General features: G+C 71.7%; 53 protein-coding genes (2 of these 53 running past the window's edge). 32 read left to right on the forward strand and 21 right to left on the reverse strand.

The genetic code is table 11. The features are described 5' to 3' along the window. The 3 genes in view from ACWEOZ_RS06060 to ACWEOZ_RS06070 are tightly spaced (at most 35 nt apart) and all read right to left on the reverse strand, a layout consistent with a single transcriptional unit that may run on beyond the window. A protein-coding gene (locus ACWEOZ_RS06060) for a hypothetical protein (protein WP_451909641.1) crosses the window boundary here: on the reverse strand, positions 1–406 show its start. 818 nt of this gene lie to the left of the window's left edge; the window shows 406 of its 1224 coding nt (coding positions 1–406); its start codon is at positions 404–406; its stop codon lies beyond the left edge, outside the window. Positions 407–441: 35 nt separating this feature from the next. Beyond that, positions 442–2130: a GTPase family protein gene (locus ACWEOZ_RS06065; protein WP_451909642.1), complete on the reverse strand. Its 1689-nt coding sequence runs from the start codon at positions 2128–2130 to the stop codon at positions 442–444. After that, on the reverse strand, positions 2127–3872 hold the full coding sequence (locus tag ACWEOZ_RS06070) for an ABC transporter (RefSeq protein ID WP_451909725.1): 1746 nt from the start codon (positions 3870–3872) through the stop codon (positions 2127–2129). The genes ACWEOZ_RS06065 and ACWEOZ_RS06070 overlap by 4 nt, the downstream gene beginning before the upstream one ends. 1272 nt (positions 3873–5144) lie before the next feature. On the opposite strand from ACWEOZ_RS06070, the gene dnaK reads away from it, so the two are divergent. From dnaK to ACWEOZ_RS06090, 4 genes are all read left to right on the forward strand, one after another. After that, positions 5145–7031 carry a molecular chaperone DnaK gene (dnaK, locus tag ACWEOZ_RS06075; RefSeq protein WP_360546858.1) on the forward strand — a complete coding sequence of 629 codons (1887 nt, stop codon included), beginning with the start codon at positions 5145–5147 and terminating at the stop codon, positions 7029–7031. Further along, positions 7028–7651 (forward strand): nucleotide exchange factor GrpE, encoded by a 624-nt coding sequence (grpE, locus tag ACWEOZ_RS06080; RefSeq protein WP_451909643.1) that lies wholly within the window; start codon positions 7028–7030, stop codon positions 7649–7651. Before dnaK ends, grpE begins: the two co-directional genes overlap by 4 nt. A 79-nt stretch (positions 7652–7730) precedes the next feature. Further along, positions 7731–8933 carry a molecular chaperone DnaJ gene (gene dnaJ / locus ACWEOZ_RS06085; protein ID WP_451909644.1) on the forward strand — a complete coding sequence of 401 codons (1203 nt, stop codon included), beginning with the start codon at positions 7731–7733 and terminating at the stop codon, positions 8931–8933. Between the two features lie 27 nt (positions 8934–8960). Then, positions 8961–9401, forward strand: coding sequence for a heat shock protein transcriptional repressor HspR (locus tag ACWEOZ_RS06090; protein ID WP_451909645.1), 441 nt, complete (start codon positions 8961–8963; stop codon positions 9399–9401). A 5-nt stretch (positions 9402–9406) separates the two neighbouring features. Here the strand turns inward: ACWEOZ_RS06090 and ACWEOZ_RS06095 are convergent, their stop codons facing one another. From ACWEOZ_RS06095 to ACWEOZ_RS06110, 4 genes are all read right to left on the reverse strand, one after another. Beyond that, on the reverse strand, positions 9407–9853 hold the full coding sequence (locus tag ACWEOZ_RS06095) for a hypothetical protein (RefSeq protein WP_360546866.1): 447 nt from the start codon (positions 9851–9853) through the stop codon (positions 9407–9409). A gap of 223 nt (positions 9854–10076) precedes the next feature. Continuing rightward, positions 10077–11282, reverse strand: coding sequence for a cation:proton antiporter (locus tag ACWEOZ_RS06100; protein ID WP_451909646.1), 1206 nt, complete (start codon positions 11280–11282; stop codon positions 10077–10079). A gap of 10 nt (positions 11283–11292) precedes the next feature. Continuing rightward, on the reverse strand, positions 11293–11790 hold the full coding sequence (locus ACWEOZ_RS06105) for a cation:proton antiporter regulatory subunit (RefSeq protein WP_212992843.1): 498 nt from the start codon (positions 11788–11790) through the stop codon (positions 11293–11295). A gap of 22 nt (positions 11791–11812) precedes the next feature. Beyond that, complete coding sequence (locus ACWEOZ_RS06110) at positions 11813–13027, reverse strand: sugar efflux transporter (RefSeq protein ID WP_451909647.1); 1215 nt, start codon at positions 13025–13027, stop codon at positions 11813–11815. A gap of 149 nt (positions 13028–13176) precedes the next feature. On the opposite strand from ACWEOZ_RS06110, the gene clpB reads away from it, so the two are divergent. Continuing rightward, positions 13177–15765: an ATP-dependent chaperone ClpB gene (gene clpB / locus ACWEOZ_RS06115; RefSeq protein WP_451909648.1), complete on the forward strand. Its 2589-nt coding sequence runs from the start codon at positions 13177–13179 to the stop codon at positions 15763–15765. 41 nt (positions 15766–15806) lie between these two features. Here the strand turns inward: clpB and ACWEOZ_RS06120 are convergent, their stop codons facing one another. Next, a complete protein-coding gene (locus ACWEOZ_RS06120; RefSeq protein WP_360546874.1) occupies positions 15807–15986 on the reverse strand; it encodes a hypothetical protein in 180 nt (59 codons plus the stop codon). 347 nt (positions 15987–16333) lie between these two features. On the opposite strand from ACWEOZ_RS06120, the gene ACWEOZ_RS06125 reads away from it, so the two are divergent. The 4 genes from ACWEOZ_RS06125 to ACWEOZ_RS06140 all read left to right on the forward strand — a co-directional run bounded on the left by ACWEOZ_RS06125 (position 16334) and on the right by ACWEOZ_RS06140 (position 20228). Continuing rightward, positions 16334–17290: a hypothetical protein gene (locus tag ACWEOZ_RS06125; protein ID WP_451909649.1), complete on the forward strand. Its 957-nt coding sequence runs from the start codon at positions 16334–16336 to the stop codon at positions 17288–17290. An 89-nt stretch (positions 17291–17379) separates the two neighbouring features. Further along, positions 17380–18246: a hypothetical protein gene (locus tag ACWEOZ_RS06130; RefSeq protein ID WP_451909650.1), complete on the forward strand. Its 867-nt coding sequence runs from the start codon at positions 17380–17382 to the stop codon at positions 18244–18246. A gap of 825 nt (positions 18247–19071) precedes the next feature. Beyond that, a complete protein-coding gene (locus tag ACWEOZ_RS06135; protein ID WP_092549981.1) occupies positions 19072–19449 on the forward strand; it encodes an ArsR/SmtB family transcription factor in 378 nt (125 codons plus the stop codon). Positions 19450–19556: 107 nt separating this feature from the next. Further along, positions 19557–20228 carry a class II aldolase/adducin family protein gene (locus ACWEOZ_RS06140; RefSeq protein WP_451909726.1) on the forward strand — a complete coding sequence of 224 codons (672 nt, stop codon included), beginning with the start codon at positions 19557–19559 and terminating at the stop codon, positions 20226–20228. 52 nt (positions 20229–20280) lie between these two features. On the opposite strand, the gene ACWEOZ_RS06145 is transcribed toward ACWEOZ_RS06140, so the two are convergent. The 3 genes from ACWEOZ_RS06145 to ACWEOZ_RS06155 form a co-directional block, all read right to left on the reverse strand. Further along, positions 20281–21048 carry a DedA family protein gene (locus ACWEOZ_RS06145; RefSeq protein ID WP_451909727.1) on the reverse strand — a complete coding sequence of 256 codons (768 nt, stop codon included), beginning with the start codon at positions 21046–21048 and terminating at the stop codon, positions 20281–20283. Positions 21049–21144: 96 nt separating this feature from the next. Beyond that, positions 21145–23643 (reverse strand): polynucleotide kinase-phosphatase, encoded by a 2499-nt coding sequence (locus ACWEOZ_RS06150; RefSeq protein WP_451909651.1) that lies wholly within the window; start codon positions 23641–23643, stop codon positions 21145–21147. Beyond that, complete coding sequence (locus tag ACWEOZ_RS06155) at positions 23640–25067, reverse strand: 3' terminal RNA ribose 2'-O-methyltransferase Hen1 (protein WP_451909652.1); 1428 nt, start codon at positions 25065–25067, stop codon at positions 23640–23642. Before ACWEOZ_RS06155 ends, ACWEOZ_RS06150 begins: the two co-directional genes overlap by 4 nt. A 98-nt stretch (positions 25068–25165) precedes the next feature. On the opposite strand from ACWEOZ_RS06155, the gene ACWEOZ_RS06160 reads away from it, so the two are divergent. Continuing rightward, positions 25166–25648: a SigE family RNA polymerase sigma factor gene (locus ACWEOZ_RS06160; protein ID WP_451909728.1), complete on the forward strand. Its 483-nt coding sequence runs from the start codon at positions 25166–25168 to the stop codon at positions 25646–25648. Then, positions 25645–26679: an LCP family protein gene (locus tag ACWEOZ_RS06165; RefSeq protein WP_451909653.1), complete on the forward strand. Its 1035-nt coding sequence runs from the start codon at positions 25645–25647 to the stop codon at positions 26677–26679. The genes ACWEOZ_RS06160 and ACWEOZ_RS06165 overlap by 4 nt, the downstream gene beginning before the upstream one ends. 3 nt (positions 26680–26682) lie before the next feature. Here ACWEOZ_RS06165 and ACWEOZ_RS06170 read toward each other — a convergent pair whose 3' ends face one another. After that, positions 26683–26871 (reverse strand): hypothetical protein, encoded by a 189-nt coding sequence (locus ACWEOZ_RS06170; RefSeq protein ID WP_451909654.1) that lies wholly within the window; start codon positions 26869–26871, stop codon positions 26683–26685. 187 nt (positions 26872–27058) lie between these two features. Between ACWEOZ_RS06170 and fbaA the strand changes: the two genes are divergently transcribed. From fbaA to ACWEOZ_RS06190, 4 genes are all read left to right on the forward strand, one after another. Next, complete coding sequence (gene fbaA, locus ACWEOZ_RS06175; RefSeq protein ID WP_451909655.1) at positions 27059–28084, forward strand: class II fructose-bisphosphate aldolase; 1026 nt, start codon at positions 27059–27061, stop codon at positions 28082–28084. Between the two features lie 111 nt (positions 28085–28195). Beyond that, positions 28196–28720, forward strand: coding sequence for a hypothetical protein (locus ACWEOZ_RS06180; RefSeq protein ID WP_451909656.1), 525 nt, complete (start codon positions 28196–28198; stop codon positions 28718–28720). Between the two features lie 80 nt (positions 28721–28800). Beyond that, the gene (locus ACWEOZ_RS06185) at positions 28801–30000 is read left to right on the forward strand and encodes an alpha/beta hydrolase family protein (RefSeq protein WP_451909657.1); all 1200 of its coding nucleotides are present in this window, start codon (positions 28801–28803) and stop codon (positions 29998–30000) included. 51 nt (positions 30001–30051) lie between these two features. After that, positions 30052–30819, forward strand: a complete 768-nt coding sequence (locus tag ACWEOZ_RS06190) for an RNA ligase family protein (RefSeq protein WP_451909658.1) — start codon at positions 30052–30054, stop codon at positions 30817–30819. On the opposite strand, the gene ACWEOZ_RS06195 is transcribed toward ACWEOZ_RS06190, so the two are convergent. After that, positions 30803–31315 (reverse strand): TetR/AcrR family transcriptional regulator, encoded by a 513-nt coding sequence (locus tag ACWEOZ_RS06195; protein WP_451909659.1) that lies wholly within the window; start codon positions 31313–31315, stop codon positions 30803–30805. The two genes, ACWEOZ_RS06190 and ACWEOZ_RS06195, sit on opposite strands and share 17 nt — an antisense overlap. A 49-nt stretch (positions 31316–31364) precedes the next feature. Between ACWEOZ_RS06195 and ACWEOZ_RS06200 the strand changes: the two genes are divergently transcribed. After that, positions 31365–31859, forward strand: a complete 495-nt coding sequence (locus ACWEOZ_RS06200) for a GNAT family N-acetyltransferase (RefSeq protein ID WP_451909660.1) — start codon at positions 31365–31367, stop codon at positions 31857–31859. On the opposite strand, the gene ACWEOZ_RS06205 is transcribed toward ACWEOZ_RS06200, so the two are convergent. Next, complete coding sequence (locus tag ACWEOZ_RS06205; RefSeq protein ID WP_451909661.1) at positions 31860–33053, reverse strand: LOG family protein; 1194 nt, start codon at positions 33051–33053, stop codon at positions 31860–31862. An 18-nt stretch (positions 33054–33071) separates the two neighbouring features. Here ACWEOZ_RS06205 and ACWEOZ_RS06210 point away from each other — a divergent pair, with 18 nt between their 5' ends. After that, positions 33072–34079 carry an ADP-ribosylglycohydrolase family protein gene (locus ACWEOZ_RS06210; protein ID WP_451909662.1) on the forward strand — a complete coding sequence of 336 codons (1008 nt, stop codon included), beginning with the start codon at positions 33072–33074 and terminating at the stop codon, positions 34077–34079. A gap of 42 nt (positions 34080–34121) precedes the next feature. Next, complete coding sequence (locus ACWEOZ_RS06215) at positions 34122–34544, forward strand: DUF3151 domain-containing protein (RefSeq protein ID WP_451909663.1); 423 nt, start codon at positions 34122–34124, stop codon at positions 34542–34544. Positions 34545–34587: 43 nt separating this feature from the next. On the opposite strand, the gene ACWEOZ_RS06220 is transcribed toward ACWEOZ_RS06215, so the two are convergent. Beyond that, a complete protein-coding gene (locus ACWEOZ_RS06220; RefSeq protein ID WP_451909664.1) occupies positions 34588–35715 on the reverse strand; it encodes a MinD/ParA family ATP-binding protein in 1128 nt (375 codons plus the stop codon). Between the two features lie 1099 nt (positions 35716–36814). On the opposite strand from ACWEOZ_RS06220, the gene ACWEOZ_RS06225 reads away from it, so the two are divergent. After that, positions 36815–36967: a hypothetical protein gene (locus ACWEOZ_RS06225; protein ID WP_451909665.1), complete on the forward strand. Its 153-nt coding sequence runs from the start codon at positions 36815–36817 to the stop codon at positions 36965–36967. Positions 36968–37469: 502 nt separating this feature from the next. On the opposite strand, the gene ACWEOZ_RS06230 is transcribed toward ACWEOZ_RS06225, so the two are convergent. Both ACWEOZ_RS06230 and ACWEOZ_RS06235 read right to left on the reverse strand, forming a co-directional pair. Next, complete coding sequence (locus tag ACWEOZ_RS06230) at positions 37470–38438, reverse strand: hypothetical protein (protein ID WP_451909666.1); 969 nt, start codon at positions 38436–38438, stop codon at positions 37470–37472. Between the two features lie 3 nt (positions 38439–38441). Then, a complete protein-coding gene (locus tag ACWEOZ_RS06235; protein ID WP_451909667.1) occupies positions 38442–39734 on the reverse strand; it encodes an adenylosuccinate synthase in 1293 nt (430 codons plus the stop codon). 185 nt (positions 39735–39919) lie between these two features. On the opposite strand from ACWEOZ_RS06235, the gene purD reads away from it, so the two are divergent. From purD to ACWEOZ_RS06260, 5 genes are all read left to right on the forward strand, one after another. Next, positions 39920–41161, forward strand: a complete 1242-nt coding sequence (gene purD, locus ACWEOZ_RS06240; protein ID WP_451909668.1) for a phosphoribosylamine--glycine ligase — start codon at positions 39920–39922, stop codon at positions 41159–41161. Positions 41162–41424: 263 nt separating this feature from the next. Beyond that, complete coding sequence (locus tag ACWEOZ_RS06245) at positions 41425–42162, forward strand: ABC transporter ATP-binding protein (protein ID WP_451909669.1); 738 nt, start codon at positions 41425–41427, stop codon at positions 42160–42162. Continuing rightward, positions 42159–42959 (forward strand): ABC transporter permease subunit, encoded by an 801-nt coding sequence (locus ACWEOZ_RS06250; RefSeq protein ID WP_451909670.1) that lies wholly within the window; start codon positions 42159–42161, stop codon positions 42957–42959. The genes ACWEOZ_RS06245 and ACWEOZ_RS06250 overlap by 4 nt, the downstream gene beginning before the upstream one ends. A gap of 31 nt (positions 42960–42990) precedes the next feature. Next, positions 42991–44325: a sensor domain-containing protein gene (locus ACWEOZ_RS06255; RefSeq protein ID WP_451909671.1), complete on the forward strand. Its 1335-nt coding sequence runs from the start codon at positions 42991–42993 to the stop codon at positions 44323–44325. Further along, a complete protein-coding gene (locus tag ACWEOZ_RS06260) occupies positions 44322–44972 on the forward strand; it encodes a response regulator transcription factor (protein WP_451909672.1) in 651 nt (216 codons plus the stop codon). Before ACWEOZ_RS06255 ends, ACWEOZ_RS06260 begins: the two co-directional genes overlap by 4 nt. 48 nt (positions 44973–45020) lie before the next feature. On the opposite strand, the gene ACWEOZ_RS06265 is transcribed toward ACWEOZ_RS06260, so the two are convergent. After that, complete coding sequence (locus tag ACWEOZ_RS06265) at positions 45021–45473, reverse strand: SCP2 sterol-binding domain-containing protein (protein WP_451909673.1); 453 nt, start codon at positions 45471–45473, stop codon at positions 45021–45023. Between the two features lie 130 nt (positions 45474–45603). On the opposite strand from ACWEOZ_RS06265, the gene ACWEOZ_RS06270 reads away from it, so the two are divergent. From ACWEOZ_RS06270 to purB, 3 genes are read left to right on the forward strand one after another with little or no spacing between them, the layout of a single operon-like run. Further along, the gene (locus tag ACWEOZ_RS06270; protein ID WP_451909674.1) at positions 45604–46146 is read left to right on the forward strand and encodes an ArsR/SmtB family transcription factor; all 543 of its coding nucleotides are present in this window, start codon (positions 45604–45606) and stop codon (positions 46144–46146) included. After that, the gene (locus ACWEOZ_RS06275) at positions 46143–47522 is read left to right on the forward strand and encodes an MFS transporter (protein ID WP_451909675.1); all 1380 of its coding nucleotides are present in this window, start codon (positions 46143–46145) and stop codon (positions 47520–47522) included. The genes ACWEOZ_RS06270 and ACWEOZ_RS06275 overlap by 4 nt, the downstream gene beginning before the upstream one ends. Then, positions 47519–48940, forward strand: a complete 1422-nt coding sequence (gene purB / locus ACWEOZ_RS06280; protein ID WP_451909676.1) for an adenylosuccinate lyase — start codon at positions 47519–47521, stop codon at positions 48938–48940. The genes ACWEOZ_RS06275 and purB overlap by 4 nt, the downstream gene beginning before the upstream one ends. A 60-nt stretch (positions 48941–49000) precedes the next feature. Here the strand turns inward: purB and ACWEOZ_RS06285 are convergent, their stop codons facing one another. Next, on the reverse strand, positions 49001–49684 hold the full coding sequence (locus tag ACWEOZ_RS06285) for a S1 family peptidase (protein ID WP_451909677.1): 684 nt from the start codon (positions 49682–49684) through the stop codon (positions 49001–49003). Positions 49685–50007: 323 nt separating this feature from the next. Between ACWEOZ_RS06285 and purS the strand changes: the two genes are divergently transcribed. The 4 genes from purS (at position 50008) to ACWEOZ_RS06305 (ending at position 54382) form a co-directional block, all read left to right on the forward strand. Beyond that, a complete protein-coding gene (gene purS, locus ACWEOZ_RS06290; RefSeq protein ID WP_360546940.1) occupies positions 50008–50274 on the forward strand; it encodes a phosphoribosylformylglycinamidine synthase subunit PurS in 267 nt (88 codons plus the stop codon). Next, a complete protein-coding gene (gene purQ / locus ACWEOZ_RS06295; protein ID WP_451909678.1) occupies positions 50271–50984 on the forward strand; it encodes a phosphoribosylformylglycinamidine synthase subunit PurQ in 714 nt (237 codons plus the stop codon). Before purS ends, purQ begins: the two co-directional genes overlap by 4 nt. After that, on the forward strand, positions 50981–53689 hold the full coding sequence (purL, locus tag ACWEOZ_RS06300) for a phosphoribosylformylglycinamidine synthase subunit PurL (protein WP_451909679.1): 2709 nt from the start codon (positions 50981–50983) through the stop codon (positions 53687–53689). Before purQ ends, purL begins: the two co-directional genes overlap by 4 nt. A gap of 102 nt (positions 53690–53791) precedes the next feature. Continuing rightward, positions 53792–54382: an HAD family hydrolase gene (locus tag ACWEOZ_RS06305; RefSeq protein WP_451909680.1), complete on the forward strand. Its 591-nt coding sequence runs from the start codon at positions 53792–53794 to the stop codon at positions 54380–54382. Between the two features lie 3 nt (positions 54383–54385). Here the strand turns inward: ACWEOZ_RS06305 and ACWEOZ_RS06310 are convergent, their stop codons facing one another. Next, the gene (locus ACWEOZ_RS06310; RefSeq protein ID WP_451909681.1) at positions 54386–55270 is read right to left on the reverse strand and encodes an NAD(P)H-binding protein; all 885 of its coding nucleotides are present in this window, start codon (positions 55268–55270) and stop codon (positions 54386–54388) included. A 70-nt stretch (positions 55271–55340) separates the two neighbouring features. On the opposite strand from ACWEOZ_RS06310, the gene ACWEOZ_RS06315 reads away from it, so the two are divergent. Continuing rightward, positions 55341–56207 (forward strand): LysR family transcriptional regulator, encoded by an 867-nt coding sequence (locus ACWEOZ_RS06315; protein WP_451909682.1) that lies wholly within the window; start codon positions 55341–55343, stop codon positions 56205–56207. A 56-nt stretch (positions 56208–56263) separates the two neighbouring features. Here ACWEOZ_RS06315 and ACWEOZ_RS06320 read toward each other — a convergent pair whose 3' ends face one another. After that, on the reverse strand, positions 56264–56282 hold the end of the coding sequence (locus ACWEOZ_RS06320; RefSeq protein ID WP_451909683.1) for a carboxypeptidase regulatory-like domain-containing protein. Its footprint extends 2105 nt past the window's final position; only the last 19 of its 2124 coding nucleotides appear in the window; the start codon falls outside the window, past its right edge; its stop codon occupies positions 56264–56266.

Consider the following 56282-nt stretch of genomic DNA (forward strand, 5'->3'; position numbering starts at 1 on the left):
CACCGAGCTCGGCGTCGTCGTAGGCGAAGGTGACCAGATAGGACGTCTGGTCGCCGTACACGTCGCCGTACGCGTAGCAGCCGGTCGGGCGCACCTTGCCGAGCTGTGCCGTCCACGCCGGGGCCTGAGCGCCGGGGCGCACGGCGGCCGCTCCCTCCGCGTCCGGCACGAGGGCCGCGAAGACCTCGCGGATCGTCGTCGCCGACGCGGTGCGCCGCCGGGTGGTGGCGCCGAGGAACTGGCCGACGAACTCCCGGACCGCCGCGGCGCGGTCGGTGACCGCCACGGCGTACACGCTGCCCAGGAGTGCGGTGCCCAGCATCTCGGCGTCCAGGGCGCAGTCGAGCTTCGCCACGTCGCGGGCCGCGTGCAGGACCGCGTCGTATGGAGTCTGGGGTGCCGCCATGCCGCCGAGCCTACCCGTCCGGGAGCTCGCTGGACCTATTCCGAACGGACGACCGTCAGGGCTTCACGTGCCTGTGCGTACCCGTTCAGCACCTCGCGGACCGGCGCGACGACGTATTCGCGGGCCACCTCGGTGACCGACCCCCGCAGGCGTTGCTCGGCGCGCCGGCCGGCGCGTCTGGCGCCCAGGTTGACGATCGGCCGGATCGCCACGGCCAGCAGGGCACCGAGCAGGAGGCCGCCGAGCAGCAGCAACGTCGGCAGCGGCACTTCGCCGACCTTCGGGTTGTCGAAAGCGGGCAGGCCGAGGACGCGGACGGCGTACCCGGCGATGAGCCAGCCGAGGCCGACCACCGCCGCGATGGTGAACAGCCATTGCAGCAGGCCGACCACGGTCCACCAGATCGGCTTGCGGCTCATCCCTAGGTCGGTTCTGGCCACCGCCCGGTCCAGCGCGTCGGGCAGGTCGCCGAGCCGGGACCGGGAAGCCGTGCTCAGCGCCGGTGCCCACACCGGCGGGATCGGCGCGGCGGCCCGGGCCGCGACGGCGCGGACGGACAGGCCGACCGCCGACTTCTGGGCCGCGTCCGCCTCCGGCAGGGACGTCCGGGACACCGGAGCCGCCTCGACCGCGGTGTCCGCGGCGTCCGGCTTGTCGGTGGACAGGTGCAGGCGCTTGAGCGGGTCCGGGCGCAGCTTGCGGGCGCCGCGCACCAGCGGCCAGCCGGTGCTGGCGATCGCCCGGTGGCGGTAAGCGCTCGCGGTGGCGGCGGCCACGGCGGGGACGCCGGCGGACGCGGCGAGGGCGTCGCTGAGTTGGCGTACGGTCGCCCGGTCCACCTCGTCCTCGGCAGCCGGCGGGCCGATCGTCGTGGCCAGCTGCTCGGCCACCACGTCCAGGTCACCGGCGAGCCGGCGCAGCGCGGCCTGCCTCTCGGCGACGGTCTTCTCCAGCGCCTCACGCAGCTCGGTCAGCATGCCGGGCTGCTTGGCCGAGGTCGCCAGCACAGGTACGCCGGTGAGCCCGTCCTCGTCGAGCAGCCGCTTGAGGTCGGTGACGACGATCTCGGTGTCCGACGGGGAGAGCCGGTCCGCCTGGTTCAGCACCACGATGGTGATGTCGCTGTGCTGCTTGAACTGGCGCAGGTAGGCGTTGTGCAGGACGCGGTCGCCGTACTTCTGCGGGTCGACCACCCAGACCACCTGGTCGACCAGGCCGAGCAGCCGGTCCACCTCGAGCCGGTGGCCGCGCTCGACGGAGTCGAAGTCGGGCAGGTCGAGCAGCACGAGCCCGCGCAGAGCGGCCTCGTCGTCGCCGTCGAGGGCGCTCTCCCGGATGAACCGCTGCCGGGGCAGCACGCCGACCCAGTCGAGCAGCCTGTTGGCCGGCTCGAGCGGGCCCCACACGCAGGCGTGGGCGACACCGGTCGTCGGGCGGCGGACGCCCACCGGCGAGAGCTTGAGCCGGGCCAGGGCGTTGAACAGGCTGGACTTGCCGCTGCCGGTGCTGCCGGCCAGCGCCACCACGGTGTGGTCCTGGGACAGGGCCAGCCGGCTGCCGGCCCGCTCGACCAGCGTGTGCGCGGCGACCAGGTCGTTGTCGGGCAGGTACGGGTCGGTGACGCGCAGGAACCGCTGCAGGGCGTCGAGCCGGGCGACGAGCTGCTCGGCGTCCACCCGGTCATCGCCGGTCAGCGCGTGCTTGACCCGCTCCACGAGGCTCATGACGGCGACCCGGTCAACGCGACTTCCTCCCTGGTCCGCTCCACATCGGCCGCGGCCTGCCGCAGCGTGACGCCCGGTTGCAACTCGAGACCCACCGCGGCGGTGCGATCCGTGAACCGGGCCGCTTCCGCGTCGAGCAGCACGTTAACCCGCTTGATGAGTTCCTTGCGGGCCCGGGTGGCCAAAGTCCGGATCGCCTGGTCCCCGAAGATCGCCTCCAGCACCTTCTGCGCCGCGACGGTGGTGCCCGCGCCGACGGCGAGCTCGGCGCCGGTCGGGATGAAGGCGGTCGAGGTGAACACCGCGATCATCACGGTCAGGCCGATGCCGTTGACCGCGTACGCCGCGCCGCGGGCCACGACCCGCTTGTCGCCGGCCTCGCTGCGGACCAGGTCGAGCACGAACTGCTGCCAGTCGCGGATCACCCGCTCCGCGCGTTGCGGCAGGTCGGGCGAGGGTTTCTGCAGGCCCGGCTCCAGCAGGGCGACTCCGGCCGGGTGCGCCTGCCACGCCGCGTACGCCTGCTCGGCCGCGTCCGAAGCGACCCCGCGCAGCAGCACGGCGAGCTGGGACTCCAGTGCCGCCTGCAGGTTGCGCCCGGGCGCCGGGCGGCCGGTGACCGCCGCGACGATCTTGTCGCGGAGCTGGCCGACCCGCGACTCCAGGGTGCGCAGCAGCTCGCCGGTGCCGACGAACTCCTGCCAGCGGGCCAGCACCTCGCCGCGCAGCAGCCGGCCGTCCTGCAGGCCGTCCTCCATGGTCCGGCGGGCCGTGCGGTAAGCCGTGGTGACCCGCTCGTCCAGGGCCTTGGCGGCGGTCGCCTGCTCGTCGGCGGCCTCGGCCAGCCCGGCCACCGCCGGGCCCAGCGCGGCCAGCGCGCCGTCGAGCGTCTGCTTGACCACGGCCGCCCGCGCGTTGGCGTCGGCCGCGAGCTGCGCGAACCAGTCGTGCAGCGGCCGGGTGACGTCCTCGGGCAGCAGGCCGCTGCCCTCCAGCGTGGACTCCGGCAGCACGAAGATCGGCGCGGCGCCCATGTCACGGGCGGTGAGCATCTCGGCCAGGTGCGCGGAGATCTCGCCGGCCGCCTCGGCCGGCACGCGGTCCAGGACCAGGGCGATCACGGTGCCGCGCAGCCGCGCGGTGGTCAGCAGCTCCCACGGTACGGCGTCAGCGTAGCGAGCCGCCGTCGTGACGAAGAGCCACAAGTCAGCGGCGGCCAGCAGCTGGGCGGCGAGCTGCCGGTTGCGGTCGACCACCGAGTCGATGTCCGGCGCGTCCAGGAAGGCCAGCCCGGGACCGAGCGCGGTCGCGGAGACCAGCTGCAGAGTCTGCGGATCCGTCGAGCTCTCCGCGGTACGCGTCAGCCCCGGCAGCAGATCGCCGTTGCGGAACCACGGCGAATCGGACGGATGGCTGACCAGCACTGGCGAACGGGTCGTCGGGCGCAGCACGCCGGCCTTGGTGACAGGTGCCCGGACCAGGCTGTTGACCAGGGTGGACTTGCCGGCGCCGGTGGAACCGCCGACGACGACCAGCAGCGGCGCGTCGAGCCGCGCGAGGCGCGGCAGCAGGTAGTCGTCGAGCTGGGCGACCAGCGCGGCGCCGATCCGCTTGGCCTCCTCGGCCGAGGGCATGACCAGGGGGTACGTCGTCCCGCCGATCACCGCGCGCAGCTTGGAGAGGGCGACGGCAAGATCCCCGACGGCGGGCGGCGGCTCGACGGGCGGCACCGGCGCGAGCACCGCGGCGAGGTCCTTGGGCCGGGAGCGCGAGATCGGCACGTCGTCCTTGACCGCGCCGCCGGCCCGAACCGGCTCGGTGACCGTGGCGAGCTTGTCCTTGCCCGCCTTGTCGGCCGGCGGGGCTTTGTCGGTGCCGGCCTCGTCGATCAGGGTCGGCTCGTCCTCGGCGGGCGGGTCGATCAGGGTGGGCTCTTCGGCGCCGGCCGGCCGGGTGGCGATGGTCGGCTCATCGTCGGCCGGGGGCGACGTCGGCAGCGCCTCGGTGTCGGCCGCGGGCTCCGCGACCAGGGTCGGCTCGTCGCCGGCGTCCGGCTCCACGGCCGTCGGCTCGTCGTCGGCGTCTGGCTTCACGGCGGCCGTCGGCTCGTCGCCGGCGCCGGATTTCGCGGCCAGGGTCGGTCCGTTGCTCAGGTCGGGTTCGTCGGCCTGGTTGCGTTCGTCTTTGGCGCCGGGCTTCGCGGCCGAGGCCGGCTCGTCGTCGGCGGGCTTTGCGCCGGGGAGCGGCTCGGTGGCCGCCGCCGGCTCGGGCTCGGTGGCCGCCGCGGGCTTCGTGTCAGCTGTGGACTGCGGCTCGGCCGACGGGCCGGATGCGGACGACTTCGGTCCGGGCGCGCCGGAATCCGCTTCCACCGCGTCAGCGGACTTCAACTCGTCCCCCGACGGGGGCGCGACGGCCTTCCCTGTCCTGGGCGCGGTCGCTGCGGGAGCGCTCTCCGGCGTACCGGGAGCTGCGGTGGCGGCTGGTGTGGTCGGCTCGTCGGGGAGCTGCTCCCCGGCCGGCTGCTTTGACTTCGTCGTCACGACGTTTCCCGTGGTCGCGGCCGTGGTGGGCGGCCATTCCGGCTTCGGTGGCGTGGTGGCGGCAGGCTCCGGCTGCGCGCCGCTGTCGGCCTCGTCGGCCTGGGCGGACGGACCTGCGGTTGTCGCGTCTGCGACCGTACCGGATGATTTGTCGGGTTTGCTAGCGCCCGCCGCTGCTGGCGCGCCATTGGTCTGGGCTTTTGTGGGGGGTGGGTCGGCTACGGCGGGAGTGGCCGACGGACCGACCGCGTCACCGTGCGTCGTCACGGGTAAAGCGTGCCTGATCTATGCATTCCCCACAACAGGTACCCCGTCGCCGTGACCGGACAGGTACCTGCTGACAGTGACTTGCGCCGCCTTGACTCAACTCTGGCTTGCGGATGTGGATCGCCGTGGCATCATTGAGTCCGGTCCACTCAACTTGAGCCCGAAGACTTGCAATCCAGACTGGCAAGAAGCGAGGAAGCAAACATGGCACGAGCGGTCGGCATCGACCTCGGCACCACGAACTCCTGCGTCAGCGTTCTCGAGGGCGGTGAGCCCACCGTCGTCGCGAACGCGGAAGGCTCCCGGACGACGCCGTCCATCGTCGCCTTCGCGCGCAACGGCGAGGTGCTCGTCGGCGAGGTCGCCAAGCGTCAGGCGGTGACCAACCCCGACCGGACGATCCGTTCGGTCAAGCGGGAGGTCGGCACCAACTGGTCCGTCGACATCGACGGCAAGAAGTACACCCCGCAGGAGATCTCGGCGCGGGTGCTCATGAAGCTCAAGCGCGACTCCGAGGCGTACCTCGGCGAGTCGGTCACGGACGCGGTCATCACCGTCCCGGCCTACTTCAACGACGCGCAGCGCCAGGCCACCAAGGAGGCCGGCGAGATCGCCGGCTTCAACGTCCTGCGCATCGTCAACGAGCCCACCGCGGCCGCGCTGGCGTACGGCCTGGACAAGGGTTCCAAGGAGCAGACCGTCCTGGTCTTCGACCTCGGCGGCGGCACCTTCGACGTCTCCCTGCTCGAGCTGGGCGAGGGCGTCATCGAGGTCAAGTCGACCTCCGGTGACAACCACCTCGGCGGCGACGACTGGGACCAGCGCGTCATCGACCACCTGGTCAAGACCTTCCGTGGCGAGCACGGCATCGACCTGTCGACCGACAAGATGGCCCTGCAGCGTCTGCGTGAGGCCGCCGAGAAGGCGAAGATCGAGCTCTCGGCCGCCTCGACCACCAGCATCAACCTGCCGTACATCACCGCCGGCCCGGCCGGCCCGCTGCACCTGGACACGACCCTGAGCCGGTCGGAGTTCCAGCGCATGACCCAGGACCTGCTGGACCGCTGCAAGGGCCCGTTCGAGCAGGCCATCAAGGACGCCGGCATCAAGATCCAGGACGTCGACCACGTCATCCTGGTCGGCGGCTCCACCCGCATGCCCGCGGTGTCCGACCTGGTCAAGTCGATGACCGGCCGTGACCCCAACAAGGGCGTCAACCCGGACGAGGTCGTCGCCGTCGGCGCCGCCCTGCAGGCCGGTGTGCTCAAGGGTGAGGTCAAGGACGTCCTGCTGCTCGACGTGACCCCGCTGTCGCTGGGCATCGAGACCAAGGGCGGCATCTTCACCAAGCTCATCGAGCGCAACACCACCATCCCGACCAAGCGCTCCGAGGTCTTCACCACGGCCGACGACAACCAGCCGTCCGTGCTGATCCAGGTCTTCCAGGGCGAGCGCGAGATCGCGGCGTACAACAAGAAGCTCGGCACCTTCGAGCTGACCGGCCTGCCGCCGGCGCCCCGCAACGTGCCGCAGATCGAGGTCACCTTCGACATCGACGCGAACGGCATCGTGCACGTGGCCGCCAAGGACATGGGCACCGGCAAGGAGCAGAAGATGACGATCACCGGCGGCTCCGCGCTGCCGAAGGACGACATCGAGCGCATGATGCGCGACGCCCAGGACCACGCCGACGAGGACAAGCAGCGCAAGGAGGACGCGGAGACGCGCAACCTGGCCGAGCAGCTGCAGTGGCAGACCGAGAAGTTCCTGGCCGAGAGCGGCGACAAGCTGCCCGAGGACTCGCGCAACCAGATCAGCGAGGCGCTGGGTGACCTGCGCGGCGCGCTGGGCGGCAGCGACATCGAGAAGATCAAGACCGCGCACGAGAAGCTGGCCTCGGTCTCCCAGCAGGCGGGTTCGCTGCTGTACGCGCAGCAGAACCAGGACGGCACGCAGGGCGCTCCCGGCCCCGACGGCACGCAGGATGCCCCGGGCGGCGCGGGTGCCGGTGCGGCGGGCGCGAGTGCGGGCCCGAACGCCGGCGCTGACGACGTCGTGGACGCCGAGATCGTCGAGGACGACAAGAAGTGAGCCGGTCCGACGACGAGAACGACGGTGAGGCAACCGAGCGCGTCGTCATCCGGGACCGGCGCAAGATCGACGTGAAAGGTAAGGACACCAAGGTGGCCAAGCAGGCCGAGGAGGAGTCCACGGGAGGCGCGCACCGCGCTGCCGAGGAGCCGGAGGAGGGCGTGGTAGTCGACACGCCCGCCCTCGGCGCCGAGCTGGAGGCGTTGCGCACCGAGCTCGAGGAGCGCACCCGGGACCTGCAGCGAGTGACGGCTGAGTACGCCAACTACCGCAAGCGCGTCGACCGTGACCGCAGCGTGGCGGCCGAGCAGACCACCGGCTCGGTGCTCACCGCGCTGCTGCCGGTGCTGGACGACATCGACCGGGCCCGCGAGCACGGTGACCTGAACGGTCCGTTCGCCACCGTGGCCGAGGCGCTCGGCACGTCGGTCGGCAAGCTCGGGCTCGTGGCCTTCGGCGAGAAGGGCGACCCCTTCGACCCGACCCGGCACGAGGCCGTCGCGCACCTGACGTCGGCCGACGTCACGGAGCCGACCTGCGTCGAGGTGATGCGCCGCGGTTACACCCTGGGCGAGCGGCTGCTGCGGCCCGCCCTGGTCGCGGTCGCCGACCCCGAGTGACGAGCACCTGTCCCGCCCACCGCACGGTGGGCGGGACTTCGGCCCGTATGACGACGATCCGGTGGAGGAGGTGGGCTCGATGAGTTCGAAGGACTGGCTGGAGAAGGACTTCTACGCCGTTCTCGGGGTGGGCAAGTCCGCCTCCGCCGACGAGATCAAGAAGGCGTACCGCAAGCTGGCCCGGGAGAACCACCCGGACCACAACCCCGGCAACAAGGACGCCGAGGACCGGTTCAAGGCCGCGTCCGAGGCGTACGACGTGCTCTCGGACGACAAGAAGCGCCGCGAGTACGACGAGATGCGCTCCCTGTTCGGCTCGGGCGCATTCCGTCGCGGGGCCCGGCCGGGCGGTTCCCAGTTCGACCCGTCCGACCTGTTCGGTGGCGGGTTCAGCGGGGCCGGTCAGGGCGGTGGGTCCGGTGACCGCCGGTTCGGCGGCGCGGGCTTCTCCGACATCTTCAGCTCCATCTTCTCCGGCGGTGGCGCCGGCGGGGCGGGAGCGGGCGCACGCCGGGGACCCCAGCGTGGCCGGGACGTCGAGGCCGAGGTCACGCTCGACTTCGCGCACGCGGTCAAGGGCACGACCCTGCCGCTGACGTTGCGGTCGCCGGGTGTCTGCGACACCTGCCACGGCAACGGCGCCAAGCCCGGCACCGTGCCGCGCACCTGTCCGCAGTGTCACGGCTCCGGGCTGATCTCCCGCAACCAGGGGTCGTTCAGCTTCTCCGAGCCGTGCCGTGAGTGCCAGGGTGCGGGCAGCATCGTCGACGAGAAGTGCCCCGAGTGCCGGGGCACCGGCGGCGTCACCAAGAACCGCACCATCAACGTCCGTTTCCCCGCCGGGGTGGCCGACGGCCAGCGCATCCGGCTCTCCGGCCGTGGCGAGCCGGGCGACAAGGGCGGCCCGGCCGGCGACCTGTACGTGCAGGTCAAGGTCAGGCCGGACGAGATCTTCGGGCGCACCGGCGACGACATCACGCTGACCGTGCCGATCACGTTCGCGGAGGCGGTGCTCGGCACCGATCTGCGCGTCCCCACGCTGGACACCCCGGTGACACTGCGGGTGCCGCCCGGCACGCCGAGCGGTCGCACGCTGCGGGCGCGCGGCAAGGGTGTGCAGCGCCGCGACGGCCAGGCCGGCGATCTGCTGGTCACCGTCGAGGTGCAGGTCCCGTCCCCGGCCGCGGTGCCCACCGAGGCCCGGGACGCGCTGGAGCAGTTCGCCAAGCTCACGCCCAACGCCGAGCGGGAGCGCATCGAGGCCCGGCTGCGCCGCGGCTAGGTCAGGACCCTTGTCAGGAGGTGGCACATGTATGAAGAGATCAGCGTCTCGTGGGAGCAGGCCTCCGACGCGAAGGTCCTGATCATCTCCGTCGCGGCGCGGCTGGCCGGGATGCACCCGCAGACGCTGCGTCAGTACGACCGGCTCGGCCTGGTGCAGCCCGGCCGGGCCGGTGGCGGGGGTCGCCGCTACAGCGAGCGTGACGTCGCGCTGCTGCGTGAGGTGCAGAAGCTGAGCCAGGAAGAGGGCGTCAACCTGGCCGGCATCAAGCGGATCATCGGGCTCGAGCAGCTCGTGGGTGAGTTGCAGGAACGGGTCGTCGAGCTGGAACAGCAGCTCGGCGAGGCGTACCAGCGGATCGCGCAGCTGGAGTCGGTCGGGCCGTACCCGGGGCGCGACCTGGTGCGGCAGGAACGGCCGTCGACCGCCCTGGTGGTGTGGCGCCCGCGTCGCTCCGGCGAGCGATAACAGTCCTAGCGGCGGCCGAAGGCGGCGAGACGTCGGGGGTGGCGCACCAGGCCACCCTCGATCCAGTCCTCGTACTCGAACAGCTCGGGGCGGGTCATCAGCACCCGGCAGTTGTGGGCCCACATCGCCATCGGCTCGTCGCCGACCTCTTCCGCGCGCTCCACGTATTTCTTCAGGCGGCGCTTGCGCTGCGACGTCGCGTTGGGCCGGACACCGTCGGCCGCGTAGATGTACATGCAGTGGAGCGCGAAGCGCCGGGCCGGGCACTGCCGGTCCATCGCCAGCTCGAACAGGGTCGGCGCGAGTACGTCACCGGCGATGAGCAAATCCCAGTCGGACGGCATGGCGTCCAGCGGCACGGCCTCGGGGTGGTAGGCCCAGGCCTGCAGTTCTTCCGGCCGCGGATCGACCGGGTTCACGAACCCGAAGAACGCCGACTCACGCACGGTCACGACGCCGCCTCGTTTAGCTCACTCATGCCGCCGTCCTCCCCGGCAGAGGGCCGTGCTGACCCGCTGGGAAGGCATTCCCCTGCATCCGGCGAGTCGCTGGTCACCCGATAACACGTTGTTGTCGCGGCGACACGTTAGCGCGAGGTGAGTGTTCTGCGGAAGTCGTCAGAGATCACTTTCGGATACTGGTCAGTAGCTTAGTGCTCGCTGAGCGCGGAAAAGGTCATTCAGCAGCGGGAACGACTTCCACCGGCCGACGCACAGCCATCCTTTTCCGGATCAGTGCCTTGAACCAGGCGTAGTCCGACAGGCGGGCCAGCATCGGCCCGGTCACCACAGTGATGAGCACATACGCGGTCGCCAGCGGCGCCAGCTCGGGTTCGACGCCGGACGCCACGGCCAGCCCGGCGATGACGATCGAGAACTCACCGCGCGGCATCAGGGCCAGCCCGGCGCGTACCTGACCGGGCAGGGCGATGCCGGCCCAGCGGGCGGCGATCACGCCGGTCAGCACCTTGGTCAGCATGGTCAGTACGGCCAGGCCGAGCGCGGGCAGCAGCACCGGCGGCATCGCGGCCGGATCGGTGGAGAGCCCGAAGAACACGAAGAAGACCGCCGCGAACAGGTCGCGCAACGGCGACAAGATCTGCGTCGCGTGGTGAGCGACCGGACCCGAGAGCGCGATTCCCACCAGGAAGGCGCCCACAGCAGCGGACACCTTCAGCTCGGCGGCCACCCCGGCGACGAACAGCGTCAGCCCGAGCACGCTGAGCAGCAGCGCCTCGGCGTCCTTGACCGAGATGAAGCTGGAGATCGCATGGCCGTACCGGATCGCGACGACCAGCACCGCGACCACCGTGAGCACCGCGACGGCCAGCGCCTTGAGCCCGCCGACCAGCCCCACCCCGGCCAGCACGGCGGTGACCAGCGGCAGGTAGAAGGCCATCGCGAGGTCCTCGATGACCAGCACCGACAGGATCACCGGGGTCTCGCGGTTACCGATGCGGCCGAGGTCGCCGAGGACCTTGGCGATCACCCCGGACGACGACACCCAGGTGATCCCGGCCAGCACCAGGGCGGCCTCCCAGCCCCAGCCGAGCAGGAACGCGAAACCGGCCCCGGGCAGGGCGTTGAGCACTGCGTCGACCAGGCCGGCGGGCGCGGCCGAGCGCAGGTTGCCGACGAGCTCGCTCGCCGAATACTCCAGGCCCAGCATGACCAGCAGCAGGATGACGCCGATCTCGGCGCCGACCTCGATGAACTCCTGACTGGCCGACAGCGGCAGGAAACCGCCGTGCCCGAAGGCCAGCCCGGCGAGCAGGTAGAGCGGGATGGGTGAGAGTCCGAAGCGGCGGCCGATGCGGCCGAGCATGCCGAGCGCGAAGAGAAGCGCGCCGACCTCGATCAGGAGGATCGTCGTGCTGTGCACCGGCAGTGCCTCAGTCGCCGGTGTCGCCGGCCAGGATGGCGGTGACGCCGTCCAGACCTTCGCGGGTGCCGACAGCCACGACGACGTCGTTCGCCTCGAAACCGAAGGACGGGCCCGGGGAGGCGATCACCTCGCGGTCGCGCAGGACGGCCACGATGGACGCGCCGGTGCGGGTGCGGGTGCGGGTGTCACCCAGGCGGCGGCCGACGAACGGCGAGCCGGCGGGCAGGGCGATCTGCTCGGTGAGCAGACCCGCGGCCTGCTGCCGCAGGCCGGCGAGCTGGCCGAGCATGAGGGACGCGCCGAGGACGTCGGCGAGCGCCTCGGCCTCGTCGTCGGTGAGCGGTATCGACGCCAGGCAGGCGTCGGGGTCGTCCACGTCGTAGAGGACCAGGTCGCGGCGGCCGTTGCGGTGTGAGACCACTCCGACCGTACGGCCCGACGAGGTCACCAGGTCGTGCCGGACACCGATGCCCGGCAGTGGAGTCTGCTCTACCCGTACGCGCACGCCTCCAACGGTAACGGATCAGTCAGGCCGGCTGCGGCACCCGCTCGTTACGCACCACGATCAGGAGCAGCAGCCCGGCCGCGCAGAGCCCGGTGCACATCCAGTACGCGAGCCGGTAGTCGAAGTGCTGGGCGACGCCGAACAGTGGCCCGGCCAGCATCGCGCCGAGCGGGAACGAGTTGGTGAACAGGGTCGTGGCCCGTCCGGGCTGCCGGGGCAGCATGTTCTGCATGTAGGAGATGCCCAGGCCGGACACGGCGGCGATGAACAGCGCGTTGAGCACCTGCCCGCCGACGAGCAGCCAGAGGTCGGTGGCCACGGCGACCAGTGCGTAGTACGCGACACCGCAGGCGGCCCCGCCGAACAGCAGCCCGCGCAGCGGCAGCCGGGTGGCCAGCACCCCCAGGCCCAGCATCAGCGGGATCTCCAGGGCGGCGCAGAGTCCGAGCAGCAGGCCGGCGTCGCCGACGTCGCCGCCCACATCGGCGCTGATGAACAGGGGCAGCGCCTGCACCGCGAGGGTCAGCGGCGTCTGGAGCAGGGTGAAGGCGGCGGCGGTGAGCCACAGCGTCCACCTCGGTGCGTCCAGGCGGTCGTCGACGGGCGCCTCCGGGGTGTCCGGGGTGGCGGCCGCGGGCGCCGGGACCTCGTCCAGCCAGAAGATCGCGACCACGGCGGCGAGGGCGTACATCAGCGCGGCGGTGCCGTAGACCCAGACGAAGCTGCCGGCGTCGAGCAGGAACGCGGCCAGCGGCGGGCCGGCCACCCAGGCCAGCGAGAAGACCGTGCGCAGGGCGCTGATGCCGAGCGCGGCGCGGGCCGGGTCGTCGCGTTCGAGGACCTGCCGGGCGTACGCGAAGGATTGCGGGAACAGCGACCCGGCCAGCGCGAAAGCGGTGACCGCCAGGGCGAGCAGCACCCAGTAGTCCCGGACGACTGCGGTCAGGCCGGTGCCGATCAGGCCGGCCACCGCGCCGGCGATCAGCAGCCGGCGCCGGATCGGCCGCCGGTCGGAGAGCCGGCCGACGAGCACCGAGCCGAGCACCCCGCCGAGCGGCGCGACGATCAGGAAGAACGTGATCTCGAGGGGCCCGGCGTCCACGTCCGTGCTGAGGAACAGCGACAGGAACGGGTTGAACAGGGCGGTCGAGATGCCGACGGCCAGGAAGAGGAAGCCGAGCGGGAGCAGAGCCCGACCGATGCGTGACCCGACTTGAGACGATGTTTCCTGGGCCATTACGGCCACGCTACGGCCATCGTGGGGCCTTGCCCATGGTGATGCGGGTTACCCCCTGGTTCGGGTGAGTGGGCGACGTAGAGTTGAGTGGAATACGCTCAAGTCTCGGATTGCTGCACTACTGGGGAAGATCCGATCCAGGGGAGCTCATGAACGCCGAACGCCTGACCACCAAGAGCCGCGACGTCATCACCGGTGCGGTAGCCGACGCGAATCAGCGGGGCCACGCCACCGTCGAGCCGTGGCACCTGCTTCTTTCGCTGCTCGACACCGGTGGCTCCACCGCGTCGGCGCTGCTGCGCGCGGTCGGCGCCAACCCGGCCGACGTCCGGCGCGCGGCCGTACGCGCGGTCGAGCAGCAGCCTTCCGCCCGCGGCTCCTCCACCGCCGAGCCCAGCCTGTCGCGCGAGTTCGTCAACGCGATCGGTGAGGCCGAGCTGATCGCCAAGCCGCTCGGCGATGAGTACGTCTCCACCGAACACCTGCTGGCCGGCCTGGCCCGCGTCGGCGGCGCGGTGGGCAAGACCCTGCGCGACGCCGGAGCCACCGAGGAGACCCTGGTCGGCGCCTTCCCGGCGGTCCGGGGCGGCGACCGGCGGGTCACCACCGCCGAGCCCGAGCAGACGTACCAGGCGCTGGAGAAGTACAGCGTCGACCTGACCGCGCTGGCCCGCGAGGGCCGGATCGACCCGGTGATCGGGCGCGACGCCGAGATCCGCCGGGTGGTCCAGGTGCTCTCCCGGCGCACCAAGAACAACCCGGTGCTGATCGGTGAGCCCGGCGTCGGCAAGACCGCGATCGTCGAGGGCCTGGCCCAGCGCATCGTGGCCGGCGATGTCCCGGAGACCCTGCGCGACAAGAAGCTGGTCTCGCTCGACCTCGGTGCGATGGTCGCCGGCGCGCAGTACCGCGGCCAGTTCGAGGAGCGCCTCAAGAGCGTGCTCGAGGAGATCCGCAACTCCAACGGTCAGGTCGTCACCTTCCTCGACGAGCTGCACACTGTCGTCGGTGCCGGCAAGGGCGAGGGCTCGATGGACGCCGGCAACATGCTCAAGCCGATGCTGGCCCGCGGTGAGCTGCGGATGGTCGGCGCGACCACGCTGGACGAGTACCGCGAGCACATCGAGAAGGACCCGGCCCTGGAGCGGCGCTTCCAGCCGGTCGTGGTCGGCGAGCCCACGGTCGAGGACACGATCGGCATCCTGCGCGGGCTCAAGGGCCGCTACGAGGCCCACCACCGGGTGCAGATCACCGACGCCGCGCTGGTCGCCGCCGCGGCGCTCTCCGACCGTTACATCAGCGACCGGTTCCTGCCGGACAAGGCCATCGACCTGATCGACGAGGCCGCCTCCCGGTTGCGCATGGAGATCGACTCCCGCCCGGTGGAGCTGGACCAGCTGCAGCGCCAGGTCGACCGGATGCGGGTGGAGAAGCTCGCCCTGGAGAAGGAGACCGACCCCGCCTCGGTCGCCCGGCTGGAGCGGCTGGAGCGTGACCTCGCCGACCGCGAGGAGGAGCTGACCGCCCTCAACGCGCGCTGGGAGCGCGAGCGCGGCGGCCTGAACCGGGTCGGTGAGCTCAAGAAGCAGCTCGACGAGGCCCAGGCGGAGCTGGAGCGCGCGCAGCGCGACGCGGAGTGGGAGAAGGCCTCCCGCCTGCAGTACCAGGAGATCCCCGCGCTGATGGCCGAGATCGAGAGCGCGTCCGCGGCCGAGGAGGAGAAAACCGAGCCGCCGATGGTCAAGGAGGAGGTCGGCGCCGACGACATCGCCGAGGTCATCGCCTCGTGGACCGGCATCCCGGCCGGCCGGATGATGGAGGGCGAGACCGCCAAGCTGCTCCGCATGGAGGAGTCGCTGCAGGCCAAGGTGGTCGGCCAGACCGAGGCCGTGGCCGCTGTCTCCGGAGCCGTACGCCGGGCCCGGGCCGGAGTGGCCGACCCGGACCGCCCGACCGGCAGCTTCCTGTTCCTCGGCCCCACCGGCGTCGGCAAGACCGAGCTGGCCAAGGCGCTGGCCGGTTTCCTCTTCGACGACGAGCGGGCCATGGTCCGCATCGACATGAGCGAGTACGGCGAGAAGCACTCCGTCGCCCGGCTGCTGGGCGCCCCGCCCGGATACGTCGGCTACGAGGAGGGTGGCCAGCTCACCGAGGCCGTACGGCGGCGGCCGTACTCGGTGGTGCTGCTGGACGAGGTCGAGAAGGCCCACCCGGACGTCTTCGACGTGCTGTTGCAGGTCCTCGACGACGGCCGGCTCACCGACGGCCAGGGCCGTACGGTCGACTTCCGCAACGCCATCCTGGTGCTGACCTCCAACCTGGGCTCGTCGGTCATCTCCGACTTCACCCTGGGCGAGGAGGAACGGCGCGAGGAGGTCATGGCCACCGTCCGGGCGCACTTCAAGCCCGAGTTCCTCAACCGGCTCGACGACATCGTGGTGTTCCAGGCGCTGACCTCGCAGGACCTGGCGGCCATCGTGGACATTCAGCTGGGCCGGCTGCGGCACCGGCTCGCCGACCGCCGGCTCGCCCTCGAGGTGGGTGAGGCCGCGGTGCAGTGGCTGGGTGAACGCGGCTTCGACCCGATCTACGGTGCGCGTCCGCTGCGCCGGCTGGTCCAGTCGTCGATCGGCGACTCGCTGGCCCGGGCGCTGCTCGCCGGCGAGATCGTGGACGGGGACACGGTCCGGGTGGACCTCAGCGAGGGCAAGGACGGTCTGTCCGTACGCCGGGCATGAAAAAACCGGGGCACCCGATCGGGTGCCCCGGTTTTCGTCGGTCAGCTGGCCCGCGCCTCCCGCTGCCGGTAGGCGTGGGTCATCAAGATGTCCGTGATGGCGTGCTCGCCGTCGGACGACCAGATCCTGATGCCGTCGCGGTGCAGTTGATACCGGACGTCGGTGTAGCTGGTCCTCGTGTCGTCATGGTGCACGACGGTCAGGGTGTCTGCGTGGGGCATGGGACTCACCGGTCCTTGTCGAGTCTGGGGCGGCCGCGGCATGGTCACGCGGCCGGCGCAATCGGGAAGGTGCCCGTATCCGGTCTGCCTGGCCCCCGGCATGCGTGGGGCGGGGGCGGCGACTCGGCCGGGCAGGGGGCGTCACCGGAGGACTCTGGTGCCTGCGGCGCGCCACGGATGGAAGTGTAGGGGTCACGTTCGACCTGTGTCGTCCCCCTGAACGAGCGACCTGATTCAGGCTATTTCGTCGTACATCGGGCGATGTTGCCACAGCTGGGGGCCCGATGCCGGCCGGACGACGGATCTGGCAGCCGCCCGATACCGTGGTGGATCTAGGAGGTAGCGCCGTGTCTGATCCGATGTACCCCGGGCACGCCACTCGGGCCCGCCCGACGGTCGTGTCCGTCTCGTCATATCTGCTCTACTTCAGCGCGGCCGTCTCGATCATCTCCGCGGTGCTGTCGCTGACCACGATCGGCACGATCCGGCGCGTCTACTCCGACCTCTACGCCGACACCGCGGGAGCCGGCACCGAGAGCGTCATCGTGGCGGTCAGCGTGATCGGCGTGGTGATCAACATCCTCTTCGCCGCCGGCCTGGCCATTCTGGCGATCTACAACAACCGCGGCAAGCAGGGTGCGCGCATCACGACCTGGGTGGTCGGTGGCATCTTCCTCTGCTGCAACGGCTTCGGCCTGCTCGGCAACGCCGCGACCAGCGGGATGAACCTGGACGCCGGCAACACCTCGGGGCCCAGTGCCGGCGAGGTCGAGGCCCGGCTCTCCGACGAGCTGCCCGGCTGGTTCACCCCGATCTCCACGCTGCTGACCGTGCTGGTCGTGCTCGCGTTGCTGGGCGCGGTGATCCTGCTGGTGCTGCCGGCCGCGAACACCTACTTCCGCAAGCCGCAGGCCGCGTGGGACCCGCTGAACCCGTACCCCGGCTATCCGGGCCAGCCGGCGGCGTACCCGGGATACCCGAGTCAGTCGCCGTACCCGACGTATCCCGGCCAGCCCGGCCAGCCCTACCCCGAGCAGGCGTACCCGGGTCAGCCGGGTCAGCCGCCGTACCCGGGCCCGGGTGGCCAGCCGCCGTATCCGCAGAGCTCGCCGCCCGGCGGTGCCGGCGACACGACCCCGCCGCCCGCCTCCGGTGCCGGTGCGGTTTCCGCCCAGGACCCGACCGGCGGCGACCCGCACACGGGCAGCGTGCCGCCCACCGATCCGTGGAGTCCGCCGTCGCCGCCCGCGTCGTCGCCGCCCTCCGACGACAAGCCGGGCCGGTCGCCGACCGATCCCGCCTGACCCCCGCTCGTCTCGCGCCGCCGGGTATCCCGGCGGCGCGTCGCGCGTCCAGGTAGGTTCGTCCGCAACGGATCACCCGGGAGACGTCCATGTCGTACGCAATGCAGCCGCCGGCAGCCGCACCGGCCCCCACCACCGCGCCCCGCCGGCCGGCGTCGGTGGCATCGGCGTCGGTCCTGCTGATCGTCATGGCGGTGGCCGGCCTGGCGTACGCGATCGCCACGCTCGCCGTCGCCCCCGGCACCGTCGACCGGTTCCGTGCCGCGGCCGGCGGGGCGAACAGCGTGGACGTCGACGGTTTCGTCACCGTGGTCTGGATCGGTGCCGCGCTCAGTGCGGTGCTCGCCGTGATCCTCTTCGCGCTCTACGTCGTCCTGGCGCTGGGTCTGCGCCGCGGCAGCAACGCCGCCCGGATCGCCACCTGGGTCGTCGCCGGGCTGGGTCTGCTGGCCGGCTGCGCCTCGACCGCCACAGTCGCCGTGGAACGCGCCGGCGACCCGGTGCAGGGTTCGCTGTCCGCCGCGCTGTCCGACGCGTACCCGGGGTCGTGGATCCCCCTGAACGTGTCCCTGGCGATCGCGCAGATGCTCGGCTACATCATCGTCGGGGTGCTCCTGCTGGCGAGCCCGGGCACGTTCTTCGGCCGCGCGCCCAAGCCGTTGCCGCCGGATCCCTTCGCCGCCCCGCAGCCGGGCGCCCCGAACTACGGCGCCCCGAACCACGGTGTCCCCGGCTACGGGCCGCCCGGCAGTGCTCCGGCCTACGGCCCGCCCGGGGGATATCCGCCGCCGCCGGCCGGTTACGGCCCGCCACCAACGGGTGGTTACTCGGCGCCACCAACGGGGGGTTACGGCTCGCCGCACCCCGCCGCGGGGCCCGCAGGGCCATCCGCGCCGGGTGAGCCGCCGGCCGGGCCGGGCCCCGATGATGAGTACTGGTCACGTCCGTCCAGCTGACGGGCCTACCGGCATCGACGGATGTGCGTCACCCGAACGGGTACCGTTGATGGACGAGGATGTGCCGGCCACCGCTGTCCGGACGCTTTCGTCTTGCCGCTCGGTGCGGGTTTTGCGCTGGACGGGCAGACGTGACGCGATGACAACGGTGTCGGTGCGTACTCGTTCGATGACCGTCGTTGGGTGCCGCCCCGGGCGGGGTGTGGCGGAAAGGTGCTTTGAGCTGCGTCTATACCTGTCGGAAACGGGGTACGCGGGGCCTCTCAGTTAACAATATTTACTGTTGAGGCCGGGCTTTGCCGTGGGTCAATAGTTCCTTTCCGCCCTGGCGGGGCAGAACGTTCCAGTTTTGCGGCAGCCAGTACGCTCGATGTGATGGAAGCCCATCACGACCTGCGTAAATTCATCACTGAATTGCCCGTCGCGCAGCGTTGTGTCGTGCTTTCATCGGGTCGTGAAGTTGACTGTGAAGTCGACCCACGCCGTGTGACCGTGCAGTACCAGGACAGTTCCGACGACCGGGCGGGCGTCGGACGGCCGCGGAACGGATCGTGAATCAACAATGTGGGGCGGCTCACTCCGGGGGCGGGGATCGAGAGCTCGACGACGTTGACCAGCGACCTGACGGCGACTGAGGCGTTGCAGGAGGCAGAGACCGAAGTCGGTGTCGCGGAATGGTCGATCGGAGTGCGGACGCTGCCCGTGCGGGGTGCCGGACAGACATACCGATCGGCCTACCGTTCGACCGATCTCGGCCTTACGGCCTGAAAGTTAGCCGGTTCGTTCCTGCGCACATGCAGGAGAATCGATGCAGTTGGTGGAAGGATGGAGATCGTGGGAACTGCGTTGGCGGAAATGACAATGCCTCAGATCTCGCCGCTTGCCGGCGAGCCAATTGAACGTGCCGATGCCGAGCGACTGGCGGGAGTGCTCAAGGCACTCGCCGACCCGGCTCGGTTGCGGCTGCTCAGCCTCATCCAGTCCGCTACGGACGGTGAAGCCTGTGTCTGCGACCTGACGGCCCCGCTGGGGTTGTCGCAGCCGACGGTGAGTCACCACCTGCGGATCCTGACGGAGGCCGGCCTGCTCGAGCGTGAGAAGCGCGGCGTGTGGGCGTACTACCGGCTGGTCCCCAGCGCGATCGCGACGATCGCGGACCTGCTGACCCCGCCGCGCAAGCGGGCCACCAAAAAGGCCCGCTGAGCAGACCCGACCAAGCCTGGCGTCACCGTTCATGGGGCGTGACGCCAGGCGGGCCACCTCCATCAGGATCCACCCCCCGGACCCGAGGAGTTGACGGGTTGAACTACGTGCCCGGCGATCTGCGCGACCAGCTCGCGCACGTGGGCTATGACGTGGTCCAGGCCGGACTGGTCTGTGGCTCCGGCGGCAATCTGTCCGCCCGGATCCCCGACGAGGACGCCTGCTGGATCACCGCGAGCGGTGCCTGGCTGGACAGACTCAGCCGGACCAGCTTCGCACCGGTACGCATCTCCGACGGCGCGCCCGCGACCGTCGGCCCGCTGCCGGCCCCACGACTGGCCCCGACCAGCGAAATCGCCCTCCACCTGGCGTTGTACCGCGCCCGCCCGGACGTGAACGCGGTGGTCCACCTGCACCCGCAGACGGCACTGCTCCTGGATGCGCTCGGTGAGCACATCCGCATCGTGACGACCGACCACGCCTTCTACCTGAAGCGTGTCTCCACTGTGCCGTTCCGCCTGCCGGGCAGCACCGAGGTGGCGGCGCTGACGGCGGCGATGGCGGCCGACGGCACCGATTGTCTGGTGCTCAGCCACCACGGCTGCGTGGTCATGGCCGACTCCGTCGAGCTGGCCCACAAACGGGCCCGCAACCTGGAGGAAGCCGCGGCGCTGACCTATCGGGCGCTGACCCTGGGCCGGCTGGACAACCTCCGCGAAGTGCCGGAGGAGTTCCTGGACCGGCTGGCGACGCTCCCACCCTCAGCGGTCTCCGTCTGACGACGAACGCCCCGCGACCAGCCGGTCGCGGGGCGTTTTCCGTGCTGCGGCCTCAGGCCGAATGGCGGGGCTTGTGGTCGCGGTGTTCGTCGTCGTCGTGGTCCACGATCGCCTCGGCCATGCCGGCCACGGTCGCCGCCGCCACGACGCCGATCGCCGTCGCCGGGCCCGGGTCCGCGGCGGCGTTCTTCTTCGCCTTCCGCTCGCGGAGCATCTCGATGATGATCGGCAGCACCGAGATCAGCACGATCAGGGCGACCACGGGCAGGATGTAGTGGTCGATCTTGTCGCCGATGGCGTCGTAGATCTGCTGGGCGAGCAGGTAGCCGATCAGCAGCACGCCGTCGCACCAGAGGATGGCGCCGACCACGTTCCAGATGAAGAACGTGCGGGCCGGCATGCCCAGGGTGCCGGCCACCGGGTTGAGGAACGTGCGGACGATCGGGATGAAGCGGGCCAGCACCACAGCCTTGGCCGGGCCGAACTTCTCGAAGTAGTACTCGGCCTTCTCCACGTACTCGCGCTTGAACAGCTTGCTGTCCGGGCGTTCGAACATCCGGCGGCCGTACTTGGCGCCGAGCAGGTGACCCAGCTGGGCGCCCACGATCGCGCACACCGGGGCGCCGATCAGCAGGCCGACCAGCGAGATGCGCGTGCCGTCACCGAAGATCGAGTCGGCCACCGGGGAGGCCGCCACACCCGCCAGGAACAGCAGCGAGTCGCCCGGGAAGAAGAAGCCAACGAGCAGACCCGTCTCCGCGAAGAGAATCACCCAGACGCCGATCAACCCGAAGGTCTGCAGCAGGTCCTTCGGGTCCATCGGGTTCAGGGCAAGCTGCTCGGAGAGCGCACGGATGTCCACGAGGAGCCAGGGTACCGGCCTCGGCAAGGCCGGCACCTGTACGAATGCTGTGGATTACAGCCGGGGATCCACCGGCTCCGATTCCGCCGCGAGGATGGCGAAGACGAGTTCGTGGATCCGCCACAGCGCGGCCCCCTCGGCCAGCCGGTCCAGCGCCGCCAGGCCCAGGCCGTGCTCGCGCAGCGCGAGACCACGCTTACGGCCCAGTGACCGCTGCCGCAGCCGTTCCAGCTGCTCAGGACGGGTGTACTCCGGTCCGTAGATGATCCGCAGGTACTCCCGGCCCCGGCACTTCACCCCCGGCTGCACCAGCCGGCCCTTGGCGTCGGTCACGCTCAGGCCGCCGTACGGCTTCACCACCATCCCCTCGCCACCCGCCGCGGTCAGCGCCAGCCACCAGTCGGTCGCGGCCTGTTCCGCGGCCGGATCGCCCAGCTCCACCACCATCCGCCGGGTCGGGGTGAACAGCACCGGGTCCGCCGCGACGAGCTTGTCCGCGATGTCCAGGTGCCAGCCATGATTCTTGTCCCGGTACGAGACGCCTTCCCCGGCCAGCACCGCGAAGGGCGCCAGCGTCACGCCGGTCAGCCCGTCGGTCGGCTGCACGTACGCCCGGTACGCCGCCGAGTAGCCCTCGATCTCAGTCGCCCGCAACTCCAGCCGCGCGCGCAGTTCCGTGACGTCGAGGCCGCGCCCGGCGACCTGCTCCAGCACCGACAGGGCAGCCGGCAGCGCGGCCCGTCCCGCCGCACCGACGCCCGCGTACCGCTCGCGGATCAGCCCGCCGGCCTTGGCCGACCAGGGCAGCAGCTCGGTGTCGAGCAGCAGCCACTCGGTGTCCAGCTCGGTGAAGACCTTCTCGGCCGCCGCGCGCACGCCGGCCAGCAGCGTGGTGTTGCGCTCGGCGTCGAAGAACGGCCGCCCGGTACGGGTCCAGATGGCGTCCCCGGCTCCCGAACGCGAGACCCGGACCACCGCCCGGGAGCCCATGTGCTTCTCCTCGCACACCACCGTGCCGACGCCGGCCGACCGCAGGTCCGCGAATGCCGTCGCCGGGTGCTCGAGGTAGCCCTCGTGCGTCGACGTCGAGCACGGCGCCATCGTCGGAGGCAGCCAGACCAGCGTGGCCGGGTCCAGCGCGAAGCGGCTCATCACTTCGAGCGCCGCGGCGGCGTTCTCCGCGGCGACCGTGGTGCGGCCGTACCCGTAGTCGAGGTGCCGGCGGCCGGTGACGTCGGCCAGGTCGAGGCCCTCGTCGGGCCTGGTGTCGACCGGGACCAGCGGGCGGGCCGGGGCGTAGTACTCCCGGGCGGCGGGGACCGACACCAGCTCGCGGGCCGGCCAGCGCAGCGCGGTCAGCTTGCCGCCGAAGACGCAGCCGGTGTCGAGGCAGATGGTGTTGTTGATCCACTCCGGTTCCGGCGTCGGCGTGTGGCCGTAGACGACCGCCGCCGAGCCGCGGTAGTCGCGGGCCCACGGGTACCGGACCGGGAGGCCGTACTCGTCGGTCTCGCCGGTCGTCTCGCCGTACAGGGCGAAGGAGCGGACCCGGCCGGAGGCGCGGCCCTGGTAGGCCTCCTTCAGACCGGCGTGGGCCACCACCAGCTTGCCGCCGTCCAGCACGTAGTGGCTGACCAGGCCGTCGATGAAGGTGCGGACCTGGGCGGTGAACGCCTCGTCCTCGCGGCCGAGCTGCTCCAGGGTCTCCGGCAGGCCGTGGGTGAGCTGCACGTTGCGGCCGTTGAGCTTGCGGGCCAGCTTCTGCTCGTGGTTGCCCGGCACGCAGATCGCCGTGCCGGCCCCGACCATGCCCATGACCAGGCGCAGCACGCCGGGGGAGTCCGGGCCGCGGTCGACCAGGTCACCGACGAAGACCGCGGTACGGCCCTCCGGGTGCACGGCATCGACCGGGCGTCCGGAGTCGTCGCGGCTCAGGGCGTACCCGAGGGTTTCCAGCAGCGTCTCCAGTTCGGCCCGGCAGCCGTGCACGTCGCCGATGATGTCGAACGGGCCGGTGACCTCACGCTTGTCGTTGAACAGCTTCTCGTAGCGGATCGAGGCGGCGGCGATCTCCTCCTCGCCGCGCAGCACGTGGATCTTGCGGAAGCCTTCCCGGGCCAGCTGCCCTAGCGAGCGGCGCAGGTCCCGGTGCATGCGGGTGAGGACCTGACGGCCGAAGGTCCGGTCCGCCCGGCCCTGGGTACGCTCCCAGGCCAGCGCCTCGGGCACGTCGAGGACCACGGCCACCGGCAGCACGTCGTGCTCGCGGGCGACCTTGACCAGCCCGGCCCGGGCGTGCGGCTGCAGGTTGGTGGCGTCGACGACGGTGAGCCGTCCCGCGGCCAGCCGCTTGCCGGCCACGTAGTGCAGGACGTCGAAGGCGTCGCCGGACGCGGACTGGTCGTTCTCGTCGTCCGCGACCAGGCCGCGGAAGTAGTCCGAGGACAGCACCTGGGTGGGCTTGAAGTGCTGCCCGGCGAAGGTCGACTTGCCGGATCCGGAGATGCCGACCAGCGCGACGAGCGCGAGCTCCGGGATGTCGATCTGGGTCATGCCTCCTCCTTCTCCTTCACGAACACAGCGAGCTGGGTAGGTGCGCCGGCCTTCTCGTCCTCGTCGCCCACGCCCCGGAAGCTCACCCGGTAGCTGTGCGCGGACGCGGTGCGTGCGGCCCACTCCTGGAACTCGGCGCGGGTCCACTCGAAGCGGTGGTCCGAGTGCCGCATCCCGGTCAGGCCCTCGTACAGGCCGTTGTATTCGACGTTCGGGGTGGTCACGATGACCGTCGCCGGGCATGCGTGGCCGAACACCGACGCCTCCAGCGCGGGCAGGCGCGGCGGGTCGACGTGCTCGATGACCTCCATCAGCACCGCCGCGTCAAAGCCGCGCAGCCGGTCGTCGCGGTAGGTCAGCGCCGACTGCCACAGCGTCACCCGGTCCCGCTGCCGCTCGGGCACCCGGTCCAGCCGCAGGCGCTTGTGGGCCAGGTCCAGGGCGCGTGACGACACGTCCGTGCCGACGATCCGGGTGTACCGGCGGTCCTTGATCAGGGCGCCGAGCAGCGCACCCTGGCCACAGCCCAGGTCGAGCACCCGGGTCGCGCCGGACTCGGCCAGCGCGGCCAGGACCGCGTCGCGCCGCTGCTCGGCGAGCGACTGCTTGCGGGCCACCGGCAGCTCGGCCTCCTCGTCGGTCACCGTGTCGGCCGGTGCGTCGACGGAGTCCGGGTCCAGCCGGTCGAGCTGCTCCAGCGCGCTGGCGGCCAGCGACCGCTGGTGCGCCAGGTAGCGCCGGGTGATCAGCACCTTCTCCGGGTGGGCGGCCAGCCAGCCCTCGCCCGCGCGCAGCAGCTTGTCGATCTCGTCGGGCGCCACCCAGTAGTGCTTGGCGTCGTCCAGGACGGGCAGCAGCACGTACAGGTGGTTCAGCGCGTCGGCCAGCCGCAGGGTGCCGGTCAGAGTGAGGTCGACGTACGGGCTGTCCCCGTCCAGCGGATGCCCCGCTGGCACGTCGTCCAGCGGGATCGGCGTCGCGGTGACCGTCCAGCCCAGCGGTTCGAACAGGGCGGCCGCGCTGCCCCGGCAGCGCAGCACCGGCACGTGGATCTCCAGTGGCAGGGCCGCGCCGGCCAGCTCCGGGCGGTCCTTGGACTCACCGCGCAGGGCGCTGCGGAAAACCTTGGCCAGGGCGCCGGCGAGCAGGCTGGAGGCCGCGTACGGGCGGTCGTTGACGTACTGGCCCAGCGCGAACGACTCCGGCGCCGACTGCTGCTTGCGACCGCCGCGCGCGGCCCCGAGGCGCTGCGGGTCGACGTCCAGCAGCAGCGCGGCGGTGCACCGGTCCTCGGCCGCGTCCGGGAACAGGACGTGGGCCGTACCGGTGGGCACGTCGAAGGAGTGCACCTTGTCGGGGTGCTTGACCAGCAGGTAACCGAGGTCGGTGGCCGGCCGGTGGGTGGTCGTCACGGTGAGCAGCACCGGCTGATGATGGCAGCGCGGGGCAATCGGCAGCGACTGATTTGACGGACGGCGCAATGATTCGCGGGTCCGTGGCCGTCGTAGGAGCGGAGGTGCCCGTGACCTACGAGGAGTTCGCCGACAGCCGGCTCGGTGCCCTGCTGCGGTACGCCGTCATGCTGACCGGTGACCAGCACACGGCGCAGGACCTCGTGCAGGAGACGATGGTCCGCGTCCAGCTGAACTGGCGGCGGGTGGCCGGCAGTGACTCCCCGGACGGGTACGTCCGCAAGATCCTCACCAACCAGTTCGTCGACCTGCGCCGGGGCTCGTGGTTCCGGCGGGTGCTGTTGCGGCCGGAGCCCGATCCGGCCCGCGCCGCGCCCAGCGACCACGCTCAGGAGAGCGCCGAGCGGGACCGGGTCTGGAGCATGCTGGCCCGGCTCCCGCGGCAGCAGCGCGCGGCCCTGGTGCTGCGCTACTACGAGGATCTGCCGGATGCCGAGATCGCCGAGGTGCTCGGCTGTGCCGTCGGCACGGTTCGTTCGTCCATCTCGCGAGCGCTCGTCACGCTCCGTACCGAGTTCGTGGAGGCCCGATGACCCCGATCGAGGAAGAGCTGCGGGCCGCGTTCGAGCGGCACGAGGCCCTGACCCCGGCCGTCGGCCCGGTGCGGGCCGGGATCGAGGTGGCTGCGGTACGCGCCCGACGCCGCCGCACGATCCGCCGGGTCGCCACCGCGGCGGTGGCCGTGCTGATGGCCGGGTCCGCCGTACCCGTGGTCCTGGAGCGGTGGCAGCGCGACCCGGCACCGTCGGTGTCCACCGCCGAGCTGCTCGCGGCCGAGCCGGCACCGGCCGGTCCGCTGGACGTGCTGCTGCTGGGCAGCGACAACAGGCTCCGCCGGCCGGACCGGGACCGCCGGGCCGACTCCGTCATGATCATCCACGTGCCGGCCGACCGGACCCGGGCCTACCTGGTCAGCCTGCCGCGCGACGGCGAGGTGAAGCTGCCGGACGGGACGGGCAAGCTGAGCGAGACCCTCTTCCTCGGCGGCCCGGAGCTCACCGAGAAGACCGTCTCCGAGCTGACCGGCGTCACCTTCGACGCGACCGTGACGGTCGACTTCCGGGCGCTGCGGGCCGTCACCGAGGCGGTCGGCGGCGTGCGGGTGTGCCTGCCGGAGGCGGTCAAGTCGGTGCACAACGGCAAGACGTACCCGAAGGGCTGTCAGCAGCTGACCGCGGACGACGTCGTACCGGTGCTGCAGGCCCGCTACGGCCTCCGCAACGGCAGCTACGACCGGGACCGCAACGCCCAGCTCTTCCTGCGGGCGCTGGCGGGGAAGCTGGCCGCGGACGGGACCGTCACCGATCCCGCCCGCGTGCACGCGCTGTTCACCGCCGCCCGGGACGGCCTGGAGATCACCGGTGACCCGGCGGCGTTGCTCCGGACGGCCGGCTCACTGAGCTCGCCCGGCTCACCGGTCGGGATCAGCGAACGCAGGTTCCACGCCCTGTCCAGCGGCCGGGAGCAGATCTATGCCAAGGTCGGCCCGTCGCTGTACGCCGCGCTCCGCGACGACACGCTTCCGGCATGGATCGCGGCGAATCCGGCATACGTCGTTAAATAGGACTTAGCGGTAGTCATCGTCGAGGGGCACGCTGCGTCCCTGTTCCTGGGCGTCCCATTCCGGCGCCTCCAGGGACGGGCTCACAGCCGGCTCCTCGGCGTCGTCGGCCCAGCCCGGATCGGCCACGACGGCCTGTTCGGCCGCGTCGCCTTCGGGCGCTTCCAGGTCACGCTCGTCCTGCGGGTAGGTCATGGCCGGCTCCCTTCACGTCGCGGTCACTCCCTCATGCTGCACCGTCCCCGTCGCGCCCGGCCCGCAAACCGGCGCCGGGGTAACGGGGCGATTTCCGTGCCGGTCCCTCGCTGCGGAATACTGCCTGCTGGAGGACAGCGCGGTCCTGCCCTCTGCTTCGCATTTCACCAGATCAAGGAGCGCACCGATGCCCATCGCTTCCCCTGAGGTCTACGCCGAGATGCTCGACCGCGCCAAGTCCGGCGCGTTCGCGTACCCCGCGATCAACGTGACGTCCTCGCAGACGCTCAACGCCGCCCTGCAGGGCTTCGCCGAGGCCGGCAGCGACGGCATCGTCCAGATCTCCACCGGTGGCGCCGAGTACGCTTCCGGCCCGACGGTCAAGAACATGATCACCGGCGCGGTCGCCCTCGCCGAGTACGCGACCGAGGTCGCCAAGAACTACCCGGTCAACATCGCGCTGCACACCGACCACTGCCCGAAGAACAAGCTCGACGCGTACGTGCGCCCGCTGCTCGCCCTCTCCAAGGAGCGCGTCGCGAACGGCAAGGCGCCGCTGTTCCAGTCGCACATGTGGGACGGCTCGGCCGTGCCGGTCGACGAGAACCTGCAGATCGCCGAGGAGCTGCTGGCGCAGGCCGCCGCCGCGCACATCATCCTCGAGATCGAGGTCGGCGTGGTCGGTGGCGAGGAGGACGGCGTCTCCGCCGCGATCGACGACAAGCTCTACTCGACGGTCGAGGACGGCCTGGCCACCGCCGCCGCGCTGGGCCTGGGCGAGAAGGGCCGCTACATGACGGCCCTGACGTTCGGCAACGTGCACGGCGTCTACAAGCCCGGCAACGTCAAGCTGCGCCCGGAGATCCTCAAGGAGATCCAGGAGGCCGTCGGCGCCAAGTACGGCAAGGAGAAGCCGTTCGACCTGGTCTTCCACGGTGGCTCGGGCTCGCTGCTGTCGGAGATCCACGGCGCCCTGGACTACGGCGTGGTCAAGATGAACATCGACACCGACACGCAGTACGCGTTCACCCGCCCGGTCGTCGACCACATGCTCCGCAACTACGAGGGCGTGCTGAAGATCGACGGCGAGGTCGGCAACAAGAAGCAGTACGACCCCCGCGCCTGGGGCAAGCTGGCCGAGGACGGTCTGGCCAAGCGCGTCGTCGAGGCGTGTGAGCACCTGCGTTCGACGGGCACCTCGCTCCTCAAGTGATCTCGTCGAGAACGGCCGGTCCCCGTACGTGGGGGCCGGCCGTTCTCGTGTTGCCGGACTACGCAGAGGCGTGGGTACGATCGTCGTCTTGTCCGGAAGAGGGCGGTGATCATGCTCGGTATCGAGGGGTATGAACCCGAGTGGCACCACGACGCCGAGGCCCTCGCTGCCGTCCACAGAGCACGGTTTTCCCGGCTCATCGGCCGTGAGCTGGTCGGCGGCTGGCTGATGTGGGACATGTCGGAGCGCGGCTGGTTCGCCGACGGCCCGGTCATCCTCGGCTTCGGTGGCACCAACGTGGAAATCACTCACCGCAAGTTCGACGAGTGTGCAATCACCTGGGACCAGGTCGACATGAGTGCACCCATCGAGTGGTACGCGACCGGCATCCAGCTCGACTGGCGGGCCGACCCGCACGCGGCGCTGCGCAACGCCCGGGGCCGCAAGCTGCGCGAGGTCAACATCATCGAGCGCACCACCGTCAAGGAATGGCGGCCACGGGTGCTGCACGCCGTCGAGTTCCTCTTCGAGGGGGCGCGACTGGCAGTCTTCAACGCGATGGACGAGAACGGGCTGACCGACGTACCGGAAATGGATCTGCCGGTGCACAGCTGGCGCCGCGTGCACGTCGCCTGACCGGCCGGGGGCTGGCCCTACCAGCAGGACGCCGGGCAGCAGGATTCTGCCGGCCCGCGGCCGTCCCTAGCGTCGAAGACATGAAGATGCTCCTCGCGGGCCTCGCCGTTCTCGGCCTGGCCGCCGCGACCCTGCCGGCCACTCCGGCCTCCGCCCATCGTTCCGATCGCGGCCAATTGATCACCGCGACCCCACTGCAGACCCTGACCACCCGAGAGCACGTCGCCGACGCGCTCGCCGCGGCGAAGTTCGACCCCGCGCCCGCCCGGTACGGCGTCGACACGTACCAGCTGATCTACCGCACGGTCGACCCGGCCGGCCGGCCCACCATCGCGAGTGGACTGCTCGCCCTGCCCCGGATCGGCGCCCGGCAGCTGCGCACGGTGTCCTACACGCACGGCACGGAGCTCAACCGGCTCGACGCGCCGTCCCTGACCGCCGACGGCTGGGGTGTCGCGCCGGTCCTGACCTTCGCGTCCGCGGGCTTCGCCGCCGTCGCGCCGGACTATCTCGGCCTCGGCCTGGGACCCGGGCCGCACCCGTTCCTCGACGTGCCCTCGGAGACCACCGCGGGGGTGGACCTGCTCCGGGCCGCACGTGCTTTCGTCCCGCGTACCGGCCACGAGCTGGGCCGTGACGTGCTGGTCACCGGCTTCTCCCAGGGCGGGTCGGCCGCGACCGGGCTGGCCAAGGCCCTGCACGGCGGCGCCGACGACTGGTTCCGGCTGCGTGCGCTGGCGCCGATCTCCGGGGCGTACGACGTGCGCGGCGTCGAACTGCCCGCCCTGCTCGACGGCACGGTCGAGCCACCGTGGAACGTGGGCTACACCGCGTACCTGATGGTCTCGTGGAACCGCCTGCACCACCTCTACGACGACCCGGCCGAGGTCTTCAACCCCAAGATCGCGGATCGGGTGGAGGGGCTCTACGACGGCGTGCACGACGGCAACGACCTCGGTGACCTGCTGCCCATGCGGCTCGACCAGCTCTACACCCGGCACGGGTTGCAGCTGCTCACCGATCCGTCGGGGCCGTTCGCCGCGGCGTTGCGGGTGCACGACGCGACATGTTCGGGCTGGCGGCCGGGCGTACCGGTGCGGTTGCTCGTCTCGGCCGGCGACGAGCAGGTCCCGACCGCGAACGCCGAGCACTGCGCGGCTTCGTTCCGGACGGTGCCAGTGGTTGACGTGGGCGATCTGACGTACGAGGGGTCGATCCATCTCGGCTCGAACATCCGTGGCACCGCGGCCGCGGCCACCTGGTTCGCGAGCCTGCGTTAGCTTCCCGTAATGGCTTTGCGGCGGCCGGCGGCGGACCGCTTCAATGCCGGTATGGATCTCCGTCGAGTGGACCTGCGGGCCCTCAACTCCCTGACCAAGTACCCGTCGATCCCGACCTACCACCTGCTCGACCCGCGCAACGGCGGTCTGCAGGACGAGGCCGTGGTCTTCTCCGGGCCGGTCGTGGGGACCGAGAAGGTCGACGGTACGAACGCCAGGATGATCCTGACCCCGGGCGGCTGGCTGATCGGATCGCGGGAGGAGCTGCTGCACGCCCAGGGCGACCTGATCTTCAACCCGTCGCAGGGCATCGTCGCCGCGCTGAAGCCGGTCGCCGAGGCGCTCGCGCCCGTGACCGGCGACGAGATCCGGGTCTACTACGTCGAGCTCTACGGCGGCAAGGTGGGCGCCGCCGCCAAGCAGTACACCAGCGACCCCACCCGGTACGGCTGGCGGTGCTTCGACGTGCTCGTCCTGAACGACCCCGCCGAGCAGCTCAGCCGGCCCGCCGAGCGGATCGCCGGGTGGCGCGACGGTGGCGGGCAGACCTTCCTCACCGAGGAGGAGCTGGCCGCCGCCGCCCGCGCTGCCGGGCTCGAGCTGACACCGCGGCTGTTCACTGTGGACGCCGCGGAGCTGCCGACCGAGCTGGAGAAGACCAGCGCCTGGCTGGCGGAGCAGCTGCCCGAGTCGCGGGTGCGGCTGGACGCCGGGGCGCCGGGCGGGGCCGAGGGGATCGTGCTGCGCAGCAACGATCGCAGTGTGATCGCCAAGGCCCGGTTCCAGGACTACGCGCGCAGCCTCAAGCGCCGCCGTTGAGGTAGCTCTCCACCGCTGCCGAGGTGCGCTCGACGTCGCCGGTGGCGAGGAGATCCAGCAACGCTCCGCGCAGCACCGCGAGGGTGAGGGTGGCCCGCTCGGTCCCGGGCCGCCCGGCCGTCAGCACGGCGAGCCAGTCCTGCACGGTGGCCCGGGCGAAGCCGGCCCACGGCCCGGTGGGGTCGACCAGCGACCGGACGTACGCCTCGGCCCACAGCACGAGCAGCGGACGGTGCTCGGGGGCGGCCAGCCACCGCCAGATCCCGGCCACGGGGTCGCCGGTGGCCGGCAGCCGCTCGAGCATCGCCAGCTCGTCGCTCCGGGCCCGGTCGAGCAGTGCGCGGACCAGACCCTCCTTGCTGCCGAAGAGCAGCAGCAACACCCGGGGGCTCGACCCGACGGCAGCCGCCAGTGGCCGCAGCGACATGTCCGCCAGGCCGTGCGTCAGCACGTGGTCATAGGCGCGTTCCAGCAGCTCAGCACGTCGGGCCGACACTCCGCTATCCTCACTGAAACAGTCGTTTCAGTCAAGCGAGGAGGACGCCATGAGCTCAGCGGAGGCGGTGATCCGGCCCCTGGACCGGCCGGGTGACCTGGGCTGGGTCATCGCGACCCACGGCGAGGTCTACGCCGACGAGTTCGGCTGGGACCGCAGCTTCGAGGCGCTGGTCGCCCGGATCGTCGCGGACTTCGCCGCCGGCCACGACACCGAGCGCGAGGCCGGCTGGCTCGCCGAGATCGACGGCCGGCGCGTGGGCTGCGTCTTCTGCGTCGCCGGTCCGGACTCCACGGCCCAGCTGCGGCTGCTGCTGGTCCACCCCGACGGGCGCGGGCACGGCCTCGGCGGCCGCCTGGTGGACACCTGCCTGGAGTTCGCCCGCGACGCCGGCTACCGCACCATGCGGCTGTGGACCAACCATCCGCTGACCGCGGCGCGCGCCATCTACCTCAGCCGCGGCTTCACCCTCGTCGACGAGGAGGCCCACCACAGCTTCGGCGCGGAGCTGGTCGGGCAGACCTACCAGACGGAGCTGTCCTGATCAGTGCGTCAGCGCCGCCATCGCCTCGTCGACCGAGTCGGTGACCACGATCAGATCCGACTGGTCGCCGTGCGGTGAACGGGCCAGCAGCGGCCTGAGCAGTGCCTCGACCGGCAACGCCGACCAGTGCTCGACCCCCAGGAAGACGAAGGCGCCGGACGGGCCGTCGGTGCGGTAGAAGGTCTTCGTCGCCGCCTGGAACACCTCCTGGACCGTGCCGGCCCAGCCCGGCGCGAAGACGATGCCCCCGCGGGCCAGGCGCAGGATCGTGTCCTCCCGGACGGCGTTGGAGAAGTACTTGCCGATCTGGCCGGCGAACAGGTTCGCCGGCTCGTGGCCGTACAACCAGGTGGGCAGGGCCAGGCCGCCGTGGGTGAGCCGGCCGACCACGTCCGCCGCGGCCGGTGCCGGATACGCCGCACGGACGGCCAGCGCCGCCGCCGTGTACGGGTCGTGCTCCATGAACTTCGGCGCGGGGGCGAGCAGATCGATCGCCGCGGCCAGCTCGTCCGCCGTCCGGCCGGTGAAGTAGGCGCCCAGGTTCGCCGCCTCCATCACCCCGGGCCCGCCGCCGGTCACGATCAACCGGCCCGCCTCGGCCAGCCGCCACGCCAGGGTCGCGGCCATCCGGTACGCGTCCGACCCGCGCGGCTCGGCGTGCCCACCCATGATCCCGACCGCACCCCGGGCGTCGTGCTCGCCGACCCACGCGGCCAGCGCCTTGCCCAGCGCGTTGTCGATGCCGGCGTCGTGCAGCCGCTGCCCGATCGCCTCCCGCAGATCGGGCGCCGCCCCGCCGTGAGCCAGGAAGTGCTCGTAGACGCGGGTGTCGTACATGCCCGCGAAGCCGTCCCGCTCGAACCCGAGGGCCAGATCGTCCGGCGTGTACAGGTGCGCCGGATGCGTCGGATAGGGACGGGCCTCGAACGGCGGCACCAGGTGCGCGCCCCGGGAGATGAGATCCATCTCGACCTCGGGGCCGGCGAGCCGGCAACCGACGAACAGGGTCCCGCTCACGTCGACGCCGGTGAAGTCGGGGCACTGCTCGTCGAGCCGCAGCCCGAGCACGATCAGCCCGGCCAGCGACCGCTTGGCGAGGTGGGTGTCGAGTTCGGCACGCGACTCGATCTCGGACACGGTGGCGTCGAACGGCGTCTCGCCGCCGAACACGGGCTGCAATGGATCACCGGGCATGACCGTAGGGTAGCCAGCGTGAAAAAGGCGTCGGGATCGCTGTTCGGGTTGGCGTACGGGGACTCGCTCGGTAAGCCGACCGAGTTCCGGGACTACGAGGCGATCGTGGCGGCGTACGGGCCGGGCGGGCCGCGGGAGCTCACCGGCGATCCGGCGCTGGTCACCGACGACACCCAGATGATGCTGGCGGTCGGCGAAGCCCTGGTGGCGGCCGGTCCGCTGACCCCGGCGAGCTTCGAACCGGTGCTCCGGCAGGCGTTCCTCGACTGGGCGATCAGCCCCGACAACAACCGTGCCCCCGGCATGACGTGCCTGCGCGCGTGCGGCGACCTCGCCGACGGCCGGCCCTGGCAGCGGGCCTCGCAGATTCACTCGAAGGGCTGCGGCGCCAACATGCGCGTCACCCCGGTCGGCCTGATGCCCGGGCTCACCGACGAGCAGCTCGCCGGAGCCGCGCAGTTGCAGGCCGGGCTGACCCACGGCCACGCGACGGGCCTGGCGGCGAGCGAACTGACCGCGTACGCGGTGCGCTGGCTGAGCGACGGCCTGCCGCCGCGGGATCTGCTGCCGCGCCTGCGGGCGCACTGCGCCGACCAGCGGCGGGTCTACCATGAGGACTGGCTCGGCGACCTGTGGCAGCGACCGGCGGTGGAATCAGCCGAGGACTTCATCTCCCTCGGCTGGGACGAGAACGCCGCCGCGCTGGACCGGGTGGCGGACGCACTGCGCCGGGGCGACACCGGCGGCGATCCCTGCCTGGTCACCGGGGCCGGCTGGATCGCCGAGGAAGCGCTGGCCACGGCCCTCTACTGCTACCTGCTGACCCCGGACGAGCCGGTCGCGGTCCTGGGCCGGGGCGCGGCCTCGTCCGGCGACTCGGACTCCATCGCCTGCCTGGCCGGCGGCTTCGCGGGTGCGGCGCTCGGCCTGGCGGCCTGGCCGCCGGCCTGGCAGGAGCGCATCGAGTACGCCGACAGGCTGCACGCCCTGGGCGAAGCATGGGATCAGCAAGGTGACATTCGTTAAGCGACCCCCGGAAACGGGCCACCGGCGCGGTTGAATAGGCCCATGCAAAACCTCCTTCCCGAGCCGCCGGCCACCCGCCTCCCCGCCGACACCGAGGCCGACGCGGCCCTGGCCGAAGCGAAGCAGGCCGGCACCGACGAGGCCTACAAGACCGTCGCGGCCCGCTTCCCGGCATACAGCGGTGGCTGGGCGGCGCTGGCGGAGAGCGCCCTGGCCGAGAAGCAGCCGGTCACCGCGTACGCGTACGCCCGCACCGGCTACCACCGGGGGCTCGACGCCCTGCGCCGCAACGGCTGGAAGGGCCACGGCCCGGTGCCGTGGTCGCACGCGCCCAACCAGGGCTTCCTGCGCTGCCTGCACGCCCTGTCGCTGGCGGCGGCACAGATCGGCGAGTCGGACGAGGCAGCCCGGTGCGCCCAGTTCCTGCGGGACAGCGACCCGGCGGCGGCCGACGCCCTGACCTGATCGGGCCGGGCCAGGCCGGAAACCCCCGGCCTGGCCCCAACCGCTACAGACCCTCGGCCACCGCGGCGGCGATCTTCAGCCAGGAGTCGCGCGTGCCGTTCGACAGGTGGCCGTAGCGAAGCGGCTCACCCGAGTCGATCAACTTCTCGTACGGGGCCAGCAGAACCGCCCGGGTCCGGGCCGCGAAGTGCCGCTGGATCGCCGGTAGGTCGATGTCCTTGCGGGTCGGCGGCATCGTGACCACGCTGACCGCCTGCCGGACCAGCCGCTGCCGGCCACTCTGCTCCAAGTGGTCCAGCATGCGCGCCGCCGTCTCAGCCGAGTCGTTACGCGCCGACATCGTGATCACCAGCTGGTCGGTGGCATCCATCGCCGCCTGCCAGTTCTGCGCCCGCACGTTGTTACCGGTGTCCACGAAGATCAGCTTGTAGAACCGGCTGACGATCTCCCGGATCTCCGCGAAAGCACTGGCCGTGAGCATCTCACCCGCGGTCGCCGACTCGTCCGAAGCGAGCACGTCGAACATGCCCTCGCCCTGCGCCCGCACATACTGGCTGAGGTCACCGACCCGCCCGTGGGAACCGCGGAACAGATGCAGATCCCGCATCATGTCCCGCACCGTCCGGGCGTGGAAGTCCTGCTGCGCCCGCATGCCGAGGGTGCCCTGGGTCTCGTTGTTGTCCCAGGCCAGCACGTAGCCGCCGCGCTTCTGCCCGAAGGTCATCGCGAGCAGCAGCACGGCTACGGTCTTGCCGGCGCCGCCCTTCGGATTGACGACGGTGACCTGCCGCAGGCCGCCGAAATTACGGCGAACCATCTCGACGTCCTGCTTGTACTCCTGCTCACGCTTGCCCGGCGCCAGGCGGACCAGGCCCATGGTGCCCTTCTGCAGCATGGCCCGGGCGCCCATGGTGGCGGTCGGCTCGGCCGGCTTGGCCAGCCGCCGCCGGGCGAACTCCTCCGCGGTGGGCGTGCCGTCCGAGACCCAGGGGAGCTGCTGGTAGGGGTCTACGGGCGGGGGCTGCTGGTGCGGGCCCGGGGGTTGGTCGCCGTGGTGGGGTGGCTGCTGGAGCTGGGGGTGCGGTGCGGCGGCTCTCGGGTCGATGGTCGGCGGGAAGGGACCGGGGACCGGGGGTGGCTGGCCGTTGGTCGTCCGGGGCTGCTGCTCCATCGGCCACGGGGCCGGCTGGCCTTGGTGCGGCGGCTGGCTCTGGTGGGGCTGGCCTTGGTGGGGTGGGATCGGGCCTGGGTGGGGTGGCAGCGGGCCGGGTGGCACTGGGCCTGCTTGGTGGATCCCGGCCTGGTGCGGTCCGGCCTGGTGCGGTCCGGCCTGGTGTGGCGGTCCGGCCTGGTGTGGCGGTCCCGCTTGGTGTGGCGGTCCGGCCTGGTGCGGCGGTCCTGCCTGGTGTGGCGGTCCGGGCTGGTTTGGTGCGGCCTGGTGTGGTCCGGGCTGGTTGGGGGCCGGGGTGGCTGCGCCTGTCAGGTGGGGGCCGGGTGGGGTTGGGCCGGGCACGGCTGCGCCTGTTCGGCTCGATCCCGCCTGCTGGGGGCCGGGCTGCTGCGGCGCGAGCGGGCCTCCCTGCTGAGGTCCGGTCTGCGTCGGCGCCTGATGCGGCGGCACCGATACAGGCGCTGTGCCGCTCTGCCGAGCGCTGCCGGTCCGCCCGGTATCGCCGGCCGGTCCAACGCCGGTCCGCCCAACGCTGGCCTGTCCAACGCCGGCCTGTCCAACGCCGGTCTGACCGGCACTACTGGCCTGTCCAACGCCGGTCTGACCGGCACTACTGGCCTGTCCAACGCCGGTCTGACCGGCACTGCCAGCCTGCCCAACGCCGGTGTGTCCAACGCCGCCGGCCGGCCCGGCGCCGGTTTGTCCAACGCCGCCGGCCGGCCCGGCGCCGGTTTGTCCCGGACCCGGCTGCGGGCCGACTGGTCCGGGCCGGTAGACCGCTCCCGCGTGCTGCTCGTCCTCGTTTTCGGGGCTCGGCCGCGGCGTCACCGTCGGGAAGTGCGCCGGTCCGGCGCTGGACACAGCACCGTTCCGCTGCACCGCCCCGGATGCGTCCGTCCCGCTTCGGGGCCCGGGCGTCGGCCCTCCGTCGGCCTGGGCCGGCCGCTGCGGCGGCTGTGACCAGGGCGAATCCGTCGCCGACGGCCCGTCCGGGCGCGGTCCACCACTGATCGGCGCGCTTGAGTCCAACCCGTGAGCCATCGAGGGACCATCGGGCCGCGGCGCTCCGCTGACCGGTGCGCTGAGGGCCCGTCCGTGAGTGGCCGCCGACGGTCCGTCCGGGCGTGCTGCGTCGCTGACCGGCGCGCTGACCATCGGTCCGTGGGCGGTGGCCGACGGTCCGTCCGGGCGCGGTCCGCCGCTGACCGGCGCGCTGAGCGTCGGTCCGGAGACCGGTGCCGCGCTGCCCTGACCATGCGGCGCAGCGTCCGAAGTGGTCGGCGGCGGCGAAACATGGGCAGAAGCGGAGAAGTGCCCCGCCGCCGTAGATCCAGTGCGAGGCGGGATGTTCGGCCAGGGCTGGGCCCCGCCGCCATCCGGACCGGGCGCTGGTCGCGGAATCTGCGGCTGAGGAGGCTGGGGCGACTGCTGGTGGTACATCGGTGGGGCCGGCGGTGGCGTCACCACGCGGTCCGTCGGCCGGTAGACGCTCGGGTCGCCCTGCTGCGGTGCGGTCACCGGCGGGGCCGGCGGGAGCGGGAAAGCCTGCGGTGCGTCCCGGGGCACCGGCTTGCCACCGTGCACCGGAGCGTTCAACTCCTCCGGCGGCCAGAACGGCTCGACGTCCCGGTCGGGTGGCGTGCCGTTCGTACCCGGGACGTAGACGCGGTCGGCGTTCTCGTCCTCCACGGATGCGACCTCCCCGTATTTCCAAAGATTCGTACCTGAGTGCTAGTTCAGACTCGCACAACGGGTCATCCCGCGTACACCGCCCAGGCGCCGGGCTCGGTCCACCACGAGCGTTTGCGGTTCATCGTCCCGGCCACGCCGTCGTCGAGGAACTGCAGCTCGCCGTCGCGGGGCAGGACCGACACGGCGCGGCCCCGGGCCCGGCGCACCTCGACCCGTACCCTCGGCTTTTTGAACAGCTGCTTGACCAGCACCGGGACCGCCACCGCGACCTCGACCCGGCCGTCGGCCGGGTCCGGCTCGCCGAGCAGGGGCAGGCCGTCGAACTCGGCGTAGGCGCCCGCGTTGCCGATCGCGCAGGCGATGATCTGGTCGGTGCCGTCGGAGAGCACAGCATCATCGACCTCGATGCGACCGCGCCACGGCACCGCCTTTCCGGCGTCGTCGGCGCCGCCGACCAGTGCGCCGTCCACCGTCACCGAGCCGCCGTCGTTGCGCAACAGGTCAAGCCGCCGGACCGTGCCGCCGAGCACCGCAGCGGCGACTGCGGCCGGGTCGCGGGGCAGGCCGAGCTGGGCGGCCAGGTCGGTGCGGTTGGCCGGGTCGAGCGGCAGGATCGCCACCGGCGGCAGGTCCGGCACAGTGCGGTTCTCGGCGAGGTCCGCAGGGCGTTTGCTCGGCGGGGGCGCGTACCGCCGGACCAGCCGGCGCATCACCGCCCTGAGCTGGCCGTCCGTCGCCGTCGCGACGACCAGCCGCAGCTTGCTCTCCTGGTCGGGCCAGGACAGGCCGTCCGGCCGCGCCGGCGCGTCGAAGCGGGCGATCACCGCATCGATCTCCGCATCCGAGGATGCGGTCACGGTCTCGACCCGCGCGCCGGCCGCGGTGAGGGCATCCACGCACTTCAGCACCGGTACGCGCGGAGTGTCGCAAACCTCCTGCTCGGCGGAGCCGCAGCCGCCGCACGCCGCACCGCAGGCACCCGCGGCCGAGCCGCCACCCTCGGCCAGGCTGAGCACGATGACGTCGTACACGGCTCAGGCCTCGCTCAGCACCGAGTGCCGCTCGATGACTTCCTCGCGGCCCGGGCCGACGCCGACCACGGAGATCCGGGCGCCGATCCGTTCCTCGACGAACTCGACGAAGCGCTGGGCGTTGTCCGGCAGCTCCTCGAAGCTGCGGGCGCCGCTGATGTCCTTCTTCCAGCCGGGCAACGTCTCGTAGATCGGGGTGGCGTGGTGGAAGTCGCTCTGGCTGTACGGCATCTCGTCGTGCCGCACCCCGTTCACGTCGTACGCCACACAGACCGGAATCTCGTCCAGCCCGTCGTAATTGTCCAGTTTAGTCAGGGCGAAGTCGGTCACGCCGTTGATCCGCTGGGCGTACCGGCCCATCACCAGGTCGAGCCAGCCGATGCGGCGGGGGCGGCCGGTCGTGGTGCCGTACTCGTGACCGACCTCACGCAGATAGTCACCGACCTCGTCGTGCAGCTCGGTGGGGAACGGGCCCTCACCGACCCGGCTGGTGAACGCCTTGAGCACCGCGACGACCCGGTCGACCCGGGTGGGCGGGATGCCCGAGCCGGTGCAGGCGCCGCCGGCGGTCGCGTTGGAGCTGGTGACGAACGGGTACGTGCCGTGGTCGACGTCGAGCAGGGTGGCCTGGCCGGCCTCGCAGAGCACGACCTTGCCGTTGTCCAGCGCCTGGGAGAGCTCCAGCGCCGTGTCGGCCACCATCGGACGCAGCCGCTCGGTGTAGGAGAGCAGCTCGGCGATGACCTCGTCGGGCTTGATCGCGCTGCGGTTGTAGATCTTCGACAGCACCTGGTTCTTGAAGCTGAGGGCGGCTTCGACCTTCTGGCGCAGGATCGACTCGTCGAAGAGGTCCTGGATGCGGACGCCGAGCCTGTTCATCTTGTCGGCGTACGTCGGGCCGATGCCACGGCCGGTGGTGCCGATCCGCCGGGCGCCCAGGTAGCGCTCGCTGACCTTGTCCAGCGTGCGGTTGTACGACGCGATGACGTGGGCGTTCGCGCTGATCCGCAGGCGGGAGGTGTCGATGCCGCGCGCCTCCAGGCCGTCGATCTCCTCGAACAGCACCGCCAGGTCGACCACGACGCCGTTGCCGATCACCGGGGTGACGCCGGGGGTGAGGATGCCGCTGGGCAGCAGGTGCAGGGCGTATTTCTCGCCCTTGATCACGACGGTGTGGCCGGCGTTGTTACCGCCGTTGAACTTGACCACGTAGTCGATCCGGTCGCCCAGGAGGTCCGTGGCCTTGCCCTTGCCCTCGTCGCCCCACTGGGCGCCGACCAACACGATCACCGGCACTTGACTGACGCCTTCCGTTGACACACGTCGTACGCGGAGAGGCCCGGGTACTGCCGAAGTTTACGCGACGCGGCGCTCTGCCGCCCGCCGGTTATCCACAGCGTTGTCCACAGGGTGATATCGGTGCTTTGTGGACTTGTGGACGAGCGCGCGGGAGATCAGGGGCGGCCCGTAGGATCTGCGGCGTGCGTGTACTTCTGATCGGATCCGGCGGCCGCGAGCACGCCCTTGCCGTCGGCCTCGCCGCGGACCCCTCGGTGGAGCGACTGATCGCTGCCCCCGGCAACCCCGGCATCGCCGCGGTCGCCGAGCTGCGCGACGTCACCGCCACCGACCCGGCCGCGGTGGCCGCCCTCGCTGTCGAGGTCGCCGCCGACCTGGTGGTGATCGGTCCCGAGGCGCCGCTGGTGGCGGGCGTTGCCGACGCCGTGCGGGCCAAGGGCATCGCCTGCTTCGGCCCGAGCGCGGCGGCGGCCCGGTTGGAGGGCTCGAAGGCGTTCGCCAAGGACGTGATGGCCGCCGCCGGCGTGCCCACCGGCCGGTCCTACGAGTGCACCACGGACGCCGAGGTGGCAGCCGCCCTCGACGACTTCGGCCCGCCGTACGTGGTGAAGAACGACGGTCTCGCCGCAGGTAAGGGCGTGGTGGTGACCGACGACCGCACCGTGGCCGAGGAGCACGCGCGCGATTGCGGCCGGGTGGTCATCGAGGAGTTCCTCGACGGGCCCGAGGTGTCGCTGTTCGTGGTGACCGACGGCACAGCCGCGGTGCCGCTGATGCCGGCCCAGGACTTCAAGCGCGCCCTCGACGGCGATGCGGGCCCTAACACGGGCGGCATGGGGGCGTACGCGCCGCTGGCCTGGACGCCGGACGACCTGGTCGAGCGGGTCATGGCCGAGACCGTCCGGCCGACGCTGGCCGAGATGCGGGAGCGGGGCACGCCGTTCGCCGGGCTGCTCTATGTGGGGCTGGCTCTGACCGGCAAGGGTCCGAAGGTCATCGAGTTCAACGCGCGCTTCGGCGACCCCGAGACGCAGGTCGTGCTGGCCCTGCTGGCGACGCCGCTGGGTGAGCTGCTGCACGCGGCGGCGACGAGCACGCTGGCCGACTTCCCGGCGCTGCGCTGGCTGGAGGGCGCGGCGGTGACGGTCGTCGTGGCGAGCCACAACTATCCCGGCACTCCCCGGACCGGCGACGTGATCACGGGCGGCGAGCAGCCGGGTGTGATTCATGCCGGCACGGCCCGCCGGGAGGACGGTGCGCTGGTGTCGGCCGGTGGGCGGGTGCTCAGCGCGACCGCTGTCGGAGCGGATCTGGCGGGGGCCCGGGCGGCGGCTTATGCGCTGGTGGAGGGCATCACGCTGGAGGGCTCGCACCACCGGACGGACATCGCCCTGGGCGCGGTCGAAGGCCGCATCACCACCTGAGCTGACGGCATTGAGCCGGCCCACCTGGGCCAGGCGGCGCCAGCCCACCACCGGGTCGTTCGCGCCGTCGGGCCATCCGCGGCGCCAGGCCACCACCGGACCGGTCGGCGTCGGGCCGCCCGCGGCGCCGGGCCGCCCACCTGGGCGGGGAGCCCGGCCTGGGGGAAAACCCCCAGCTGAAGACGGCCGTCAGCCGGGTCCTTTCCGGCCCGCCCGCTGCATAGCGTGACTTTCCGTAGGCACCGACTACGGAAGGAGTCCGGATGATCGAGGCCCGGAATCTCACCAGGCGATATGGCCGGACGCTCGCGGTCGACGCGCTCAGCTTCGATGTGCGGCCGGGCAGTGTCACCGGTTTCCTCGGCCCCAACGGGTCGGGCAAGTCCACCACCATGCGGTTGATTCTCGGGCTGGACCGGCCCGACGCCGGTCAGGCCCGGATCGGTGGCCGCCGCTACCGCGAGCTGCGCTGGCCGCTGCGTGAGGTCGGCGCGCTGCTCGAAGCCAGGGCGTTCCACCCGGGCCGCACCGCCCGCAATCACCTGCTCGCGCTGGCCGCCGGCAACGCGATCCCGCGGGCCCGGGTCGACGAGGTGCTCGACGTGGTCGGCCTGAGCGGCGTGGCCGGGCGGCGGGCCGGGAAGTTCTCCCTCGGCATGGGGCAGCGTCTGGGCGTTGCCGCGGCGCTGCTGGGTGATCCGGCCGTTCTGCTGCTGGACGAGCCGGTCAACGGGCTGGATCCCGAGGGGGTCCGGTGGATCCGTGACCTGCTGAAGTCGCTGGCCGCGCAGGGCCGCACCGTTTTCGTGTCGAGCCACTTGATCAGCGAGATGGCGTTGACCGCCGAGCGGCTGGTGGTGATCGGCCGGGGGCGGCTGCTCGCGGACACGACCGTCGCCGAGCTGTCGGCCGGTTCGGCGTCGCTGGAGGATGCGTTCTTCCGGCTGACCAGCGCAGAGGTCGAATACCAGGGGAACACGACGACGGAGGCGACCGCATGACCACGCCCGCGATGACCCGCGTACCGGGCGGCCGTTACGGGCCCGCTCAGGTGGCCCGGATGGAATGGATCAAGCTGCGTAGCCTGCGTTCCACCTGGTGGACCCTGGCCATCACGGTCGCCGCGACCGTCGGGATCGGCGTCGCTGTGGGTCTGAACAGCCGGGACGCCTCCGTGGATCTGACCAACAACGCGCTGGCCGGCGTGGTCCCCGGTCTGCTGCTGGCCGGTGCGCTCGGCGTACTGACCATGACCGGCGAGTACAGCTCGGGGACGATCCGGGTCACGCTGGCCGCCGTACCGCGGCGCCCGCTGGTCCTGGCGGCGAAGGCCGCCGTGTTCGGGGCCGTGACCCTGGTCGTCGGGGAGCTTGCCTCCTTCATCGCCTTCTTCGCCGCCGCCGGCACCCTGCGCCCCGGGATCACGGCGCCCACGCTGGGCGATCCCGGCGTGCTGCGGGCGGTCGTGCTCACTGGGGCCGCGTCCTGCCTGGTCGGACTGCTCGGCCTGGGACTGGGCGCGATCATCCGGCACAGCGCGGCCGGAGTCGGGGTCCTCGTGGCCGGCGTGTACGTGGTCGTGCAGGTCATCGGGTTCGTTGCGCACAGTGCGGCGCCGTACATGCCGATTTTGATCCTGGCCAACTCGCTGAGCACGACCAGGCCGGTGACCTGTGGCACCGACGCGGCGTCCTGTCCGGACTTCCTGTCCCCATGGGCCGGGCTCGGCACGCTCTCCCTGTACGCGGCGATCGCCCTGGCGATCGGCGGCTGGCTGCTGGCCCGGCGGGACGCGTAGGCCGCCGCTCGCGAGAGAGGAGGATGGCGGCATGGGCATGTTCACCCCGCGCCAGGGCCGGGAGCTGTTGTTCTGCCTGGCCGGGCTGCCGTTCGCCGTGCTCAACCCGCTGGTGTTCTTCGTGCTCGCCGTGGATCTGACCTGGTTGGCAGCCGACAGCGGTCGGGGCAACCCGACCCTGGCCCACATGGCCGTCGCCGGGGTCTGCGTGGGACTGCTGCTCCTGCTGCTGGTGTCCACGGGGGCGGCCCGCAGCCTCGGCTCGTTGCCGCGCAAGCTCGCCGGCCGGCTGCTCAAGCTGCAGGTCGCACCGCCGCCGCCGATGCGGCGACGCCCCGGCGGCCGGAGCTGGCCCGGTCCGGGCCTGCGCGACGGCGCCGGCTGGCGGGTCGTGGCCTACCAGCTGGCCAAGCTGCCGGTCGGCCTGATCGAGCTGTACGCCGTGTTCTTCTGGATCGGCGGCCTGATCAACCTGAGTTACCCGCTGCTGTGGGGAGCGTTCCGTAACCACCCGCCCGGGGTCCGGCTCGGCCCGGTGCCGGTGTTCACGCCGTTCGGGCTGTTCGGTGACGGCACGTTCCAGGTCACGACCCTGCTCGGCACGTTCGCCGCCGCCGCTGCGGGAGCGGCGATGCTGCTGGCCGCCCCGTGGGTCACCCGGGCCGTCACCGCCGTCGACGCCTGGCTGATCCGAAGTCTGCTCGGACCCGGGCGGCTGGCCCAGCGGGTCCACGACCTGGAGCTGAGCCGGGCGCTGGCCGTGGACGACGCCGCCGCCCTGCTGCGGCGGCTCGAACGGGATCTGCACGACGGCGCGCAGATCCGGCTGGCCACGCTGGCCATGAACCTCGGCATGGCCCGGGAGAAGCTCGGCGCCGACGGCCCGGTCCCGGACGCCGCGGCCGCCCGTGAGCTGGTCGACGCCGCGCTGCGCGGCGCCAAGGACGCGCTCGGCGAGCTGCGCGGCCTGGTCCGCGGCATCCACCCGCCGGTGCTCGACAACGGGCTGGCCGACGCCCTCGCCTCGCTGACCGCCGACCGGGCGATCCCGGTCGAGCTGGAGGTCAGCATCCCGGTCCGGCCCACCCCGGCGATCGAGACCATCGCGTACTTCTGCGCCGCCGAGCTGCTGGCCAATGCGGCCAAGCACAGCTTGGCCGGCAAGCTCGCGGTCCGGGCAGCCGGTCAGCAAGACGTACTGCTGCTCAGCGTGGCCGACGACGGTACGGGCGGCGCCGACCCATCCGGGGGCAGCGGCCTCGCCGGACTGGCGCAGCGGGTCGCCGTGGTGGACGGCCGGCTCACAATCGTGAGTCCGCCCGGCGGCCCGACGAAGATCACCGTCGAGCTTCCGTTGCACGCATGAGGGCGCGGGTCGTGATCGCCGAGGACGCGGTCCTGTTCCGGGCGGGCCTCGCCCGGCTGATCGAGGACCACGGCCACCAGGTCTGCGCGGCCGTGGGTGACGGCGGCGCGTTGCTCGATGCGGTGGCCGAGCATCAGCCCGACGTCGTGGTGGCCGACATCCGGATGCCGCCGACGCATACCGACGAAGGGCTGCGCGCCGCGCTCGAGATCCGCCGCCGGCACCCGCGGACCGGGGTGCTGGTGCTGTCGCAGTACATCGAGACGAAGTACACGGCCCGGCTGCTGGAGGGCAACGCGGCCGGCGCCGGATATCTGCTGAAGGAACGGGTGGCCGACGTCGCCGAGTTCGCCGACGCGCTGGAACGGGTCGCCGCCGGCGGGACGGCGCTCGATCCCGAGGTCGTCGGCCAGTTGTTGCGGGCCAGCCGCCGGGCCGACGGTCTGGCCGCGCTCACCGCGCGGGAGCGGCACGTGCTGGCGCTGATGGCGGAGGGACGTTCGAACGCCGGCGTCGCCGATGCGCTGGTGGTCACCGGCGGAACCGTGGAGAAGCACGTCGCGGGCATCTTCGACAAGCTGGGACTGCCCCCGGACGAGGCCGACAACCGTCGGGTCCTCGCAGTGCTGCGATATCTCAGCTCATGAGCACGCCCCGCCGGAAGGAGTCCCGGCGGGGCGTTCAGCGAGCAGCGGTCAGTTCTTCGGGATGTCGAAGAGCTTGGCGACCTGGGCCGCCAGGCCGAGGTCACCCTTCGCCTTGATCTTGCCGGTCATGAACATCATCATCGGGTTGCCGTCGCCGGAGACCACCTTGAGGAAGGTCACCGGGTCCATCGTCATCGCCAGCTTGGGCTCGCGGACCGGCTGGTTGGTGACGGTGCAGGCACCGTTCTCGATCACGGTCTCGTAGGTGTCCGTGCCGCCGCCGGGGCCGCCCGTGATGTTCCAGTGGATGACGGCCTGGGTCGCGCCGGCCCGGTCCGCGCGGAACAGCGTCGGCATCCGGTTGAACACCTCATCCAGGATCTTGGTGCGGCTCTCGGAGCCCATGACCTCGGCGAGCTTCGAGTCCGGGGTGGACTTGACGAGCTGCGCGAACTCCTTCGGGCCGATCGTGTCGAGAGACTCGGGGCTGAATTCAGTCATCGGTGGACCTTTCGGGATGAGCGCCAGACCTACTCGCGAGTAACCCTAGCGATAACCGCGTAGTCCTGCAGTGTCTCAACCCCCCAACGTCTGTTGGACAGTGAGCCCCGTCTCTCCTAGACTCCCCAACATGTCTTTGGGAGATGCGCGTCGTCAGGCCCGGCTCCGGGCGATGGCCCATCCGGTCCGGCTGCGCATCCTGTCGTTGCTCACCGGTGCGTCGCTCACCGCCGCGGACGTCGCCCGCGAGCTCGGTCTCACCCACGCCAACGCCAGCTACCACCTGCGCAACCTGCTCAGCGCGGGATTGATCGTGCAGACCGGCGAGGAACGCATCCGCGGCGGCGTAGCCAAGCGCTACCGCTACGACGCCGAGCGCGACCGGGAGCGTGACCGCGAGACGATGGCCGGCCAGCAGCACGCCGACACGCAGCGGGCGCTGTTCGAGGCTGTGGCCAACGAGCTGGTGCGCCGCACCGCGGAGGCCGACTGGTCGGTGGGCGGCTCCATGACCGACGCCGAGCTCTGGGTCGACCCACAGGTCTTCCGCGAGATTCGCGACCGCATCGCCCAGGCCAGCCGCGACCTGCACGACGCGGCCAAGCCGCCGCGCACCCCCGGCACGGTCCGCACCAGCACGACCATCGCGATGTTCCGCATGGAGGAGCCGTGAGCGCCCTCGCCCCGCTGCGCCACGCCCCGTTCCGTTTCCTGCTCGCCGGCCGCACGATCAACTCGTTCGGCAACGCCGTCGCGCCGGTCGCCCTGGCCTTCGCCGTGCTGGACCTGACCGGCTCACCCAGTGATCTGGGCCTGGTCGTCGGCACGCGGGTGTCCGTCAATGTGCTGTTCCTGCTGTTCGGCGGGGCGCTGGCCGACCGGATGCCGAAACATCACCTGATGGTGGGCGCGAGCATCGCGGCCGCGGTCACCCAGGCAGCGGTGGCCGTGCTGGTGCTCTCCGGCGCGGCGACCATCCCGTGGCTGGTCGCCCTGTCCGCGGTCAACGGCATGGTGAGCGCGCTGGCCCTGCCGGCCTCGGCGTCGATCGTGCCGCAGCTCATCCCGGCGGACATCCGCCAGCAGGCGAACGCGCTGAACCGGCTGTTCTTCAACGGCGCCTACATCGCGGGTGCGCCGCTCGGCGGGATCCTCGTGGCGGGCGTCGGTCCGGGATGGGGGATCGCGGTCGACGCGGTGGCGTTCGCCCTGTCGGCTGTCGCCTTCGCCCTGCTCCGCATCCCAACGCCCGCCGCGCCAACGCCCGCCGCGCCAACGCCCGCCGCGCCAACGCCTGCCGCGCCCGCGCCTGCCGCGCCCGCGCCTGCCGCGCCCGCGCCTGCCGCGCCCGCGCCTACGCAAGCCGCGCCCGCGGAGGCCCCCGGGCCGGCTCGGAGCAGCATCTTCGCGGATCTGCGGGGCGGCTGGACCGAGTTCCGCCGCCGCACCTGGCTGTGGGTGGTGGTCGCCGGCTTCGGCGTGATCAACGCCTGCCTCAGCGGCGGCATGTCCGTCCTCGGACCGGTGGTCGCCGACGACACCGTGGGCCGCCGCGCCTGGGGTTTCGTGCTCGGTGCGCAGACCCTCGGCATGATGCTCGGCGCCGTCGTGGCCATGCGCCTCAACCTGCGCCGGCTGCTGCTGTTCGGGGTCGTCTGCACGATGTTCGAGGTTCTGCCCGTGCTCACCCTCGGCGTCGCCCCGCACCTCGGGTTGCTGCTGGCGGCGGCGTTCCTCGCCGGGGCCGGCGTCGAGCAGTTCTCCGTGGCCTGGGAGACGACGATGCAGGAGCATGTCCCCGCTGACAAACTCGCGCGCGTCTACTCGTACGACATGGTCGGGTCCTATGTCGCGATCCCCGTCGGTCAGGTCCTGACCGGGCCGATCGCCGGGGCCGTCGGCGTCGAGCCGACGCTCGTCGGCGCGGCCGCCGTGATCGGGCTGGCGGTCGCCGGCATGCTGGCCAGCCGGGACGTGCGTAACCTGCGGCACCACCGGCCGACGGACCCGGAGCCCGCCGGGGCCGCCATGGAAGAATCGGCGAAGTGAGCATCCCGAACGTCCTCGCCAGCCGCTACGCGTCCGCCGACCTCGCCGACCTCTGGTCGCCGGAGGAGAAGATCCGGATGGAGCGCCGGCTGTGGCTCGCGGTCCTGCGGGCCCAGCGCGATCTCGGCGTCGCGCTCCCGGACGGGGTCGTCGAGGCGTACGAGGCAGTGGTCGACGATGTTGATCTCGCGAGCATCGCGGCGCGGGAGCGGGTCACCCGGCACGACGTGAAGGCCCGCATCGAGGAGTTCAGCGCGCTCGCCGAGCACGAGCACATCCACAAGGGCATGACCTCGCGTGACCTCACCGAGAACGTCGAGCAGTTGCAGATCCGGGCCTCGCTGGAGCTGGTGCGCAGCCGGATCGTCACCACGCTGGCCCGGCTGACCGAGCTCGCCCTGGAGCACAGCGACCTCGTGCTCACCGGACGGTCGCACAACGTCGCGGCCCAGGCGACCACGCTGGGCAAGCGGTTCGCGAGTGCGGCCGAGGAGCTGCTGATCGCGTACGAGCGCCTGGACGACCTGCTCCGCCGTTATCCCCTGCGCGGCATCAAGGGTCCGGTCGGCACCGCCGCCGACCAGCTCGATCTGCTCGACGGCGACGCGGAGAAGCTGGCCGAGCTGGAGCGCAAGGTCGCCGCGCATCTCGGCTTCGAACGGGTGCTGACCAGCGTCGGCCAGGTCTATCCCCGCTCGCTGGACTTCGACGTGGTGTCCGCGCTGGCCCAGGTGGTGGCGGCGCCGTCGTCGCTGGCCACCACGATCCGCTTGATGGTCGGTCAGGAGCTGGTCACCGAGGGTTTCAAGGCCGGCCAGGTCGGCTCGTCGGCGATGCCGCACAAGATGAACACGCGTTCGTCGGAGCGGGTCAACGGCCTCGCGGTGATCGTCCGCGGCTACCTGTCGATGGTCGGGGAGCTGGCCGGCGACCAGTGGAACGAGGGTGACGTCTCCTGCTCGGTCGTGCGCCGGGTGGCCCTGCCGGACGCGTTCTTCGCCACCGACGGCCTGTTCCAGACGTTCCTCACCGTGCTCGACGAGTTCGGCGCGTACCCGGCGGTCATCGCCCGCGAGCTGGACCGCTTCCTGCCGTTCCTCACCACCACCAAGCTGCTGGTCGCCGCCGTGCGCAAGGGCGTCGGCCGGGAGGTGGCGCACGAGGTGATCAAGGAGCACGCGGTTGCGGTGGCGCTGGCGATGCGGGAGAAGGGCATTGCGGAGAACGACCTCTTCGACCGGCTGGTGGCCGACGGTCGCCTGCAGCTGTCGCGGGCCGAGATCGACGCCCTGGTGGCGGACCGGGCGGCCTTCGTGGGCGCGGCTCCGGCCCAGGTCCGGGCGGTCGCGGAGCGGGTGGCGGCGATCGTGGCGCAGCACCCGGAGGCGGCCGAGTACACGCCGGCGGCGATTCTCTAGCAGGTAGGTGATGCCGTCAGGGGGCGGCGGAGCGGGTCTCACCGCCCCCCGACGGAATTCTCAGACGCCCGCGACCGAGGTGATCCACGCCCGGTTGTAGGCGACGCTGGCGTAGTACTGCCGGCTCTGGCCGTCCGCCGTCGAGGCCACGCCGACCTGCGCGCCGTTGTAGACCTGGGGACCGCCGGAGTCGCCGCGCCACGCGTTGCCGTTGATCGCGGTGGAGCCGATCGCCCGGCCGCCGTACGCGTCGGTCTGGTTGGTCGAGGTGACCCGGACCGAGGCGGTCTTCAGCGTCGTCGAGGCGCCGCAGCCGCTGTAGCAGGTCTGACCCCAGCCGTAGAGCGAGTTGGTCGATCCCACCGGCGGGTACGCGCTGGACAGCGGCATGTACGTGGTGGAGACCGAGCTGCTGAGCCGCATCAGGGCCAGGTCGTTCTGGGTGGTGGTGGAGCTCACCGTACGGGTGACCCCGCCGGACGTACGGCTGACGCTGCCGACGCGCACCGACATCGAGCCGCTGATGCAGTGCCGGGCGGTCAGCACGTAGTTGGCCGAGATGATCGTGCCGGAGCAGGTGAAGCTGCCGTTGCTGAACACCGCGGCGGCCCAGGGCGCCGACGCGACGGTGCTGCCGCCGATGATGAGGTCCGGTCCGGGCTCGACGGCGTTGGCGGCGGCGGGGGCGGCCAGGATGCCGGTCAGGGCGGTGGCCAGAGAGGCGACGACGATGCGGATGCGCACGCCGGGCTCCTTCCGAAAGTTCTGTCGATGGGGGGATGCATCGAACTTGATCGACTGAACGCTATGTCCGGCGGAGCGGCGGGACAAGACTCCAATTGACACCTATCACCGTGTGATGGGGATGGTCGCGTAGGGTGAGCCGGCGACACCTTTGGGTGATCTTGCCGTGGTGGAGATCACGGTCGAGATTCGCTGCTCAACGGCCCTCCCGTCGGCCTGCCGACACCGGCCGATGGGTCGATCGGGAGTCGTACAAGGTAGGCTTTGGCCGCTCGCCCCTTAGAGGGCCACCCAACTGCGCACCTACACAGTCAGGAGTGCCCGTGGCTCGCGTCGTCGTCGACGTCATGCTCAAGCCGGAGATCCTCGATCCGCAGGGCCAGGCAGTCGCCAACGCGCTGCCACGGCTCGGGGTCAGCTCCATCTCCTCCGTACGCATCGGGCGCCGCATCGAGATCGAGTTCGACGGTGAACCCGACCTCGAGACGGCCCGTGAGATCGCCGACAAGCTGCTCGCCAACCCGGTCATCGAGGACTTCTCGATCCGGGTCGACGAGCCTGCCGGTGACGCCGCTCTCGAGAGCGCGTGACCATGCGGATCGGAGTCGTCACCTTCCCCGGTTCGCTCGACGACGGTGACGCGGCCCGCGCCGCGCGCATCGCCGGCGCCGAGGCCGTCCGTCTCTGGCACGGCGACCCGGACCTGCACGGCGTCGACGCCGTGGTCCTGCCCGGCGGTTTCTCCTACGGCGACGCTCTGCGCTGCGGCGCGATCGCCCGGTTCGCCCCGGTCATGGAGTCCATCGCCGACGCCGCCCGCGGCGGCCTGCCGGTGCTCGGCATCTGCAACGGCTTCCAGATCCTCTGCGAGGCCCACCTGCTGCCCGGTGCGCTCACCCGCAACCAGCACCTGCACTTCCGCAACCGCGACCAGCACCTGCGCGTCGCCAGCACGTCGACGGCCTGGACCAACGGCTTCACCGAGGGCCAGGAGATCCTGATCCCGGTGAAGAACGGCGAGGGCTGTTTCGTCGCCGACGAGCGCACTCTGGACGAGCTCGAGGCCGAGGGCCGGATCGTCGCCCGCTACACGCGCGGCAACCCGAACGGCTCGCAGCGCGACATCGCCGCGATCACCAACGCGGCCGGCAACGTGGTCGGCATCATGCCGCACCCGGAACACGCGGTGGAGGCGCTCACCGGTCCGTCGCTCGACGGCCTCGGCTTCTTCACCTCAGCCCTGCGGTACCTGGCCGGGTCGGCCGCGGGCGGGCAGCTCACAGGGGGAGCCCAGCGATGACCACCCAGCACGACACGGCGACCAGCGGCGCGACAGCGCCCCCGGAGGTGCCGCAGCAGCCGGCCAGCGCCAAGCCGAGTGGCTTCGCCGCCACCGACGTGCTGATCAACCAGTTCGACGGGGGTCCGGACACCGTCGAGCGGGCGCTCAACACCGGTGACGAGCTCCAGCCGCACACCGAGCTCGGCCTCAAGGACGACGAGTACGACCGGATCCGGCAGATCCTCGGCCGCCGTCCGACCGCGTCCGAGCTGGCGATGTATTCGATCATGTGGAGCGAGCACTGCTCCTACAAGTCGAGCAAGGTGCACCTGCGCCAGTTCGGCGAGAAGGCCCCGCAGAACACCAGGATGCTGGCGGGCATCGGGGAGAACGCGGGCGTTGTGCAGATCTCCGACGAGATCGCCGTCACCTTCAAGGTCGAGTCGCACAACCACCCGAGCTTCGTGGAGCCGTACCAGGGTGCGGCCACCGGCGTCGGCGGCATCGTCCGCGACATCCTCGCCATGGGTGCCCGCCCGATCGCGGTGATGGACCCGCTGCGCTTCGGCGCCGCGGACCACCCGGACACCGCGCGGGTGCTGCCGGGCGTGGTCGCCGGCATCGGCGGCTACGGCAACTGCCTGGGCCTGCCCAACATCGGCGGCGAGATCGTCTTCGACCCCTGCTACCAGGGCAACCCGCTGATCAACGCGCTGAGCATCGGCGTGCTGCCGGTCGAGCGCCTGCAGCGCAAGGAGGCAGCCGGCGTCGGCAACGTCGTCGTGCTGCTCGGCGCCCGCACCGGTCGCGACGGCATCGGCGGTGTCTCCGTGCTGGCCTCGGCGACCTTCGACGAGGGCGCCGAGCAGCGCCGCCCGTCGGTGCAGGTCGGCGACCCGTTCATGGAGAAGCTGCTGATCGAGAGCTGCCTCGAGCTGTACGACGCGGGCCTGGTCGTCGGCATCCAGGACCTCGGCGGCGCGGGCCTGACCTGCGCGCTCACCGAGACCGCGGCCGCGGCCGGCACCGGCATGCGGGTCTACCTCGAGCGGGTGCCGCTGCGTGAGGCCTCGATGTCGCCGACCGAGATCCTGGCCAGCGAGTCGCAGGAGCGGATGCTGCTGATCGTCGCGCCGGAGAAGCTCGACGAGGTGCTCAAGGTCGCCGAGAAGTGGGGCGTCTGGGCCACCAACATCGGTGAGGTCACCCCCAGCCAGACCGACGGCCAGCCCGGCCGCCTGGTGATCAGCTGGAACGACCACATCGTGGTGGACGTGCCGCCCGGCTCCCTCGCCGACGACGGCCCGGTCTACGCCCGGCCGATCCGCGAGCCCGCCGACCTGATCCTGCTGCAGGCCGACCGGGCCGAGACGCTGCCGCGTCCGTCCACCCCGGACGAGCTGCGCGAGACGCTGCTGCGCATGATCGCGTCGCCGAACCTGTGCGACAAGAGCTGGGTCACCGAGCAGTACGACCGGTACGTGCTCGGCAACACCGTGCTCGCCCAGCCCGAGGACGCCGGCGTGCTGCGCATCGACGAGCGCACCGGGCTCGGCGTGGCGCTGTCGGTGGACGGCAACGGCCGTTACACCCGGCTCGACCCGTACGAGGGTGCCCGGCTCGCGCTGGCTGAGGCGTACCGCAACGTCGCCGTCACCGGCGCCGAGCCGATCGCCGTCACCGACTGCCTGAACTTCGGCTCGCCCGAGGATCCGGCTGTCATGTGGCAGTTCGCCGAGGCCGTCCGTGGCCTGGCGGACGGCTGCCAGCAGCTCGGCATCCCGGTCACCGGCGGCAACGTCAGCTTCTACAACCAGACCGGTGCCGCCGCGATCCACCCGACCCCGGTGGTCGGTGTGCTCGGCATCCTCGACGACGTCGCCCGCCGTACCCCGATGGGCTTCCCGCCGCCGCCGACCACGGACGGCGACCTGCTCTTCCTGCTCGGCGACACCGGGTGCGAGCTGTCCGGCTCCGAGTGGGCGTGGGTCACCCACGGCCACCTGGGCGGCCGCCCGCCGGAGGTGGACCTGGCCCACGAGCAGGCACTGGGCCGGCTGATGGCGCAGGCCTCGGAACGCGAGCACATCGTCGCGGCGCACGACCTCTCCGACGGCGGTCTCGCCCAGGTGCTGGTCGAGTCCTGCCTGCGGCGCAACGTCGGCGCGCGGATCAAGCTGCCGGAGCACGACACGAGCGTCACGCCGTTCGTCTGGTTGTTCAGCGAGTCGGCTGGACGCGCGCTGGTCGCCGTGCCGCGCGGGCACGACAAGGCCTTCGTGGCGCTGGCCGCGGAGCACAACGTCTCCTGCGTGCAGATCGGTGTCACCGCGGAGGAGCCGGTCCTCGACATCCACGACCAGTTCACCGTCGGGCTGGACGAGTTGCGGGCGGCCTTCACCGCCACGATGCGCAACCTCTTCGGCGGGCCGGCCGAGGGCGTCACCCGGCAGATCGCCGCCGTGGTGGAAGCCGCCGAGCTCTCCGCTAAAGAGCAGGCCGAGCTCTCCGTTAAAGAGCCGGACGCGGCCGGGGACGACGGGGGCACGGGACCATCGGTCACGCTGGAGATCAGCGAGCCCGCCCACCCGGCATCCGGACCGGCCGACGAGGTCGCGGACCTGCCGGGCCGATCCGGTACGGACGCCGCGGAGGCGGGCGGTCCGATCGACGCCGAGCCGGCCGCGACGAAGCCGGACGAAGAGCCGGACTCGAAGGCCTGACGAAGCGCGGCGACCGCCGCACCGAGCACTGATCAGCGCGCCACGGCTGGGCACCCGCCCGGACGTGGCGCGCTGCTGTGACCGGCTCTATATCCTGCTGCGGTGCTGTTACCCCTGCCGGCCGGCGACTTCCGGGCCTACCTGTTCGACTGCGACGGGACCATCGCGGACTCCATGCCCGTGCACTACCTCGCCTGGCAACAGGCCCTCAAGGAGTGGGGCGCGGTGCTGCCCGAGGACCTCTTCTACGCCTGGGGCGGGCGACCTGTCGCCGAGATCATCGCCGATCTGAACGAGCAGCAGGGCCTGAGCATGCCGGTCGAGATTGTCGCCGCCCGCCGGGAGGTTCTCTTCCAGGAGTTGCTGCCGACCGTCAGCGCTGTTCCGGGAGTGCTGGAGCACATCGACGAGGCGCACCGGCGGATTCCGTTCGCGGTGGTGTCCGGCAGCACCCGCGAGTCCGTCACCGCCTCGCTCAGCACCCTGGGTCTGCTGGAGAAGTTCGACGTGCTGGTCTGCGCCGGTGACTACCCGCGGGCCAAGCCGGACCCGGGGGCGTTCCTGCTGGCCGCCGAGCTGCTGCGGGTGCCGCCCGGCGACTGCCTCGTCTTCGAGGACACCGACCTCGGCATCCAGGCGGCCACCGCGGCGGGCATGGCCGCCGTGCGGGTTCCGCCGCCCTGGGAACGCTGAGCGTCAGCCCAGGACGGCCGGGCGCAGCACGTCCTCGCACCACTGCCGGAAGGTGGTCGGTGTGGTCGCCTGCGGGGTACGGGGCTCGGCGTTGTCCAGGCCGGCGTCCTTGGCCTGCCACATCTCCAGCGTGGCCTGCGCCATCGGCTCGGACATCCCGCGCCCGAGCAGGCCGGCCCGCAGGTCCTCGCCGGGTATCCGCTGGAACCGGATCGGGCGGGCCAGCACCTCGGACATGACGGCGGCCATGTCCTCGTACGACAGGTCCTCGGGGCCGAGCACCGGCACGCTGCCCGGGCCGCTCCAGGAGTCGTCGAGCAGCAGGTCGGTGGCGACCGCGGCGATGTCCCGGGTGGCGCAGGACGGGAACTTGCGGTCGCCGGCGATCGGTGCGACGAACACGCTCCGGTTCTTGAGGGCGTCGACCTGCCGCAGGATGTTGTCCATGAACGAAGGCATCGTCAGCGCGCGGTAGCTCACGCCCGTACCGGCGATCAGGTCGTCCATCGCCAGCGACGCGGTGACCAGCCCGGCCTGACCGGCCACCGCTGTTCCGCGGCCGAGGGCCGAGACGCCGACCACGCGCGCGACTCCCTGGCTGGTGAAGGCCTCGCACGCGGGCCGGGTGAAGTCCACATAGGCGGCGGTCGCGCTGCCGGCCCGCGGGTCCGGCGGGACCAGCCAGAGGACCGCGTCGGCGCCGGCGAAGGCCTTGGCGACGACGTCGGCGTCCGCGTGCGATCCGGCTACGACGTCCAGGCGGTCCCGGGTCTCCGCGGGTAACCGGGACGGGTCGCGGGCGATGACGCGGACCGGGGCGCCCCGGTCGAGCAGGTTCCGCACGACCTGGCGGCCGATGTGGCTCGTGGGTGCTGTCACAACGATCATGGACTTCAGTCAACGCCGCCCCGCCAGGCAACTGAAGGACCGATCCGGTCGCCATTGATACTCTGCCGATATGAATGACCTGGAGGTTCGGCAACTCCGGTACTTCGTGGCGGTGGCCGAGGAGCTGCACTTCGGGCGGGCGGCCGAGCGGCTGGGCATGGCGCAGCCGCCGCTGTCCCGCGCCATCCGGGAGCTGGAACGCCAGCTCGACGTGCGGCTGCTGGAGCGGACGACGCGGCAGGTCGCCCTGACTGCGGCCGGCGAGGTGCTGCTGCGTGATGCCCGTACGGCGCTCGACGCGGTGACCGCGGCCGGCCGCCGAGCCCGGCACGCCGGCCGGGTCGCGCCGGGGCTGCGGCTCGCGTTCAAGGCCGACTACGACTCCGGCCTGCTGCCGCAGATCCTGGCCGCCTATCAGCGGGAGACGGCCGCGGTCCCGGTGGAGCTCGTGCTGGGCGGTCCCTGGGAGCAGGCCCCAGCCGTACGCGACGGGCGAGCCGACGTGGCGCTGCTGCTGGCGCCGTACCTGGATCCGGATCTCGACGTCGAGTCCCTGCTGACCGAGCCTCGCGTCGTCGCCCTCGCCGCCACGGATCCGCTGGCCGACCAGCCGGCGCTGTCCCTGAGCGATCTGGCCGGCCGGAAACTCCCGGACGGATCACCGGCCGACCGAGGCGGCTTCCGCAGGCCACCGGCCGAGGTGAGCGGGGCCGGACTGGACCTCGCGCAGATCTTCAACCTGGTCGAGCTGGGCAGCATCGTGTGGTTCCCGCCGCGCTCGGTCGCCCGGCGCCATCCGCGACCCGGTCTGGTCTATCGCAGTGTCGAGGACCTGCTGCCGGTCACGCTGGCTGTCGCGTGGTCACCGGAGTCGCACTCGCCGGCGGTGGCTGCCTTCATCCGCGCCGCCGTCGAGGTCGCGGGCACCGTCGAGTAGGACGAAGGGCCGGCCCGTCGGAACGGGCCGGCCCTTCGCTGCGTTGCTGTGGCGCGTCAGTCCTCAGGCCAGTCG

It is taken from the genome of Actinoplanes sp. NPDC004185 (genome assembly GCF_053603475.1).

What these genes read in the sequence shown, in the direction of transcription:
- ACWEOZ_RS06150 (WP_451909651.1), bottom strand. Translation starts at nt 23,643, where the DNA reads ATGACCCAGATCGACATCCCGGAGCTCGCGCTCGTCGCGCTGGTCGGC.
- ACWEOZ_RS06090 (WP_451909645.1), top strand. Translation starts at nt 8,961, where the DNA reads ATGTATGAAGAGATCAGCGTCTCGTGGGAGCAGGCCTCCGACGCGAAG.
- ACWEOZ_RS06255 (WP_451909671.1), top strand. Translation starts at nt 42,991, where the DNA reads ATGGGCATGTTCACCCCGCGCCAGGGCCGGGAGCTGTTGTTCTGCCTG.
- purL (WP_451909679.1), top strand. Translation starts at nt 50,981, where the DNA reads ATGACCACCCAGCACGACACGGCGACCAGCGGCGCGACAGCGCCCCCG.
- ACWEOZ_RS06165 (WP_451909653.1), top strand. Translation starts at nt 25,645, where the DNA reads ATGACCCCGATCGAGGAAGAGCTGCGGGCCGCGTTCGAGCGGCACGAG.
- ACWEOZ_RS06245 (WP_451909669.1), top strand. Translation starts at nt 41,425, where the DNA reads ATGATCGAGGCCCGGAATCTCACCAGGCGATATGGCCGGACGCTCGCG.
- ACWEOZ_RS06135 (WP_092549981.1), top strand. Translation starts at nt 19,072, where the DNA reads ATGGAGATCGTGGGAACTGCGTTGGCGGAAATGACAATGCCTCAGATC.
- ACWEOZ_RS06315 (WP_451909682.1), top strand. Translation starts at nt 55,341, where the DNA reads ATGAATGACCTGGAGGTTCGGCAACTCCGGTACTTCGTGGCGGTGGCC.
- dnaJ (WP_451909644.1), top strand. Translation starts at nt 7,731, where the DNA reads ATGAGTTCGAAGGACTGGCTGGAGAAGGACTTCTACGCCGTTCTCGGG.
- ACWEOZ_RS06270 (WP_451909674.1), top strand. Translation starts at nt 45,604, where the DNA reads ATGTCTTTGGGAGATGCGCGTCGTCAGGCCCGGCTCCGGGCGATGGCC.
- ACWEOZ_RS06200 (WP_451909660.1), top strand. Translation starts at nt 31,365, where the DNA reads ATGAGCTCAGCGGAGGCGGTGATCCGGCCCCTGGACCGGCCGGGTGAC.
- ACWEOZ_RS06110 (WP_451909647.1), bottom strand. Translation starts at nt 13,027, where the DNA reads ATGGCCCAGGAAACATCGTCTCAAGTCGGGTCACGCATCGGTCGGGCT.
- ACWEOZ_RS06250 (WP_451909670.1), top strand. Translation starts at nt 42,159, where the DNA reads ATGACCACGCCCGCGATGACCCGCGTACCGGGCGGCCGTTACGGGCCC.
- ACWEOZ_RS06265 (WP_451909673.1), bottom strand. Translation starts at nt 45,473, where the DNA reads ATGACTGAATTCAGCCCCGAGTCTCTCGACACGATCGGCCCGAAGGAG.
- ACWEOZ_RS06190 (WP_451909658.1), top strand. Translation starts at nt 30,052, where the DNA reads ATGGATCTCCGTCGAGTGGACCTGCGGGCCCTCAACTCCCTGACCAAG.
- ACWEOZ_RS06310 (WP_451909681.1), bottom strand. Translation starts at nt 55,270, where the DNA reads ATGATCGTTGTGACAGCACCCACGAGCCACATCGGCCGCCAGGTCGTG.
- ACWEOZ_RS06185 (WP_451909657.1), top strand. Translation starts at nt 28,801, where the DNA reads ATGAAGATGCTCCTCGCGGGCCTCGCCGTTCTCGGCCTGGCCGCCGCG.
- ACWEOZ_RS06220 (WP_451909664.1), bottom strand. Translation starts at nt 35,715, where the DNA reads ATGGAGCAGCAGCCCCGGACGACCAACGGCCAGCCACCCCCGGTCCCC.
- ACWEOZ_RS06215 (WP_451909663.1), top strand. Translation starts at nt 34,122, where the DNA reads ATGCAAAACCTCCTTCCCGAGCCGCCGGCCACCCGCCTCCCCGCCGAC.
- fbaA (WP_451909655.1), top strand. Translation starts at nt 27,059, where the DNA reads ATGCCCATCGCTTCCCCTGAGGTCTACGCCGAGATGCTCGACCGCGCC.
- ACWEOZ_RS06130 (WP_451909650.1), top strand. Translation starts at nt 17,380, where the DNA reads ATGTCGTACGCAATGCAGCCGCCGGCAGCCGCACCGGCCCCCACCACC.
- ACWEOZ_RS06065 (WP_451909642.1), bottom strand. Translation starts at nt 2,130, where the DNA reads ATGAGCCTCGTGGAGCGGGTCAAGCACGCGCTGACCGGCGATGACCGG.
- dnaK (WP_360546858.1), top strand. Translation starts at nt 5,145, where the DNA reads ATGGCACGAGCGGTCGGCATCGACCTCGGCACCACGAACTCCTGCGTC.
- ACWEOZ_RS06180 (WP_451909656.1), top strand. Translation starts at nt 28,196, where the DNA reads ATGCTCGGTATCGAGGGGTATGAACCCGAGTGGCACCACGACGCCGAG.
- ACWEOZ_RS06205 (WP_451909661.1), bottom strand. Translation starts at nt 33,053, where the DNA reads ATGCCCGGTGATCCATTGCAGCCCGTGTTCGGCGGCGAGACGCCGTTC.
- ACWEOZ_RS06170 (WP_451909654.1), bottom strand. Translation starts at nt 26,871, where the DNA reads ATGACCTACCCGCAGGACGAGCGTGACCTGGAAGCGCCCGAAGGCGAC.
- ACWEOZ_RS06120 (WP_360546874.1), bottom strand. Translation starts at nt 15,986, where the DNA reads ATGCCCCACGCAGACACCCTGACCGTCGTGCACCATGACGACACGAGG.
- clpB (WP_451909648.1), top strand. Translation starts at nt 13,177, where the DNA reads ATGAACGCCGAACGCCTGACCACCAAGAGCCGCGACGTCATCACCGGT.
- ACWEOZ_RS06145 (WP_451909727.1), bottom strand. Translation starts at nt 21,048, where the DNA reads ATGGACCCGAAGGACCTGCTGCAGACCTTCGGGTTGATCGGCGTCTGG.
- ACWEOZ_RS06260 (WP_451909672.1), top strand. Translation starts at nt 44,322, where the DNA reads ATGAGGGCGCGGGTCGTGATCGCCGAGGACGCGGTCCTGTTCCGGGCG.